Source organism: Pseudomonas sp. WS 5532 (assembly GCF_012985445.1).
GTDB lineage: Bacteria > Pseudomonadota > Gammaproteobacteria > Pseudomonadales > Pseudomonadaceae > Aquipseudomonas > Aquipseudomonas edaphica.
Genome location: NZ_JAAQWK010000001.1, coordinates 567,101 through 623,155 on the forward strand (window position 1 = coordinate 567,101; position 56,055 = coordinate 623,155).

54 protein-coding genes (1 of these 54 running past the window's edge) are annotated in these 56,055 nt (G+C 60.3%); 36 read left to right on the forward strand and 18 right to left on the reverse strand.

Annotation, left to right across the window (positions count from 1 at the left end):
* The 3 genes from HBO23_RS02675 to recX form a co-directional block, all read left to right on the forward strand.
* Window positions 1-300: the 3' portion of a CinA family protein gene (locus HBO23_RS02675; RefSeq protein ID WP_099548533.1), read on the forward strand. It extends 201 nt beyond the left edge of the window; only the last 300 of its 501 coding nucleotides appear in the window; its start codon lies off the left edge, out of view; it ends in the stop codon at window positions 298-300.
* An 83-nt stretch (window positions 301-383) separates the two neighbouring features.
* Window positions 384-1,442 (forward strand): recombinase RecA, encoded by a 1,059-nt coding sequence (recA, locus tag HBO23_RS02680; protein WP_048720087.1) that lies wholly within the window; start codon window positions 384-386, stop codon window positions 1,440-1,442.
* 8 nt (window positions 1,443-1,450) lie between these two features.
* Window positions 1,451-1,918 carry a recombination regulator RecX gene (gene recX / locus HBO23_RS02685; protein WP_034118389.1) on the forward strand — a complete coding sequence of 156 codons (468 nt, stop codon included), beginning with the start codon at window positions 1,451-1,453 and terminating at the stop codon, window positions 1,916-1,918.
* A gap of 204 nt (window positions 1,919-2,122) precedes the next feature.
* Here recX and HBO23_RS02690 read toward each other — a convergent pair whose 3' ends face one another.
* Window positions 2,123-3,235 carry a TIGR00730 family Rossman fold protein gene (locus HBO23_RS02690; protein WP_170036421.1) on the reverse strand — a complete coding sequence of 371 codons (1,113 nt, stop codon included), beginning with the start codon at window positions 3,233-3,235 and terminating at the stop codon, window positions 2,123-2,125.
* Window positions 3,236-3,613: 378 nt separating this feature from the next.
* On the reverse strand, window positions 3,614-4,054 hold the full coding sequence (locus HBO23_RS02695; protein ID WP_017137078.1) for a PA3611 family quorum-sensing-regulated virulence factor: 441 nt from the start codon (window positions 4,052-4,054) through the stop codon (window positions 3,614-3,616).
* 179 nt (window positions 4,055-4,233) lie between these two features.
* Between HBO23_RS02695 and HBO23_RS02700 the strand changes: the two genes are divergently transcribed.
* The 3 genes from HBO23_RS02700 to HBO23_RS02710 all read left to right on the forward strand — a co-directional run bounded on the left by HBO23_RS02700 (window position 4,234) and on the right by HBO23_RS02710 (window position 6,294).
* Window positions 4,234-4,953: a tRNA-uridine aminocarboxypropyltransferase gene (locus tag HBO23_RS02700; protein WP_099548534.1), complete on the forward strand. Its 720-nt coding sequence runs from the start codon at window positions 4,234-4,236 to the stop codon at window positions 4,951-4,953.
* 252 nt (window positions 4,954-5,205) lie between these two features.
* Window positions 5,206-5,856: a response regulator transcription factor ErdR gene (gene erdR, locus HBO23_RS02705; RefSeq protein ID WP_017137080.1), complete on the forward strand. Its 651-nt coding sequence runs from the start codon at window positions 5,206-5,208 to the stop codon at window positions 5,854-5,856.
* Between the two features lie 75 nt (window positions 5,857-5,931).
* Entirely contained in the window at window positions 5,932-6,294 is a 363-nt protein-coding gene (locus HBO23_RS02710) for a diacylglycerol kinase (protein WP_017137081.1), read from the forward strand.
* Window positions 6,295-6,297: 3 nt separating this feature from the next.
* On the opposite strand, the gene HBO23_RS02715 is transcribed toward HBO23_RS02710, so the two are convergent.
* Window positions 6,298-7,224 carry a LysR family transcriptional regulator gene (locus HBO23_RS02715; RefSeq protein ID WP_026013711.1) on the reverse strand — a complete coding sequence of 309 codons (927 nt, stop codon included), beginning with the start codon at window positions 7,222-7,224 and terminating at the stop codon, window positions 6,298-6,300.
* 124 nt (window positions 7,225-7,348) lie between these two features.
* On the opposite strand from HBO23_RS02715, the gene fpr reads away from it, so the two are divergent.
* Window positions 7,349-8,128 (forward strand): ferredoxin-NADP reductase, encoded by a 780-nt coding sequence (fpr, locus tag HBO23_RS02720; RefSeq protein ID WP_003189055.1) that lies wholly within the window; start codon window positions 7,349-7,351, stop codon window positions 8,126-8,128.
* 148 nt (window positions 8,129-8,276) lie between these two features.
* On the opposite strand, the gene tsaA is transcribed toward fpr, so the two are convergent.
* The 5 genes from tsaA to rimO all read right to left on the reverse strand — a co-directional run bounded on the left by tsaA (window position 8,277) and on the right by rimO (window position 12,393).
* Complete coding sequence (gene tsaA / locus HBO23_RS02725) at window positions 8,277-8,972, reverse strand: tRNA (N6-threonylcarbamoyladenosine(37)-N6)-methyltransferase TrmO (RefSeq protein ID WP_099548535.1); 696 nt, start codon at window positions 8,970-8,972, stop codon at window positions 8,277-8,279.
* 3 nt (window positions 8,973-8,975) lie between these two features.
* The gene (locus HBO23_RS02730) at window positions 8,976-9,437 is read right to left on the reverse strand and encodes a DUF1456 family protein (RefSeq protein WP_003189058.1); all 462 of its coding nucleotides are present in this window, start codon (window positions 9,435-9,437) and stop codon (window positions 8,976-8,978) included.
* 69 nt (window positions 9,438-9,506) lie between these two features.
* Window positions 9,507-10,217 (reverse strand): rRNA pseudouridine synthase, encoded by a 711-nt coding sequence (locus HBO23_RS02735; protein WP_058421638.1) that lies wholly within the window; start codon window positions 10,215-10,217, stop codon window positions 9,507-9,509.
* A 221-nt stretch (window positions 10,218-10,438) separates the two neighbouring features.
* Window positions 10,439-10,906 carry a GNAT family N-acetyltransferase gene (locus tag HBO23_RS02740; protein ID WP_017137085.1) on the reverse strand — a complete coding sequence of 156 codons (468 nt, stop codon included), beginning with the start codon at window positions 10,904-10,906 and terminating at the stop codon, window positions 10,439-10,441.
* Between the two features lie 158 nt (window positions 10,907-11,064).
* A complete protein-coding gene (rimO, locus tag HBO23_RS02745; protein WP_169985845.1) occupies window positions 11,065-12,393 on the reverse strand; it encodes a 30S ribosomal protein S12 methylthiotransferase RimO in 1,329 nt (442 codons plus the stop codon).
* Between the two features lie 301 nt (window positions 12,394-12,694).
* Here rimO and HBO23_RS02750 point away from each other — a divergent pair, with 301 nt between their 5' ends.
* From HBO23_RS02750 to HBO23_RS02760, 3 genes are all read left to right on the forward strand, one after another.
* Entirely contained in the window at window positions 12,695-14,596 is a 1,902-nt protein-coding gene (locus HBO23_RS02750) for a potassium transporter Kup (protein ID WP_099548536.1), read from the forward strand.
* A 127-nt stretch (window positions 14,597-14,723) separates the two neighbouring features.
* A complete protein-coding gene (locus HBO23_RS02755) occupies window positions 14,724-15,830 on the forward strand; it encodes an NADH:flavin oxidoreductase/NADH oxidase (RefSeq protein WP_170036423.1) in 1,107 nt (368 codons plus the stop codon).
* A gap of 336 nt (window positions 15,831-16,166) precedes the next feature.
* Complete coding sequence (locus tag HBO23_RS02760; protein ID WP_017137090.1) at window positions 16,167-16,352, forward strand: hypothetical protein; 186 nt, start codon at window positions 16,167-16,169, stop codon at window positions 16,350-16,352.
* A gap of 155 nt (window positions 16,353-16,507) precedes the next feature.
* Here the strand turns inward: HBO23_RS02760 and HBO23_RS02765 are convergent, their stop codons facing one another.
* Window positions 16,508-18,133, reverse strand: coding sequence for a glucan biosynthesis protein D (locus HBO23_RS02765; protein WP_099548537.1), 1,626 nt, complete (start codon window positions 18,131-18,133; stop codon window positions 16,508-16,510).
* A gap of 304 nt (window positions 18,134-18,437) precedes the next feature.
* On the opposite strand from HBO23_RS02765, the gene HBO23_RS02770 reads away from it, so the two are divergent.
* The 16 genes from HBO23_RS02770 (at window position 18,438) to HBO23_RS02845 (ending at window position 35,136) form a co-directional block, all read left to right on the forward strand.
* Complete coding sequence (locus tag HBO23_RS02770; RefSeq protein WP_170036425.1) at window positions 18,438-19,148, forward strand: tellurite resistance TerB family protein; 711 nt, start codon at window positions 18,438-18,440, stop codon at window positions 19,146-19,148.
* Between the two features lie 171 nt (window positions 19,149-19,319).
* The gene (locus HBO23_RS02775; protein ID WP_170036427.1) at window positions 19,320-20,942 is read left to right on the forward strand and encodes a methyl-accepting chemotaxis protein; all 1,623 of its coding nucleotides are present in this window, start codon (window positions 19,320-19,322) and stop codon (window positions 20,940-20,942) included.
* Window positions 20,942-21,454 carry a chemotaxis protein CheW gene (locus HBO23_RS02780; RefSeq protein WP_017137094.1) on the forward strand — a complete coding sequence of 171 codons (513 nt, stop codon included), beginning with the start codon at window positions 20,942-20,944 and terminating at the stop codon, window positions 21,452-21,454. Before HBO23_RS02775 ends, HBO23_RS02780 begins: the two co-directional genes overlap by 1 nt.
* Window positions 21,451-22,704 carry a protein-glutamate O-methyltransferase CheR gene (locus tag HBO23_RS02785; RefSeq protein ID WP_170036428.1) on the forward strand — a complete coding sequence of 418 codons (1,254 nt, stop codon included), beginning with the start codon at window positions 21,451-21,453 and terminating at the stop codon, window positions 22,702-22,704. Before HBO23_RS02780 ends, HBO23_RS02785 begins: the two co-directional genes overlap by 4 nt.
* Window positions 22,701-23,402, forward strand: a complete 702-nt coding sequence (locus tag HBO23_RS02790; protein WP_170036430.1) for a chemotaxis protein CheW — start codon at window positions 22,701-22,703, stop codon at window positions 23,400-23,402. Before HBO23_RS02785 ends, HBO23_RS02790 begins: the two co-directional genes overlap by 4 nt.
* Window positions 23,399-25,681, forward strand: coding sequence for a hybrid sensor histidine kinase/response regulator (locus HBO23_RS02795; RefSeq protein ID WP_170036432.1), 2,283 nt, complete (start codon window positions 23,399-23,401; stop codon window positions 25,679-25,681). The genes HBO23_RS02790 and HBO23_RS02795 overlap by 4 nt, the downstream gene beginning before the upstream one ends.
* Window positions 25,678-26,688: a chemotaxis response regulator protein-glutamate methylesterase gene (locus HBO23_RS02800; protein ID WP_017137098.1), complete on the forward strand. Its 1,011-nt coding sequence runs from the start codon at window positions 25,678-25,680 to the stop codon at window positions 26,686-26,688. The genes HBO23_RS02795 and HBO23_RS02800 overlap by 4 nt, the downstream gene beginning before the upstream one ends.
* Before the next feature lie 52 nt (window positions 26,689-26,740).
* Window positions 26,741-27,742, forward strand: coding sequence for a PleD family two-component system response regulator (locus tag HBO23_RS02805; RefSeq protein WP_017137099.1), 1,002 nt, complete (start codon window positions 26,741-26,743; stop codon window positions 27,740-27,742).
* A 233-nt stretch (window positions 27,743-27,975) separates the two neighbouring features.
* Window positions 27,976-29,071, forward strand: a protein-coding gene (gene prfB / locus HBO23_RS02810; RefSeq protein WP_096236834.1) for a peptide chain release factor 2 whose coding sequence is annotated in 2 segments (ribosomal slippage) — window positions 27,976-28,047 and window positions 28,049-29,071 — 1,095 coding nt in all. Because the reading frame shifts where the segments join, the coding sequence is not laid out codon by codon here.
* 71 nt (window positions 29,072-29,142) lie between these two features.
* Complete coding sequence (gene lysS / locus HBO23_RS02815) at window positions 29,143-30,645, forward strand: lysine--tRNA ligase (RefSeq protein WP_017137101.1); 1,503 nt, start codon at window positions 29,143-29,145, stop codon at window positions 30,643-30,645.
* 162 nt (window positions 30,646-30,807) lie between these two features.
* Complete coding sequence (locus tag HBO23_RS02820; protein ID WP_138453145.1) at window positions 30,808-31,524, forward strand: TetR family transcriptional regulator; 717 nt, start codon at window positions 30,808-30,810, stop codon at window positions 31,522-31,524.
* Window positions 31,525-31,581: 57 nt separating this feature from the next.
* Window positions 31,582-32,142: a hypothetical protein gene (locus tag HBO23_RS02825; protein WP_138453144.1), complete on the forward strand. Its 561-nt coding sequence runs from the start codon at window positions 31,582-31,584 to the stop codon at window positions 32,140-32,142.
* Window positions 32,143-32,163: 21 nt separating this feature from the next.
* Window positions 32,164-33,441, forward strand: coding sequence for a flavohemoglobin expression-modulating QEGLA motif protein (locus HBO23_RS02830; protein WP_017137104.1), 1,278 nt, complete (start codon window positions 32,164-32,166; stop codon window positions 33,439-33,441).
* A 174-nt stretch (window positions 33,442-33,615) separates the two neighbouring features.
* Window positions 33,616-34,521 (forward strand): alpha/beta hydrolase, encoded by a 906-nt coding sequence (locus HBO23_RS02835; RefSeq protein ID WP_170036434.1) that lies wholly within the window; start codon window positions 33,616-33,618, stop codon window positions 34,519-34,521.
* Window positions 34,518-34,844, forward strand: coding sequence for a hypothetical protein (locus HBO23_RS02840; protein WP_069786226.1), 327 nt, complete (start codon window positions 34,518-34,520; stop codon window positions 34,842-34,844). The genes HBO23_RS02835 and HBO23_RS02840 overlap by 4 nt, the downstream gene beginning before the upstream one ends.
* 118 nt (window positions 34,845-34,962) lie before the next feature.
* Window positions 34,963-35,136 carry a hypothetical protein gene (locus HBO23_RS02845; protein ID WP_157786501.1) on the forward strand — a complete coding sequence of 58 codons (174 nt, stop codon included), beginning with the start codon at window positions 34,963-34,965 and terminating at the stop codon, window positions 35,134-35,136.
* A gap of 50 nt (window positions 35,137-35,186) precedes the next feature.
* Here the strand turns inward: HBO23_RS02845 and HBO23_RS02850 are convergent, their stop codons facing one another.
* The 3 genes from HBO23_RS02850 to HBO23_RS02860 form a co-directional block, all read right to left on the reverse strand.
* Window positions 35,187-35,972 carry an OmpA family protein gene (locus tag HBO23_RS02850; RefSeq protein ID WP_056857564.1) on the reverse strand — a complete coding sequence of 262 codons (786 nt, stop codon included), beginning with the start codon at window positions 35,970-35,972 and terminating at the stop codon, window positions 35,187-35,189.
* Between the two features lie 55 nt (window positions 35,973-36,027).
* The gene (locus tag HBO23_RS02855; RefSeq protein ID WP_017137109.1) at window positions 36,028-36,453 is read right to left on the reverse strand and encodes a DUF4398 domain-containing protein; all 426 of its coding nucleotides are present in this window, start codon (window positions 36,451-36,453) and stop codon (window positions 36,028-36,030) included.
* Between the two features lie 281 nt (window positions 36,454-36,734).
* Window positions 36,735-37,079 carry a pilin assembly protein gene (locus HBO23_RS02860; protein WP_099548541.1) on the reverse strand — a complete coding sequence of 115 codons (345 nt, stop codon included), beginning with the start codon at window positions 37,077-37,079 and terminating at the stop codon, window positions 36,735-36,737.
* Window positions 37,080-37,263: 184 nt separating this feature from the next.
* Between HBO23_RS02860 and ppc the strand changes: the two genes are divergently transcribed.
* The 6 genes from ppc to HBO23_RS02890 all read left to right on the forward strand — a co-directional run bounded on the left by ppc (window position 37,264) and on the right by HBO23_RS02890 (window position 43,774).
* Entirely contained in the window at window positions 37,264-39,891 is a 2,628-nt protein-coding gene (gene ppc / locus HBO23_RS02865) for a phosphoenolpyruvate carboxylase (protein ID WP_169985358.1), read from the forward strand.
* Between the two features lie 280 nt (window positions 39,892-40,171).
* Window positions 40,172-40,819 carry an adenylate kinase gene (adk, locus tag HBO23_RS02870; RefSeq protein ID WP_056857561.1) on the forward strand — a complete coding sequence of 216 codons (648 nt, stop codon included), beginning with the start codon at window positions 40,172-40,174 and terminating at the stop codon, window positions 40,817-40,819.
* Window positions 40,820-40,909: 90 nt separating this feature from the next.
* On the forward strand, window positions 40,910-41,596 hold the full coding sequence (gene tsaB, locus HBO23_RS02875; protein WP_170036437.1) for a tRNA (adenosine(37)-N6)-threonylcarbamoyltransferase complex dimerization subunit type 1 TsaB: 687 nt from the start codon (window positions 40,910-40,912) through the stop codon (window positions 41,594-41,596).
* A gap of 160 nt (window positions 41,597-41,756) precedes the next feature.
* Complete coding sequence (locus tag HBO23_RS02880; RefSeq protein WP_017137114.1) at window positions 41,757-42,059, forward strand: hypothetical protein; 303 nt, start codon at window positions 41,757-41,759, stop codon at window positions 42,057-42,059.
* Window positions 42,059-42,919 (forward strand): DUF72 domain-containing protein, encoded by an 861-nt coding sequence (locus HBO23_RS02885; protein WP_099548543.1) that lies wholly within the window; start codon window positions 42,059-42,061, stop codon window positions 42,917-42,919. Before HBO23_RS02880 ends, HBO23_RS02885 begins: the two co-directional genes overlap by 1 nt.
* A 27-nt stretch (window positions 42,920-42,946) precedes the next feature.
* Window positions 42,947-43,774, forward strand: a complete 828-nt coding sequence (locus HBO23_RS02890; RefSeq protein ID WP_170036439.1) for an isocitrate lyase/phosphoenolpyruvate mutase family protein — start codon at window positions 42,947-42,949, stop codon at window positions 43,772-43,774.
* 1 nt (window position 43,775) lies between these two features.
* Here HBO23_RS02890 and HBO23_RS02895 read toward each other — a convergent pair whose 3' ends face one another.
* Window positions 43,776-44,396 carry an energy transducer TonB gene (locus HBO23_RS02895; protein WP_170036441.1) on the reverse strand — a complete coding sequence of 207 codons (621 nt, stop codon included), beginning with the start codon at window positions 44,394-44,396 and terminating at the stop codon, window positions 43,776-43,778.
* Between the two features lie 96 nt (window positions 44,397-44,492).
* On the opposite strand from HBO23_RS02895, the gene HBO23_RS02900 reads away from it, so the two are divergent.
* Window positions 44,493-45,275, forward strand: coding sequence for a class I SAM-dependent methyltransferase (locus tag HBO23_RS02900; RefSeq protein WP_017137118.1), 783 nt, complete (start codon window positions 44,493-44,495; stop codon window positions 45,273-45,275).
* A gap of 122 nt (window positions 45,276-45,397) precedes the next feature.
* On the opposite strand, the gene HBO23_RS02905 is transcribed toward HBO23_RS02900, so the two are convergent.
* Complete coding sequence (locus tag HBO23_RS02905; RefSeq protein ID WP_017137119.1) at window positions 45,398-46,033, reverse strand: TetR/AcrR family transcriptional regulator; 636 nt, start codon at window positions 46,031-46,033, stop codon at window positions 45,398-45,400.
* Between the two features lie 93 nt (window positions 46,034-46,126).
* On the opposite strand from HBO23_RS02905, the gene HBO23_RS02910 reads away from it, so the two are divergent.
* Window positions 46,127-47,227 (forward strand): efflux RND transporter periplasmic adaptor subunit, encoded by a 1,101-nt coding sequence (locus HBO23_RS02910; RefSeq protein ID WP_170036443.1) that lies wholly within the window; start codon window positions 46,127-46,129, stop codon window positions 47,225-47,227.
* Between the two features lie 6 nt (window positions 47,228-47,233).
* Window positions 47,234-50,299, forward strand: coding sequence for an efflux RND transporter permease subunit (locus HBO23_RS02915; RefSeq protein ID WP_138453031.1), 3,066 nt, complete (start codon window positions 47,234-47,236; stop codon window positions 50,297-50,299).
* A 105-nt stretch (window positions 50,300-50,404) separates the two neighbouring features.
* On the opposite strand, the gene HBO23_RS02920 is transcribed toward HBO23_RS02915, so the two are convergent.
* Complete coding sequence (locus tag HBO23_RS02920) at window positions 50,405-50,995, reverse strand: Lrp/AsnC family transcriptional regulator (protein ID WP_262378151.1); 591 nt, start codon at window positions 50,993-50,995, stop codon at window positions 50,405-50,407.
* A 194-nt stretch (window positions 50,996-51,189) separates the two neighbouring features.
* On the opposite strand from HBO23_RS02920, the gene HBO23_RS02925 reads away from it, so the two are divergent.
* Entirely contained in the window at window positions 51,190-51,804 is a 615-nt protein-coding gene (locus tag HBO23_RS02925; protein WP_099548547.1) for a LysE family translocator, read from the forward strand.
* Window positions 51,805-52,317: 513 nt separating this feature from the next.
* Here HBO23_RS02925 and HBO23_RS02930 read toward each other — a convergent pair.
* From HBO23_RS02930 to plsB, 3 genes are read right to left on the reverse strand one after another with little or no spacing between them, the layout of a single operon-like run.
* The gene (locus tag HBO23_RS02930) at window positions 52,318-53,007 is read right to left on the reverse strand and encodes a DUF4197 domain-containing protein (RefSeq protein WP_017137124.1); all 690 of its coding nucleotides are present in this window, start codon (window positions 53,005-53,007) and stop codon (window positions 52,318-52,320) included.
* A 38-nt stretch (window positions 53,008-53,045) separates the two neighbouring features.
* On the reverse strand, window positions 53,046-53,447 hold the full coding sequence (locus tag HBO23_RS02935) for a YbaY family lipoprotein (protein ID WP_017137125.1): 402 nt from the start codon (window positions 53,445-53,447) through the stop codon (window positions 53,046-53,048).
* Window positions 53,448-53,498: 51 nt separating this feature from the next.
* A complete protein-coding gene (plsB, locus tag HBO23_RS02940) occupies window positions 53,499-56,003 on the reverse strand; it encodes a glycerol-3-phosphate 1-O-acyltransferase PlsB (protein WP_170036445.1) in 2,505 nt (834 codons plus the stop codon).
* Window positions 56,004-56,055: the final 52 nt, after the last annotated feature.

The following is a 56,055-nucleotide window of genomic DNA, read 5'->3' on the forward strand; positions in this document are numbered from 1 at the left end:
GCGCTGTTCCCCAAGGTCGGCGCCGTCAGCCAGGAAGTGGTGGAGGCGATGGTGCGCGGTGCGCAGGAAAAAAGCCTGTCGCGCTTTGCCGTGGCGGTCAGCGGTGTGGCGGGGCCGGATGGCGGTTCGCCGGACAAACCGGTGGGCACCGTATGGCTGGCGTTCGGTGTGGGCGATGAGGTAACGGCCGAGCTGGCGCACTTCCCCGGCAACCGCGACGAGGTCCGTCGACAAACGGTAAAGGCCGCGCTGGAGGGCTTGTTGCGACGAGCTGCAGCAGAAATCGAAAATCAGGGGTAGGCGATCCCGGATCTTTGTGGAACAATACTGTCTACTTATACAGGTGTTGGCCGTCAGGCCTTATTGATTACGTGAGGACTTTAATGGACGACAACAAGAAGAAAGCCTTGGCTGCGGCCCTGGGTCAGATCGAACGTCAATTCGGCAAGGGTGCCGTAATGCGTATGGGCGATCACGACCGTCAGGCGATCCCGGCTATTTCCACTGGCTCTCTGGGTCTGGACATCGCACTCGGCATTGGCGGCCTGCCAAAAGGCCGTATCGTTGAAATCTACGGTCCTGAATCTTCCGGTAAAACCACCCTGACCCTGTCGGTGATTGCCCAGGCGCAAAAAATGGGCGCCACCTGTGCGTTCGTCGACGCCGAGCACGCCCTGGACCCGGAATACGCCGGTAAGCTGGGCGTCAACGTTGACGACCTGCTGGTTTCCCAGCCGGACACCGGTGAGCAAGCCCTGGAAATCACCGACATGCTGGTGCGCTCCAACGCCATCGACGTGATCGTGGTCGACTCCGTGGCTGCCCTGGTACCGAAAGCTGAAATCGAAGGCGAAATGGGCGACATGCACGTGGGCCTGCAAGCCCGCCTGATGTCCCAGGCGCTGCGTAAAATTACCGGTAACATCAAGAACGCCAACTGCCTGGTGATCTTCATCAACCAGATCCGTATGAAGATCGGCGTAATGTTCGGCAGCCCGGAAACCACTACCGGTGGTAACGCGCTGAAGTTCTACGCTTCGGTCCGTCTGGACATCCGCCGTACCGGCGCGGTGAAGGAAGGTGACGAAGTTGTTGGTAGCGAAACTCGCGTTAAAGTCGTGAAGAACAAGGTCGCTCCGCCTTTCCGTCAGGCAGAGTTCCAGATTCTCTACGGCAAGGGTATCTACCTGAACGGCGAGATGATTGACCTGGGCGTACTGCACGGTTTCGTCGAGAAGTCCGGTGCCTGGTATGCCTACAACGGCAGCAAGATCGGTCAGGGCAAGGCCAACTCGGCCAAGTTCCTGGCAGACAACCCGGATATCGCTGCCACGCTTGAGAAGCAGATTCGCGACAAGCTGCTGACCCCAGCGCCAGACGTGAAAGCTGCCGCCAACCGCGAGCCGGTTGAAGAAGTGGAAGAAGCTGACACTGATATCTGAAGCAAACGATGACTGTGGTACTGGATACACTCGTCGCCGTTCGGCGCACCGCGATGGACCTGCTCGCTCGCCGCGAGCATGGTCGAGTCGAGCTGACGCGTAAACTGCGTCAGCGCGGTGCAGAGCCCGAGATGATCGAAACAGCCCTCGACCGTTTGACGGAAGAGGGGCTGCTTTCCGAAGCCCGCTATCTTGAAAGCTTTGTTTCCTACCGCGCGCGCTCCGGCTACGGCCCGGCGCGAATTCGTGAAGAACTGAGCCAACGCGGCCTGCAACGTGCCGATATCGACCTCGCCCTGCGTGAGTGCGGTATCAGTTGGCAGTCGCAGTTGGAAGATACCTGGCGTCGCAAGTTTGCCGGCCATCTGCCGATTGATGCCCGGGAGCGTGCAAAGCAAGGCCGCTTCTTGAGCTATCGCGGGTTTTCGATGGATATGATCAGTCGGCTGCTCAGCGGTCGAGACATGGACGATTAAGTCTTCAGGCTGGTAAAAATCTAAATGTGGGAGCTGGCTTGCCTGCGATGGCAGTGGGTCAGCTACCTATAAGCTAGCTGGCAAACCGCAATCGCAGGCAAGCCAGCTCCCACATTGGAATGTGTTGGTTGCCGGGATGCCAAATCCCGATAAAACAAAAGGCCCACTACGACAGTAGTGGGCCTTTTTTTTTTGCCTTAAAAATCACGCCGGCTCCGGCGCCACCCGCTGCTGTGTCTTGCCCTGAGCCTGAGCCCAGTTCTCCGGCAAATTGATGTAGTCCACCAATTCCCGCAGGCGGCCCTGATCACGACCGTTGAAGTTGAACACCAGCCGCGTCAAATGGCTGAACCTTGGTTCATCATGTTCCTCGCCTGTGTAAGCAAGCTGCTGGAACTCTCCACTTAGCCGCAAGCTGGCAAACTCGCTCTGCAAGTGGGTCAGTGCACGATCACTGAGCGGATGATTCATGCGCACCACAAACTCACGCTTCAACCAACGCGTGGAGTGGAAGTTGGCATAGAACTGGTTGATCTCCGCCACCGCCTCTTCAGCGCTGTAGACCAGGCGGATCAGCTTGAGGTCGGTGGGCAGGATATAGCGATTGGCTTCCAACTGACTGCGAATGAAGTCCAGTGCGCCTTGCCAGAAACCACCGCCTGGGGCATCCAGCAGCACCACCGGCACCAGCGGGCTCTTGCCAGTCTGGATCAGGGTCAGCACTTCCAGCGCTTCATCCAGCGTGCCAAAACCGCCCGGGCACAGCACCAACGCGTCGGCTTCCTTGACGAAGAACAGCTTGCGGGTAAAGAAGAAGTGGAAAGACAGCAGGTTCTCGGTGCCATCAATGGTCGGGTTGGCGTGCTGTTCAAACGGCAGGTTGATGTTGAACCCCAGGCTGTGTTCCAGACCTGCGCCCTCGTGGGCAGCGGCCATGATGCCGCCGCCACCGCCGGTGATCACCATCAGGTCGGATTGCGCCAGCAGCGTGCCGACTTCCCTTGCCAAGGCGTACAGCGGGCTTTCGACCGGCGTGCGCGCCGAGCCAAACACCGTGACCTTGCGGCGGCCCTTGAACTGTTCCAGCACGCGGAAGGCGTTATCCAGCTCGCGGATCGCCTGCAGCGTGATTTTTGCATTCCAACGGTTGCGGTCATCCTTGGCCATGCGCAGCACGGTGAGGATCATATCGCGATAAAGGGGGATGTTCGGGCTGTTGGGAGCGACCAGCTGGAGTTGTGCGTCGACCTGCTGGGTGAGGTCAGCGCCGTTTGCTTCAAAATGACGGAGCAGGCGGTCATTCGGTTCGTAAGGCATTCAACTTCTCCTTCTTCACAGAACCTGGGCCATCGGCGAGAGATTCGTCCGCGGCCACGACACTGCGTGTGTCGCTGCACGCCTTAAGCGTTGCACGGTGTTCGCCAGGCGGCGAAACGGGCTCTGTATGTTCCTTGTGATTTGGAAACCTTTGCACTGCAAGTCGCAGGAGGGCAACCCTCTTTTGCCCTGAAAATGTTACAGAACGGCGTGAAAAACGCAGTAGATGGGCTGCCGAGATGGCTTGATCATGAGCCGAAAAACCCTTGGCTGGCAACCGCTTATTGGTCACTCATCAAGCAGTTTAGTTGGCGGCTGGCCAATGAGGCGAGGGAGGTGCGCGCCACCGGACAGCAGCGCGCGATGATCGAGCAACAGTTACTTTTTCTTCTTCGCCGCAGCGGGGGCCGGGCAATCGGCTTCCACGAACTTGACCGACGCTACCGGGCGGTTGGTCTTGTTTTCGGTGATCTCATAACGCATCACGGCGCCCTTGGCCATCAGCTCGCGATAGCCTTTGTTCAGGCATACGCTTTGACCCAGCTGGAAATACACAGCTTTGGGGTTTGCGCGCATCTGTTCGGCACGGTCAGGTAGCACACTGAGGTGATCAATCAGTTGCATGCCTTCAACGGTGTAGGCCACTTCCAGGGTCTTTGCATCGATTTCCCGGGGCAGGTCCTTGTTGCTCTCGGCCGCGACGCTCTGCAGTTTCCTGTTCATTTGGGCCTCCAGCAGCGACGCCGCGTGGGCGCCCATGGGCAGAACCAGCGCAAGGGCGACGGATGGGGCAACAAGGCGCAGCATGGAACGCAGCATGAAACTCTCCTGATTCGGTTACTGGTGCATAGACCAGCCACTGCGCTGTGCGTTCAGTGGCGCGCAATTATAGGGGACCGCTTGCCACTACAGCCAGGCGTATCGCTGGTAAACTGCGGCCACTTAAGCCTGATTCGAGTTTTGCCTGTGTCGATTGACCTCTGCTCGCGGTGCGCCCGATGAGCCACGCCGTCTCCCGCTTGCGTACCCAGCGCCTGGCGCGCGCCGTCCGGCCGTTTCTAAACCGTGGTTCGCGCGCCGAACGTTGCCCCGGTTGCCGGGTGATTCCCGAGTACTGCCTGTGCGCCTGGCGCCCAACAGTGCAGGCCCGCTCGGCCATGTGCCTGTTGATGCATGACGTGGAACCGATGAAACCCAGCAATACCGGCTGGCTGATCGCCGATGTGATCGATGACACCACCGCGTTCGCCTGGTCGCGCACAGAAGTGGACCCTGAGTTGCTGACCCTGTTAGCCGACCCGCAATGGCAACCGTATATCGTGTTTCCGGGCGAATTCGTTGCGCCTGAGCGAGTGTGCAGTGAGGTGAGGGTGCAAGACGGCAAGCGCCCGTTATTCATCCTGCTGGACGGCACCTGGAGCGAGGCGCGCAAGATGTTCCGCAAAAGCCCTTACCTTGCGCACTTGCCGGTGTTGAGCCTGGCGCCCGAACAGCTGTCACGCTACAAGCTGCGCCGGTCCAAGCGCGATGATCATTTCTGTACCGCCGAGGTTGCGGCGCTGTGCCTGGAGCTGGCCGACGACCCAGCAGCCAGCGAAGTGCTGGATGCCTACCTCGATGTGTTCAGCACGCATTACCTGGCCGCTAAATTTCAATTGCCGCTGGACCCGGCGGACAGCGTGCACATGCGGCTCGCGCCCCATATCCCTACGGTATAACCAGACGACGTTTGCATGATGGCACCGTAAACCCGCAACCGGCTAAAATGCCCACGGGCGTAGTGCTTGACCCCCCAGGCTGCGCTGGGCATGCTGGGCGCCGATTGGGGCGTAACCGTGACTTTTCAGTGTCGTTTCAGGTGTTTTTGATGCTGAGTGTGCCCTGTGGCGATGGCTGCCTGGCTATTGCCTTGTGTACTGGCGAACCCTGAACCCATCAGGGCTCCCATAAAAAACAGGATCATTTAATCAATGGCCACATACGAAATCCTGATAGCCGATGACCATCCGCTGTTTCGCAGTGCGCTGCATCAGGCCGTTACCTTGGGCCTTGGCCCTGACGTGAGCCTGGTCGAAGTGGCCAGCATTGCCGAACTGGAAGCCCGCCTCAACGAAAAATCCGACTGGGACCTGGTGCTGCTCGACCTGAACATGCCGGGTGCCTATGGCTTCTCGGGATTGGTGCTCTTACGCGGGCAATACCCGCAGATCCCGGTAGTAATGGTTTCAGCCCAGGAAGAAGCCGACGTGGTGGTGCGCTCCAAGGAGTTTGGTGCCAGCGGTTTCATTCCCAAGTCCAGCTCTATGGAAGCGATCCAGAAAGCCGTGCGCACCGTGCTGGATGGCGACGTGTCATGGCCGCCGCAAGCGTTTGAAGAAATCAACGTGTCCGACGAAGCCAAAGCCGCCCGTGATGGCCTTGCCAGCCTGACGCCCCAGCAATTTCGGGTGCTGACCATGGTTTGTGAAGGTTTGTTGAACAAGCAGATTGCGTATGAGTTGAGTGTGTCGGAAGCGACCATCAAGGCCCACGTGACGGCGATCTTTCGCAAGCTCGGCGTGCGTACCCGCACTCAGGCGGCGCTGCTCTTGCAACAACTTGAGTCAATTTCGCAGCATTAAGCTGTACCCGATTCACGCTTTTTTGACTTTGCGTGATCTAGTTTCCCCACTTCTTTGGTTCAGTTGCCTACATCTATGTCGCCTTTCAAGGGTCAAACCGGTATCAAACGTATCTTCAACGCAGGGGGCTATTCCCTGGATGGCCTGCGCGCAGCTTTCACCGGCGAGGCGGCATTCCGTCAGTTGGTGTTGCTGAACGTGATCCTGATCCCGCTGAGCTTCTTCCTGCACGTCAGTCGGGTCGAGCGCGCCTTGCTCATCGCGGTCTGCCTCCTGGCCTTGATCGTTGAGTTGCTCAACTCGGCAGTGGAAGCGGCTATCGACCGGATTTCCCTCGACCGCCACCCGCTGTCGAAAAACGCCAAGGACATGGGCAGCGCCGCGCAATTCGTAGCGCTGACCATGATTACCCTGGTGTGGGCCGTGATCCTGATCTAAGCCTCAGGCAATGTTAGGCAGCACGATCTCGTCGCTGCGCTGAACCCCGGCGGTGAAGGCGCGGCACAGTTCCAGGAACTCGCGCATCGCCGAGGTCTGGTACTTCTGTTTATGCCAGATGAAGTAAAACTGCCGGGCCAGGTCCAGGTCCGGGGTTTCCACCGGCACCAAACTGCCACGGCGGAACGCATCGCGCAGGGCCAGTCGGGAAATACAGCCAATCCCCAACCCTGACTCCACTGCACGCTTGATCGCCTCGGTGTGTTCAAGCTCGAGGCGGATATTCAGCGCGCTACGGTGATGGCGCATGGCCTGGTCAAAGGTCAAGCGCGTGCCCGAGCCCTGTTCGCGCAGGATCCATGCTTCATGGGTCAGCTCTTCCATCGTCGCCACACCGCGCTTGGCCAAGTGATGCTGAGGCGCACAGAACACCACCAACTCATCCTCGACCCAGGTTTGTACCTCGATGTCCGGGTGGCTGCAGTCGCCTTCGATTAGACCCAGGTCAATTTCGTAATGCGCCACTTGGTGCACGATATTGGCAGTATTCTGCACATGCAGTTTCACCTGGCTCTCGGGGTGCTGCTGCATGAAACTGCCGATCAGCAGGGTCGCCAGGTAATTGCCGATGGTCAGGGTGGCGCCGACCGCCAGGGAACCAAAGCCGGACTTGCCGTTGAGCAAGTCTTCGATCTCCTTGGCCTGGTCCAGCAGCGCAACGGCCTGCGGTAATAACTGATGGCCAAGAGCGTTGAGGCTCAGGCGCTTGCCTGCGCGGTCGAATAATTGGCAGCTGGATTGACGCTCCAGCTCGGTGATTGAGGTGCTGGCGGCGGATTGAGATAAGGCCAGAAGGCCAGCAGCGCGTGAGACGCTTTCCTGCTGGGCGACGGCGACGAAGACTTGCAGTTGACGTAGAGTAAATCGCATATCGATATAACCGATAACCCTTATCTTAATAATCCAGTTAACAGATATTGTCGCCGCCATTAGAATGCTGTGCAATTGCGCATCTCATCTTTGGCGCAGACCCATTTCCAGGAGTTCCCCGTACATGAGCAACATGAACCACGAACGTGTCCTCAGTGTTCATCACTGGAACGACACGCTGTTCAGCTTCAAGTGCACCCGCGATCCGGGCTTGCGCTTTGAGAATGGTCAGTTCGTGATGATCGGCCTGCAACAGCCCAACGGCCGCCCACTCATGCGCGCGTACTCCATTGCCAGCCCAAACTGGGAAGAGCATCTGGAGTTCTTCAGCATCAAGGTGCCCGATGGTCCGCTGACTTCGCAATTGCAGCACTTGAAGGAAGGCGACGAGATCATCATCAGCAAAAAACCGACAGGCACCCTGGTGCTTGACGATTTGAAGCCGGGCAAACATCTGTACCTGCTCAGCACGGGTACCGGTCTGGCGCCGTTCATGAGCGTGATCCAGGACCCGGAAACCTACGAGCGCTTCGAAAAAGTGATCCTGTGCCACGGCGTGCGTTACGTCAATGAAGTCGCCTACCGCGAATTCATCACCGAGCACCTGCCGCAGAACGAATTCTTCGGCGAGGCGTTGCGTGACAAGTTGATCTACTACCCAACGGTGACCCGCGAGCCGTTCGAAAACGAAGGCCGCCTGACCGACCTGATGCGCAGCGGCAAGCTGTTCAGCGACATCGGCCTGCCGCCGATCAACCCCGAGGACGACCGCGCCATGCTGTGCGGCAGCCCGAGCATGTTGGACGAGACCAGCGAAGTGCTGAACAGCTTCGGCCTGAAAGTTTCGCCACGTATGCGTGAGCCGGGTGATTACCTGATCGAGCGCGCGTTCGTCGAGAAGTAAACACTGCTCAAAAAAAATGTGGGAGCTGGCTTGTGTGGGAGCTGGCTTGCCTGCGATGCAGACACCTCGGTCGTTCAGTTGAACTGAGGTGATGCTATCGCATGCAAGCCAGCTCCCACATGAGCGGCTCCCCCAGTTGTTTCGGCGTTTACTTGGCCGGTACCACTTCCAGCACACAGATGACACCCGCCTCTGGATAGTGCCAACGCACATCCACATCCCAGAACTGCGCGCCGTACTCACGCTCAGGCCCTGGCGTCTGATACGCCGGCCGTGGGTCCTGGGCCAGACACTGCTCGATCAATGCCACCAGCGGCTCATCAAGGCGCTGCGCATGGCCTTGTGCCTGGTGCAGGGCCGTCTTCAGCCACTGCACGGGAATCAGCTGCGGCGCACTGCTGGCAATATCATTGGTGGCGGTGTCAATGATGTCCGCGTACGGCACGTACGGCTTGATATCCAGCACCGGCGTGCCGTCGAGCAAATCGATCCCGGAAACCCACAAGCGGCCCGGCTCGACCTTATCCAGCTTCACCACCGACTGGCCAATGCCATTGGGCCGGTGTGTCGCGCGGGTGGCAAACACGCCCATGGAGGTGTTGCCGCCCAGGCGTGGCGGCCGCACCTTGAGGCGCGGCTTGTCTTCCAGGGCCTGGTGGAACAGAAACAGCAGCCACACATGGCTGACCTGCTCCAGGCCCTGCACCGCCTCGCCCTGATCGAACGGCGCCACCAGCTCCAGCACGCCGCGTGCGGCCGGGGCCAGCTGCGGCTGGCGCGGGATGGCGAACTTCTCCTTGAAGCAGGAGCGCACGAAGCCGACGGGCGAGACCGAGTAGCTCATGGCTTACGCACGAACCCGCAGGGTCAGGCCCTTAAGGAAATTGCGCAGCAACTGGTCGCCACAGGTGCGGTAGTTGGTGTGGCCGAACTTGCGGAACAGTGCGCTCAACTCAGGCTTGGACACCGGGAACTCAGCGGCCTTGAGGATGGCGTGCATGTCGTCTTCCTTCAGTTCGAAGGCCACGCGCAGCTTCTTGAGGATGATGTTGTTGGTCACCGGGGTTTCGATCGGCTGCGGCGGACGGCTTTCGTCCTTGCCACGCTTGAAGATCACCAGGCCATCGAGGAAGTGCGCCATGACATCGTCCGGGCAGAACACAAAACCTTCTTCCTCATCTTTCTTGAGGTAGGTCAGCAGGTCTTCCTTGGTGACGTCCATGCCGCCGAGCTTGATGATCTCGACCATCTTGTTGTCGCTGATGTCGAGCATGTAGCGCACGCTGCGCAATACGTCGTTGTGAATCATGGTGGGCAATCCTGGTATTCAACTGAGGGCACCGCGCAGAGTTGCCGGTGCCGGGAAAAGGGGAGCGGCTTAGAATTTCTCTTTGCCGGACAGGTAACGCCATTGGCCGACCGGCACCTTGCCGATGGACACGCCGCCAATGCGGATGCGGCGGATGGCGATGACTTTCAGGCCGACCGCTTCGCAAAACAGGGCAATTACACCCGGCTGCGGGTTTTTCAGCGCAAACCGCAGGCGGTTTTCGTTCTGCCAGCTGGCTTTGACGGCCGGCAGCTCTTTGCCTTTGTAGGTCAAACCGTGGTTCAGGCGGTTGAGGCCATGGGCAACCATGTCACCCTCGACCTCAACCACGTATTCCTGCTCGATCTTGGCGGCATCGGCGGTCAACTTGCGCAAAATCTTCCAGTCCTGGGTGAACACCAGCAGGCCGCTGGCCTTGGCCTGCAGATCGGCGCTGGCGGTCAGGCGCAGGAAGTGGCCCTTGAGCGGGCGCTTGCTGAAACGGTGCTCTTCGGACAGCGTCTCGGCGCTGATCGAGGCCATTGCTGTTTCCACATCCACGCCCACCGGGGCGTGCAGCAGAATGGTCACCGGTTCCGGCACAGTGGCTTTAGCCTCTGGGTCCAGCTCGACCTTCTGGGTGGTGACCTTGAATTGCGGCTCGTCGATCACTTCACCGTCCACCGAGACCCAGCCGCCTTCGATAAACAGCTCAGCCTCCCGACGGGAGCAACCGACCAGTTCGATAAGGCGTTTGGAAAGGCGTATGGGGTCAGTCATGACAAGGGCCGTAGCAAAAGGGGGCGGCTATTGTACCTGTGTGGGCGCGGTTAATCCCGGACCCATTTCAGCGTAGTGGCTTTTTGTGGGCGCTGGCCTGTGTGGGAGTCGGGCTTGCCCGCGATGCAGACACCTCGGTCGTGCATTTGGAATCGAGGTGATGCCATCGCAGGCAAGCCAGCTCCCACACAAGCACGCTCCCACATTGGCGCTGTGTTGTGTCAGCCACTGCGCCGTTGCTGTTGGCGCAAGCGCATATGCAGCAGCGGGTACGGCTGGCCAAGGCCATCATGCTCGGCACGTCCGACCACCTCGAAACCCTGCTTGAAGTAGAACCCCAGGGCCTGCGGGTTTTGCTCGTTGACGTCCAGCGCATCGGCATTCAGGTGCTCGATCGCATAACTCAGCAATTGCTGGCCCAAGCCCTGGCCACGGTGTTGCGGGTCGATAAACAGCATCTCGACCTTGCCCGCCGCTACCCCGGCAAACCCGGTGATGCGCTGGCGCGCGTCCTTGGTGCAGATCAGCATCACCGCGTCCAGGTAGCGCGTCAGCACCAGCTCCTTGAGCAGTACGATGTAGCTGTCCGGCAAAAAGTCATGGGTCGCTCGCACGGAGTCTTCCCAGATCTGCGCCAATTGCTGGTAGTCGCTGGTTTTAGGTGTGTGGATAACCGAATGCTGACGCATGCCCGCTGCCCCTTGCCGATGATCGGCGCTGATGGGCAAACGATAGACCTAAAAAAGCCCCGCATCTTGCTCAGACACGAGGCTTTTTCAATTTTTCACGCCGATCGTTCCCACGCTCTGCGTGGGAATGCCTCGCCGGACGCTTTGCGTGCGCAGAGCTAGTCGCGCTTTTCAGCCCACAGGTCGTACTCGTCGGCATCCGTCACGGTGCACCAGACCTTGTCGCCCGGCTTCAAGCCGCTGGCATCGTCGATAAACACGTTACCGTCGATTTCCGGCGCATCGAAGAAGCAACGGCCCACTGCGCCTTGCTCGTCGACTTCGTCGATCAGTACTTCGATTTCCTTGCCGATGCGCAGTTGCAGGCGTGCGGAGCTGATGGCCTGCTGATGCGCCATGAAGCGCTCCCAGCGGTCCTGCTTGACGTCGTCCGGCACGATGGCCGCATCCAGCAGGTTGGCCGGGGCACCTTCGACCGGCGAGTACTGGAAGCAACCGACGCGATCCAGCTGCGCTTCGGTCAGCCAGTCCAGCAGGTACTGGAAGTCTTCTTCGGTTTCGCCAGGGAAGCCGACGATGAAGGTCGAACGGATGATCAGCTCCGGGCAGATCTCGCGCCAGTTCTTGATGCGCGCCAGGGTCTTGTCTTCGAAGGCCGGGCGTTTCATGGCCTTGAGGATTTTCGGGCTGGCGTGCTGGAACGGAATGTCCAGGTACGGCAGGATCTTGCCGGCGGCCATCAACGGGATCAGCTCGTCCACGTGCGGGTACGGGTAAACGTAGTGCAGGCGCACCCACACGCCCAGGCTGCTCAAGGCTTCGCACAGTTCGGTCATGCGGGTTTTCACCGGCGCGCCGTTCCAGAAGCCGGTGCGGTATTTCACGTCGACGCCGTAGGCGCTGGTGTCCTGGGAGATCACCAACAGCTCTTTCACGCCGGATTTGACCAGGCGCTGGGCTTCGTCCAATACATCACCCACTGGGCGGCTGACCAGCTTGCCGCGCATCGACGGGATGATGCAGAAGCTGCAGCTGTGGTTGCAGCCTTCGGAAATCTTCAGGTACGCGTAGTGGCGCGGCGTCAGCTTGATGCCTTGCGGCGGCACCAGGTCGATCAGCGGGTTGTGGTCCTGACGCGGCGGCACCACGTCGTGCACGGCGTTGACCACCTGCTCGTACTGCTGCGGGCCGGTTACCGCCAGCACGCTTGGGTGCACGTTGCGGATATTGCCTTCTTCCACGCCCATGCAGCCGGTGACGATGACCTTGCCGTTTTCCTTGATGGCTTCGCCGATCACTTCCAGCGATTCAGCCTTGGCCGAGTCGATGAAGCCGCAGGTGTTGACCACCACCACGTCGGCGTCCTGATAAGTGGACACGACGTCATAGCCTTCCATACGCAGTTGCGTGAGGATGCGCTCGGAGTCAACGAGAGCCTTCGGGCAACCCAGGGATACAAAGCCGACCTTTGGGTTGGCTTTTGCGATGGTGGTGGACATGTCTAACCTCGGTATTGAATGACGCCGCCAGTCGGGCACGACATGGCGGTAGACGGGCGCTTGGTGCGCCTCTGATCAAAAAGTGCGCAATTCTATCGACGGGCAGCGCGCTTGACCAGCTTTATACGGGGAAATGCGACGAGTGCTGCGCTATGCTTCGCGCCGTTGCGCACGGGTGAAACCCCGGGGTCAATAAAACGTCTGTTACGAGAAGTAAAACAGCGCATGCTAGGGTCAGCTTAGGCGCGTTGTTTATAAAAGACCTCAGGTCAAAGGGCAGGAGTGGTTGATGGGTCAGGCAAATAGTCAGGCAGCAGGTGCCGAGCATTCCAATGCAAAGCCGATTGGCATGCTGGTGGCGGCGGTCGGGGTGGTTTACGGCGATATCGGTACCAGCCCGCTCTATACCCTTAAAGAAGTGTTTACCGGTGGTTATGGGGTTCAAGTCAATCACGACGGGGTCTTTGGCATTCTGGCGCTGATTTTCTGGTCGCTGGTGTGGGTCGTGTCGATCAAGTACGTGCTGTTTATCCTGCGCGCGGACAACCAGGGCGAAGGCGGCATCATGGCCCTGACGGCGCTGGCGCGACGGGCGGCGTCGCCGTACCCCAAGTTGCGTTCGGTGCTGGTGATCCTCGGCTTGATCGGTGCGGCGCTGTTCTACGGCGACAGCATGATTACCCCGGCGATCTCGGTATTGTCGGCGGTTGAAGGCCTGGAACTGGCCTTTGACGGGATTGAACGTTGGGTGGTGCCGCTGTCGCTGGTGGTGCTGGTGGGGCTGTTCCTGATCCAGAAACACGGCACTGACCGCATCGGCAAGCTGTTCGGGCCGGTGATGGTGGTGTGGTTCCTGGTGCTGGGCGGTCTTGGCGTGCACGGCATCCTGCAACATCCCGAGGTGCTCAATGCGCTGAACCCCGTGTGGGGCGTGCGTTTCTTTGTGTCCCATCCGGGCATGGGCGTCGCGATTCTTGGCGCCGTGGTGCTGGCCTTGACCGGTGCCGAAGCGCTGTACGCCGACATGGGCCACTTCGGCCGCAAGCCGATCGCCCGTGCCTGGTTCGCCCTGGTGCTGCCGGCGCTGGTGCTCAACTACTTCGGCCAGGGCGCGTTGCTGCTGGAAAACCCCGAAGCGGCGCGCAACCCGTTCTACTTGCTCGCGCCGGAATGGGCCTTGGTGCCATTGGTCGCGCTGTCGACCCTGGCCACCGTGATTGCATCCCAGGCGGTGATTTCCGGCGCGTTCTCGCTGACGCGTCAGGCGATCCAGTTGGGTTACATCCCGCGCATGCATATCCAGCACACCTCCAGCGCCGAGCAAGGCCAGATCTACATCGGCGCGGTGAACTGGTCGCTGATGGTCGGCGTGATCCTGCTGGTGCTCGGCTTCGAATCCTCCAATGCCCTGGCCTCCGCCTACGGCGTGGCAGTCACCGGCACCATGTTGATTACCAGCATCCTGGTGTCGGCGGTGATGCTGCTGCTCTGGAAGTGGCCGCCGGTGCTGGCGATTCCGGTGCTGATCGGCTTCCTGTTGGTGGACGGCCTGTTCTTCGCCGCCAACGTGCCAAAGATCGTGCAGGGCGGTGCCTTCCCGGTGTTGGCGGGGATTGTGCTGTTTGTGCTGATGACCACTTGGAAGCGCGGCAAGGAACTGTTGATGGACCGCCTCGACGAAGGCGGGCTGCCGTTGCCGATCTTTATCAGCAGTATCCGCGTGCAACCGCCTCATCGCGTGCAGGGCACTGCGGTGTTCCTCACCGCGCGGCCCGATGCCGTGCCCCACGCGCTGTTGCACAACCTGCTGCATAACCAGGTGTTGCATGAGCAAGTGGTGATGCTCACGGTGGTCTACGAAGACATTCCGCGTGTGCCTGCCTCGCGGCGCTTTGAGGTGGACGCCTACGGCGAAGGCTTCTTCCGGGTGATCCTGCATTTTGGCTTTACCGATGAGCCGGACGTGCCCGAAGCGCTGAAGCTGTGCCACCTGGACGATCTGGATTTCAGCCCGATGCGCACCACCTACTTCCTCAGCCGTGAAACGGTGATCGCCTCGCGCATCAAGGGCATGGCCCGTTGGCGTGAGAGCTTGTTTGCGTTCATGTTGAAAAACGCAAACGGCAACCTGCGCTTCTTCAAACTCCCGGTAAACCGGGTGATCGAGCTGGGCACCCAGGTCGAGATGTAATCTTTTGCAACACGGGAGCCGGCATTCGGCTCCCGCTTTCCTTTCTGAACCCTGTGCAATCCACCGTTGTCGACTAGGCTCTAAGCACTGTTTGAATAGTGCCCACAGAACCCAGAAGAGGTGCGCCATGAGTCAGCTGCTCGAACCCTACACCCTCCGTCAATTGACCTTGCTCAACCGCATCGCCGTCTCGCCGATGTGCCAATACTCGTCCGACGATGGCCTGGCCAATGACTGGCACCTGGTGCACCTGGGCAGCCGCGCCGTCGGTGGTGCCGGGCTGATTTTTACTGAAGCCACCGCCGTCACCGCCGATGGCCGCATCACCGCCCAGGACCTGGGCCTGTGGAACGACGCGCAGATCGAACCGCTGCAGCGCATCACCCGCTTTATTGCTGCTCAAGGCGCGGTGGCGGGCATCCAGCTGGCACATGCCGGGCGCAAGGCCAGCACCCATCGGCCGTGGATCGGCAAGCACGGCAGCGTCAAGCCGGAGGAGGGCGGCTGGGTGCCGGTGGGCCCTTCGCCGATTGCCTTTGACCCGAACCACACGCAACCCAGGCCACTGGATGAAGGGCAGATTCAGCAGGTAATTGCCGACTTTGTCGCCTCCGCCAAACGCGCGCTGACCGCCGGTTTCGAAGTGGTGGAGATCCACGCTGCCCACGGTTACCTGTTGCATCAATTCCTCTCGCCGATCAGCAACCAGCGCCAGGACCACTACGGCGGCTCGTTTGAAAACCGTATCCGCCTGGTGCTCGAAGTGACCACCGCCGTGCGCGCCGTCTGGCCCCAGGAGCTGCCGTTGTTTGTGCGGGTGTCGGCCACCGATTGGGTCGAAGACGGCTGGAACCCCGATGAAACCGTAGAGCTGGCGCGCCGCCTCAAAGAACTCGGCGTGGACCTGATCGACGTGTCCTCCGGTGGCACCGCCGCCAACGCCGAGATTCCCACCGGCCCGGGCTACCAGACGCGGTTTGCCGAGCGCGTGCGCAAAGAGTCGGGTATCGCCACCGGCACGGTGGGTATGATTACCGAACCGGCCCAGGCTGAACACATACTGCGCACCTGCCAGGCCGACATCATCTTCCTCGCCCGTGAGCTGTTGCGTGACCCTTACTGGCCGCTGCATGCCGACGATGACCTGGGTGGGCGCAAAGCCATCTGGCCCGCGCAGTACCAGCGGGCGACTCACCGTGATCAGCCGATTCACGAGTCTGACCTGAGGGATTGAACCCGCGTCTGCCTGCAATAAACCCACCCGACTCGGTGGGTTTTTTGTTGCCCGCGTTTAGCGCCTGCCTGATCCGCAGCTGTATGCGCAAGAGCTTCCCGATATCCACCTTTACCGGTCGCTGCGTGAGAAAGGGTTGTAGGTATTTGTTACCGAAGTAATTTTTTAAGTGAATACTCTAAAAAAATCCCACACGTGACGAGATTGTTTCTACGCTTAGGGTAAGTGTGATTTCTGGCCCAGGGAGTCAGGCTGTTTGTCCTTGAAGCCATTGCGCTTCATGAGCGTAGGGAATGGGCACCAGGAGTAATTGACTGATATCAGGAGTAACGGTCCATGACCAAGTCTTATGGCGTAGCGGGTGCGGTGGCGTCTTTTTGGAGTCGCCGGATGTCCTTGCGGGGGCGAAGGTTGAGTTCGGATGAGGTGGAGTTGCTGGCGCAGTATCGCGCCCTGACCGAAAACGATCAGGTGGCGATGCGCTACTTGATTGGCGCAATGAAGAGCGTGTCGCGGTTTTAACCCATGCAGTAGCGGGTTAATTGTGGCGAGCAAGCTTGCTTGCGTTGGGGGGGGGGCGAAGCACCCCCCAAAAAAGAGCCGGCTCCAGCTGCGCTGTCGAACGGGACGATTCGACAAGCTCCCTCGCCACAGCAAGCCCGCTCCCTTATGTGTTATCAGCTGTACTTACGCTGGTCCGGTGCCGGCGGGAAGTACTGATACAGCCAGGTTTCACTCAAGGTGCGGTCCTGGGTGCGGATAAACAGCCGCAGTTCAACCGGTTCCACACTGTCGCTGGTCGGGTACCAATCGAACAGAATGCGATAGCCCTTGATGTTGTCCAGCACCAGCACACTGAAGTCTTTGACTTCACCGTGGGAGCAGGTTACCACCGGCTCGATCCCGGTGCCGGCCGGCAGGCGATCCAGGCCACCGCCCTTGAAATCCACGGCAAAGCGGCGCGCCCACACTTCGGGGTAATGCTCGCCCGGTGCCCAGCCTTCGGTAAAACCGCCCATGCCGGAACGGGTGGCATCCACTTGCGCCAGCGGTGTGCTCACCGGCGGCAGCGCGCTCCAGTACAGCTTGTAGCCATAGTTGAGTGATTCGCCTGCGGCCACGGGCTTTTTTGGGGTCCAGAAGGCCACGATGTTGTCCAGGGTTTCGCCGGTGGTGGGGATTTCCAGCAGATCGATCGAGCCTTCGCCCCAGGCGGTGGTGGGTTCCACCCACAGGCTAGGACGCTTGCTGTACCAGTCCACAGTGTCCTGGTAGCTGGCGAACTCATGGTCGGTCTGTACCAGGCCGAAACCTTTCGGGTCGGTGTCGGCAAAAGCGTTGAACTGCAGCTTGGCCGGGTTGTTCAGTGGACGGCAGATCCACTCGCCGTTGCCACGCCACATGGCCAAACGGTCCGAGTCGTGGATTTGCGGGTGGATGGTGTCGCACATCCGGCGTTCATGGGTACCGCAGCTGAACATGCTGGTCATCGGCGCGATGCCCAGTTGCTCGATGGCGGTGCGCGCATTGATGTGCGCGTCGATGGCCATGACCACCTGGCTGGCCTGGCAGTCGATGTCAAAGCGATAGGCGCCGGTGGCGCTTGGCGAGTCGAGCAGGGCGTAGACCACAAAACGCGTGGCGTCCTTGCTCGGGGTTTCGAACCAGAATTGCGTGAAGTCGGGGAATTCCTCGCGTTTTTTCGCGTAGGTATCAATCGCCAGGCCGCGTGCGGAGAGGCCGTACTGGCCGGTTGCGTCCACCGCACGGAAGTAACTGGCGCCGAGAAACGACAGCACGTCATGGCGATCCAGTTCCGGCGCCTTGAACAGCTTGAAACCGGAGAAACCCAGGTCGCCGGTCAGCTGCTTGGTGTCCACCGTGGTCTTGGCATAGTTGAACAGCGACGGGCGGAAATGCACCTCGCGGGCTTCGCGGGTCTTGGGGTCGACGCTGTGCATGCGTACTGGCGTCTTGAAGCCCATGCCGACGTGGAAGAATTGCACGTCGAGCTGGCCGTTGAGCTCCTTCCACAGCGAATGGTTGCCGTCGTAGCCGATGGCATTGAAGTTCTGCGGGGTCATGGTTGCCAGGGTCGGCGGCAGCACCTGTTTGGTGTCTTTATACGCGGTGGCGGCGAGCTGCCTGGCCTGGGCCTTGAGCGATTCGAAGTCAAACGCTACAGCCTTGCCATCGGCGGCACGGTTTCCCGCCCAAGCCTGCGCGGCCAACAGGCCACTGGCCGACAAGCCGGTGTAAGCCGCAATGGCCATGGACGCTTTGAGCAAATTCCTGCGGTGCATAGAGACAACCTGTCGTGAGCAAATCCCGCGCCGTTCCTGGCACGTAACGGATCATAAATAACGGTTCGGACATGCCTTCGACCAAACGCAACGGACAATAAACAGACGCCGGATAGCTTAAGCGGTTCGATGCAGAAGGAAAATTGATTGATGGCGGGGTGATGGCGTTGCATGTGAAACAAGACGTTTCAAATACGCGCTGCCGGCGTTACATCTGGAAGCACTCTAGATCGCGGCTTTTTGGCACTTAGTTTTACGCTGGGAGCCTATTGGTCCTACGAACCCAAGTGTCTGGAGGCTACGCATGAATACCCGTGGATTGCTCGATCAGTTGCTCAAATCCGGCCAGGACATGTTGCAAAACAAGGCGGGCGGGCAACGCAAATCGGACGACAAAAGTGCCCTCGGTGGCTTGCTCGGCGGCGGTGGGCTTGGCAGTTTGCTCGGCGGTGCGGGTGGCGGTGCCCTGGCGGCGGGCGCGATGGGGCTGCTGCTGGGTAACAAGAAGGCGCGCAAGTTCGGTGGCAAGGCGCTCACCTATGGCGGGCTGGCAGCACTCGGAGTGATCGCCTACAAGGCTTACGGCAACTGGCAGGCGCAGCAGGCCGGCGAACCCCAAGGCGAGCCGCAAACCATCGACCGCCTGCCGTCGGCCCAGGTCGAACAACACAGTCAGGGCATTCTCAAGGCGCTGGTCGCCGCCGCCAAAGCCGACGGGCATGTAGACGAGCGAGAGCGCGCTTTGATTGAAGGCGAATTCACCAAGCTGGATAACGACCGTGAACTGCAAAGCTGGCTGCACGCCGAGCTGAACAAGCCTCTGGATCCCGCTGATGTGGCGCGCGCAGCGAGCACTCCGGAAATGGCTGCCGAGATGTACATCGCCAGTGTGATGCTGGTGGACGAAGAGAACTTCATGGAAAAAGCTTACCTGGACGAGCTGGCGCGCCAGCTCAAACTTGAGCCCGGCTTAAAGGCCGAGCTGGAAAAACAGGTACGCCAAGCCACGCCCTGACCTCCTGAATGATCGCTCCCACGCTCTGCGTGGGAGCGCAGCCCGTGACGCTCTGCGTCACCTGCACAGTGTTTTTGCGTTCTGTGAGCGCGACATCAAAACCTGTTGATAAATGCGGGCACCCGCTCAGCTATACTCCTCGGCATTTGATCGGCCCTTCGAGGAATTACTGTGAAGAACTGGACCTTGCGCCAAAGGATTTTGGCGAGCTTTGCGGTAATTATCGCGATCATGCTGTTGATGGTCGTGGTCTCGTATTCGCGCCTGCTGAAGATTGAAGTCAGCGAAAACTCGGTCCGGGATGACGCCGTACCCGGGGTATTTTTCAGTTCGATGATCCGCAGCGCCTGGGTCGACAGCTACCTGCAAACCCAGGAATTGGTCGGTGCCCACCGAGGTCAGGGCATCTCGGAAGCTGACAAACAGGACTACAAGTCGTTTGAGGCACGTTTGGAACAGCACATGGCCAGTTACGCGAGCACGATCAATATTGATCAGGATCGCACTGAGTTCGACGCCTTCGAAAAGCTCCACCAGAACTACAACAAGATTCTTGCCCTGGTACTGGACGCCCATCAGGCTAACAACGGCGTTGAGGCGCAAAAGCTGTTCGACGAGCAACTCACGCCCGCCTGGACCGCAGGCCGCATGAAGCTCAATGACATTATCAATGAAAACAAACAGGTCGCCGATAACGCCACCGCCGCCATCGATGAAGCGGTGGCCGCCGCCAAAGTCAGCATGTTCGTGTCGTTGGCCGTGGCCATTCTCGCAGCGGGCCTGTGCGGCCTGCTGCTGATGCGCGCGATCATGGCGCCGATGAATCGCATCGTCGAAATCCTCGAAACCATGCGCACGGGCGACCTGAGCAAGCGCTTGAACCTTGAGCGCAAGGACGAGTTCGGCGCTGTCGAAACCGGCTTCAACGACATGATGACCGAGCTGACCGCCCTGGTTTCCCAGGCCCAGCGTTCGTCGGTGCAGGTGACTACCTCGGTGACCGAGATTGCCGCCACCTCCAAGCAACAACAGGCCACGGCCACCGAAACGGCCGCCACCACCACCGAGATCGGCGCGACATCGCGGGAAATTGCCGCCACGTCCAAGGACTTGGTGCGCACCATGACCGAAGTGTCCACCGCCGCCGACCAGGCGTCGGTCGCTGCCGGCTCCGGCCAGCAAGGCCTGGCGCGTATGGAAGAAACCATGCACTCGGTGATGGGCGCCGCTGACCTTGTGAACGCCAAGCTGGCGATCCTCAATGAGAAGGCCGGCAACATCAACCAAGTGGTGGTGACCATCGTCAAGGTGGCCGACCAGACCAACCTGCTGTCGCTCAACGCCGCCATTGAAGCCGAGAAGGCTGGCGAGTACGGACGCGGGTTTGCCGTGGTGGCCACCGAAGTGCGCCGTCTGGCCGACCAGACCGCCGTGGCCACCTACGACATCGAGCAGATGGTGCGCGAGATCCAGTCGGCAGTGTCAGCGGGCGTGATGGGCATGGACAAGTTCTCCGAAGAAGTGCGTCGCGGCATGTTCGAAGTGCAGCAAGTGGGCGAACAGCTGTCGCAGATCATCCATCAGGTACAGGCCTTGGCGCCGCGGGTATTGATGGTCAACGAAGGCATGCAGGCCCAGGCCACCGGCGCCGAACAGATCAACCATGCGCTGGTGCAACTGGGCGATGCCAGCAGCCAGACCGTGGAATCCCTGCGCCAGGCCAGTTTTGCCATTGATGAACTGAGCCAGGTTGCGGTCGGTCTGCGCAGCGGCGTGTCGCGTTTCAAAGTCTGATGAGCGACCTTGCGGCTAAACGCGGCGTCGTCCCGGCAGCGAAAAAGGCGTTGTTTCTGGTGTTCCACATCGGCGGCGAACGTTATGCCCTCAAGGCCACGGAGGTGGCCGAGGTGCTGCCGCGCCTGCCACTCAAACCCATCGCCCATGCACCGCTGTGGGTGGCGGGGATCTTTGCCCATCGTGGCGCGCTGGTGCCGGTTGTCGACCTGTGTGCGTTGACCTTCGGCAAACCGGCCCAGGCCCGCACCAGCACACGGCTGGTGCTGGTCAATTACCAGCCGCAACCTTGGATCGAGCCACGCTGGCTGGGGTTGGTCCTGGAGCAGGCCACCGACACCCTGCGTTGCGACCCGGCCGAGTTCCAGCCTTATGGCCTGGATAACCGCGAGGCGCCGTACCTGGGGCCGGTACGTGAAGATGCGTTGGGCTTGATGCAGTGGATCGGCGTGGCCGACTTGCTCACCGACGACGTGCGCGCCTTGCTGTTTGCCAGCGAGCTAAGCTTATGAGCAACGACCCACGCTTTTTTGCCTTCTTGAAGGACCGCATTGGTTTGGACGTCGCCTCGGTGGGCGAAGCGATCATCGAGCGTGCGGTGCGCCAGCGCAGCCAGGCCGTGCAGGCGCAGACCGTGCAGGATTACTGGCAGCATTTGCAGAGTTCGCAGGATGAGCAGCAGGCGCTGATCGAAGCGGTGATCGTTCCCGAGACCTGGTTTTTCCGCTATCCCGAGTCCTTTGCCACCTTGGTGCGTTTGGCCAGGGAGCGCCTGGCGGCGATCAAGCAGATGCGCGCCCTGCGCATTCTCAGCCTACCGTGTTCCACGGGCGAGGAGCCTTATTCGATTGCCATGGCCTTGCTCGATGCCGGGCTGGCGCCGCACCAGTTCAAAGTATTGGGGCTGGACGTCAGCCCATTGTCGGTGGAGCGCGCCAAGCGTGGGGTGTATGGCAAGAACTCCTTTCGCGGCGGCGATATCGAGTTTCGCGAGCGTCACTTCAGCGAACAGCCCGATGGTTACCACATTGCCGAGCGGGTGCGCGAACAAGTGCGTCTGCAAGTCGGCAATTTGCTCGACCCGGCGTTGCTGGCCAATGAGCCCACCTACGATTTTGTGTTCTGCCGCAACCTGCTGATCTACTTCGACCAGCCCACCCAGAAGCAAGTGTTCGATGTGCTCAAGAGCCTGACCCATGAGGACGGCGTGCTGTTTATCGGCCCCGCCGAGGGCAGCCTGCTGGGGCGCCATGGCATGCGCTCGATTGGCGTGCCGCAATCCTTTGCATTCAGTCGGCATACCGAGCCGGTCAAGCCTGAACCGGTATTTGTGCCCCAGCCCATCCCCCAGCGCAGCGCGGCACCCATTCCTGCCAAGCCGCGCCCGTTCAGCACCGCGAGCGCCCAAGTGGTGCCGATCAAGGCGCCGCACAGCGATGCGGGCGATTTGCTCAGCCGCATCGCTACGCTGGCTAACGAAGGCAAAAGTGCTGAGGCCCGTGCCGCGTGCGAACAGTATTTGAGTAACCACCCGCCGGCAGCCCAGGTGTTTTGCTGGCTGGGGCTGCTCAGCGACGTGGCCGGCAGCGCCCTGGAAGCCCAGGGTTATTACCGCAAAGCCTTGTACCTGGAACCGCAGCACCCGCAGGCCTTGATGCACCTGGCCGCATTGCTCGAGTCCCAGGGTGACAGTGCGGGCGCGCGTCGCTTGCAGGCGCGCGCCGCGCGTAGCGAGCGTGCAGACAGTGAGTCCAAACGATGAATAACCTTGATGCGCTCGACACCGCAGGTCTGGACCTGACCCTGGCCGACACCCAAGCCATCGACGACTGCTGGAACCGCATCGGCATCCATGGCGACAAGTCCTGCCCGTTGCTCGCCGAACATATCCACTGCCGCAACTGCTCGGTGTATTCCGCCGCCGCCACGCGCCTGCTTGACCGTTATGCGTTGCAGCAGGACGACCGACAGGCGTATGCAGCCGCGGAAGTTGACGAAGAGATCATCACCCGTTCGATCCTGATGTTTCGTCTGGGTGAAGAGTGGCTGGGCATTGCCACGCGATGCCTGGTGGAGGTGGCGCCACTGCAGCCGATTCACTCGTTGCCGCACCAACGTTCCCGCGCATTACTGGGCGTTGCGAATGTGCGCGGTGCGCTGGTGGCGTGCCTGTCACTCGTGGAACTGCTGGGGCTGGACCCGGCCAGCACAGGCGCTACCGGCGCGCGAGTGATGCCGCGCATGTTGATTATTGCTGCCCAGGACGGCCCGGTGGTGGTACCGGTGGATGAAGTCGACGGCATCCATGCCATCGATGAGCGCACCTTGAAGGCCGCGTCGGCTTCCGGCACCCAGGCCAGCGCGCGCTTTACCCAAGGCGTGTTGCAGTGGAAAGGCCGCAGCCTGCGTTGGCTGGACGAGGCGCAATTGTTGTCTGCCGTGACCCGGAGCCTCACATGACCCCCGACCAGATGCGCGATGCATCGCTGCTGGAGCTGTTCAGCCTGGAAGCCGATGCGCAGACCCAGGTATTGAGCGCGGGCCTGCTGGCCCTGGAACGCAACCCCACCCAGGCTGACCAGCTTGAGGCATGCATGCGCGCCGCGCACTCGCTCAAGGGCGCGGCGCGGATTGTCGGCGTGGACGCCGGGGTCAGCGTGGCTCATGTGATGGAGGACTGCCTGGTCAGCGCCCAGGAAAACCGCCTTTACCTGCAACCTGAGCATATCGACGCCTTGCTGCAGGGCACCGACCTGCTGATGCGCATCGCCACGCCGGGCAATAATGTCGGGCCAGCGGACATTCAAGGCTATGTAGCGCTGATGGAACGCCTGCTGGATCCGTCGCAGCCGATTGTCAACGCCACGCCAGCCCCCGCCGCTCCCGAACCTGCGCCGGTGATTGAAGCGTTGCCGCCGGAGCCTGAGCCAGAGCCTGTGCCGCCGGTCAGCACTGACCTGCCGCGCCCGAACAAACGCCTGACCGAAGGCGGGGAGCGCGTGCTGCGTGTCACCGCCGAGCGCTTGAACAGCCTGCTCGACCTGTCGAGTAAATCTTTGGTGGAGACCCAGCGGCTCAAGCCTTACCTGGTGAGCCTGCAGCGCCTCAAGCGCATTCAAAGCAACAGCGCGCGCGCCTTGGACACGCTCGATGGCCAACTCAAGGCCATGAACTTGAGCCTGGAAGCCCAGGAAGCCCTGGCCGACACGCGCCGCCTGTTGAGTGAAGCCCAGGCGTTGCTGGCGGATAAAACCGCCGAGCTGGATGAGTTCGGCTGGCAGGCCGGGCAGCGTGCCCAGGTGCTTTATGACACCGCGCTGGCCTGCCGCATGCGACCGTTTGCCGATGTGCTCGCCGGCCAGGTGCGCATGGTGCGTGACCTTGGCCGCAGCCTTGGCAAGCAGGTGCGCCTGGAGATCGAGGGTGAAAAGACCCAGGTCGACCGCGACGTACTGGAAAAACTCGAAGCGCCGCTCACGCATTTATTGCGCAATGCCGTCGACCATGGCATCGAAATGCCCGAGCAGCGGGTGTTGGCGGGCAAAACCGCCGAAGGCTTGATCCGCCTGCGCGCCTCCCATCAAGCCGGTTTGCTGGTGCTGGAGTTAAGCGACGACGGCAATGGCGTCGACCTGGAGCGCCTGCGCGGCACCATCGTCGACCGGCACCTGTCACCGCTGGAAACCGCGCTGCGCTTGAGCGAAGAAGAGCTGCTGACTTTCCTGTTCCTGCCGGGCTTCAGCCTGCGCGACAAGGTCACCGAAGTGTCCGGGCGCGGCGTCGGCCTGGATGCGGTGCAGCACATGGTCCGCCAACTGCGTGGCGCGGTGGTGCTGGAGCAGACGGCGGGGCAGGGCAGCCGCTTCCACCTGGAAGTGCCGTTGACCCTGTCGGTGGTGCGCAGCCTGGTGGTGGAGGTCGGCGAGGAAGCCTATGCCTTCCCGCTGGCGCACATCGAACGCATGTGCGACCTGGCGCCGAATGACATTGTGCAACTGGAAGGGCGCCAGCATTTCTGGCACGAAGGCCGGCATGTCGGTCTGGTGGCCGCCAGCCAATTGCTGCAGCGCCCGCCGGGGCAGAGCAATGACGAAACCTTGAAGGTGGTGGTCATCCGCGAGCGCGATGCGGTGTATGGCATTGCGGTGGAGCGTTTTATCGGTGAGCGCACCCTGGTGGTATTGCCGCTGGATGACCGCCTGGGCAAGGTCCAGGATATTTCCGCCGGTGCTTTGCTGGACGACGGCTCGGTGGTGTTGATCGTCGACGTCGAAGACATGCTGCGTTCGGTGGATAAATTGCTCAACACCGGGCGCCTGGAACGTATCGCACGGCGCAGCCAGCAGGCGACCGAAGCGCCGCGCAAACGCGTGCTGGTGGTGGACGATTCGCTCACCGTGCGTGAGCTGCAACGCAAATTGTTGCTTAATCGTGGTTATGAAGTGGCGGTCGCGGTCGATGGCATGGATGGCTGGAACGCGCTGCGCTCCGAAGACTTCGACCTGCTGATCACTGACATTGATATGCCTCGTATGGACGGGATCGAATTGGTCACACTCTTGCGCCGTGATAGTCGCCTGCAATCGTTGCCGGTGATGGTGGTGTCGTACAAGGATCGCGAAGAAGACCGGCGCCGTGGACTGGACGCCGGCGCCGACTATTATCTAGCTAAGGCCAGTTTCCATGACGATGCGTTGCTGGATGCCGTGATGGAGCTGATTGGAGGCGCCCGGGCATGAGGATTGCGATCGTCAATGACATGCCCCTGGCGGTAGAGGCCTTGCGCCGCGCGTTGAGTTTAGAGCCGGCCCACGAGGTTGTGTGGGTGGCCAGCAATGGCCTGGAAGCTGTGCAGCGCTGCGCCGAATTGACCCCGGACCTGATCCTGATGGACTTGATCATGCCGGTGATGGACGGCGTGGAGGCCACGCGGCAGATCATGGCCGAGACCCCGTGCGCTATTCTGCTGGTGACCGTCGACCGCCAGGCGAATATGAGTCGCGTGTTTGAAGCCATGGGCCATGGCGCCCTGGATGTGGTGGACACCCCGGCGCTGGGCGTGGGCAACCCCAAGGATGCGGCGGCGCCGTTGCTGCGCAAAATCCTCAATATTGGCTGGCTGATCGGCCAGCGTGGCAGTCGTGTACGCGCCGAAACCGCGCCGGCGCGCACCACTGGCAAACGTCAGAGGCTGGTGGCGATTGGTTCCTCTGCGGGCGGCCCGGCCGCGCTGGAAATCCTGCTCAAGGGTTTGCCCCGCGACTTTCCCGCCGCCATTGTGCTGGTGCAGCATGTGGACCAGGTGTTTGCCGCCGGCATGGCCGAATGGCTGAGCAGCGCCTCCGGCCTGCCGGTGCGCCTGGCACGCGAGGGCGAACCGCCTCAAAACGGCGTGGTGCTGCTGGCTGGCACCAACCACCACATTCGCCTGTTGAAAAATGGCACGCTAGCCTATACCGCGGAGCCTGTGAACGAGATTTACCGGCCTTCCATCGACGTGTTCTTCGAAAGCGTCGCCAGCCACTGGAATGGTGATGCCGTCGGCGTACTGCTGACCGGCATGGGGCGCGACGGGGCTCAGGGCCTCAAGATACTGCGTGAACAAGGATATTTGACCATCGCCCAGGATCAGCAGAGCTGTGCGGTGTATGGCATGCCAAAAGCGGCGGCGGCGATTGATGCTGCTGTTGAAATCCGCCCACTGGACAGAATTGCGCCCCGATTGCTGGAGGTATTTGCAAAATGATCAAGACCTCTCGCAGTGCCGGCTTGCAGGAAAGTAATTCAGGTGACTGCACATGAATGATTTACAGATCGACGACATCAAGACCGACGAAAACGCTGCCATGGTGTTGCTGGTCGACGACCAGGCCATGATCGGCGAAGCTGTGCGGCGCGGCCTGGCTCACGAAGAAAACATCGACTTTCACTTTTGCGCCGACCCGCATCAGGCGATTGCCCAGGCGATCCGCATCAAACCGACGGTGATCCTGCAAGACCTGGTGATGCCCGGTCTTGATGGCCTGACACTGGTGCGCGAATACCGCAACCACCCGGCCACGGCGAATATCCCGATCATCGTGCTTTCGACCAAGGAAGACCCGCTGATCAAGAGCGCGGCGTTTTCGGCCGGAGCCAATGATTACCTGGTCAAGCTGCCGGATAACATCGAGCTGGTGGCGCGCATTCGCTATCACTCGCGCTCGTATATGACGCTGTTGCAGCGCGATGCGGCGTACCGCGCGCTGCGTGTGAGCCAGCAGCAATTGCTGGACACCAACCTGGTGCTGCAGCGGCTGATGAACTCCGATGGCCTCACCGGGCTGTCCAACCGCCGCCACTTTGACGAATACCTGGAGCTGGAATGGCGCCGTGCCATGCGTGACCAGACCCAGCTGTCGTTGTTGATGATCGATGTGGACTTCTTCAAGACCTACAACGACAGCTTTGGCCACGTCGAAGGTGATGAAGCCCTGCGCAAAGTCGCCGCGAGCATCCGTGAAGCCAGCAGCCGACCTTCGGACTTGCCGGCGCGGTACGGCGGTGAAGAGTTTGCGTTGGTGCTGCCCAATACCTCGCCGGGCGGTGCGCGCCTGGTGGCCGAGAAGCTGCGCATGGCGGTTGCGGGGCTGAAGATCCCGCACATTGCCCCGGCAGAAGGGGCGAGCCTGACCATCAGTATTGGCCTGTCGACCATGACGCCGTTGCAGGGTACGGATTGTCGGCAGTTGATCATGGCGGCGGACAAGGGGTTGTACACGGCCAAGCATAACGGGCGCAATCAGGTCGGTATCGAGTAAGCAGAACACCGCCGAACCCTTGTGGGAGCTGGCTTGCCTGCGATAGCGGCCTGTCAGTTACCACATCTGTACCTGATACACCGCTATCGCAGGCAAGCCAGCTCCCACATTTGATCTCAATCGTTCTGGAGATCGTCAACAACCCCGCCTTTTCGCCAAGCGGGCTGCCGTTAGCGCCGGTTTGTCGTTATACTCGTCGGCTTTCAAAAGTTCGCCAACGAGTGCTGCCCGCCATGGAAATCAACCCGATCCTTAACACCATCAAGGACCTGTCCGAGCGCTCCGAAACTATTCGGGGGTATCTTTGACTACGATCAAAAGCATGAGCGTCTGACCGAAGTCAATCGCGAGCTTGAAGATCCGGCTGTCTGGAACAAACCTGAATACGCCCAGGAACTGGGCCGCGAGCGTGCTGCGCTGGCGCAGATCGTCGACACCCTCGACGAGTTGAACACCGGTCTGGGCGATTGCCGCGACCTGCTGGACATGGCTGTCGAAGAAAACGACGAAGGCGCAGTGGGCGATGTCGTCGCCGAGCTGGCCCGTCTCGAGGAAAACCTCGCCAAGCTTGAATTCCGCCGCATGTTCAGCCACGAAATGGACCCGAACAACGCCTACCTGGACATCCAGGCCGGTTCCGGCGGCACCGAGGCCCAGGACTGGGCCAACATCCTGCTGCGCATGTACCTGCGCTGGGCGGATAAACGCGGTTTCGACGCTACCATCATGGAACTGTCGGCCGGTGAAGTCGCCGGTATCAAAGGCGCGACCGTGCACATCAAGGGCGAATACGCCTTTGGCTGGTTGCGGACCGAGATCGGCGTACACCGCCTGGTGCGCAAGAGCCCGTTCGACTCCGGCAACCGTCGCCATACCTCGTTCTCCGCCGTTTTCGTCTCGCCAGAGATCGACGACAAGGTGGAAATCGAGATCAACCCGGCCGACCTGCGGATCGACACCTACCGTTCCTCCGGTGCCGGTGGCCAGCACGTAAACACCACCGACTCGGCGGTGCGTATTACCCACGTACCGACCAACACCGTGGTCAGCTGCCAGAACGAACGTTCCCAGCACGCCAACAAGGACACCGCCATGAAAATGCTGCGGGCCAAGTTGTACGAGCAGGAAATGCAGAAGCGCAACGCCGCTTCCCAGGCGCTGGAAGACACCAAGTCGGATATCGGCTGGGGCCACCAGATCCGTTCGTATGTGCTTGATGCATCGCGGATCAAGGATCTGCGCACTAACATCGAACGCAGCGATTGCGACAAGGTGCTCGACGGTGATATCGACGAATACCTGGAAGCCAGCTTGAAATCGGGGCTGTAAACCGTCAGCCAAGACCTTAAGTCCCCTGCCACCGGTGGGGGCAACGAACCTGTGATGGAATTTCAAAAGACATGAGCGACCAACAACTCGACCCGCAAGCCCTGCAACAGGAAGAAAACTCCCTGATCGCCCTGCGCAAGGAAAAGCTTGCTGCCGAGCGCGCCAAGGGTAATGCCTTCCCGAACGACTTCCGCCGTGACAACTACTGCGATGCCTTGCAGAAACAGTACGCGGACAAGACCAAGGAAGAGCTGGCAGAGGCTGCAATCCCGGTCAAGGTGGCGGGTCGCATCATGCTTAACCGTGGCTCGTTCATGGTGATCCAGGACATGACCGGTCGCATTCAGGTGTACGTCAACCGTAAAACCCTGCCTGAAGAAACCCTGGCCTCGGTGAAAACCTGGGACATGGGCGACATCATTGCCGCCGAAGGCACCCTGGCGCGTTCCGGCAAGGGCGACCTTTACGTTGAAATGACCAGCGTGCGCCTGCTGACCAAGTCGCTGCGCCCGCTGCCGGACAAGCACCACGGCCTGACCGACACCGAGCAGCGCTATCGCCAGCGCTACGTCGACCTGATCGTCAACGAAGACGTGCGCCAGACCTTCCGCGTGCGTTCGCAAGTGATTGCGCACATCCGCAGCTTCCTGATGGCGCGTGACTTCCTTGAAGTGGAAACGCCGATGCTGCAAACCATCCCCGGTGGTGCCGCAGCCAAACCGTTCGAAACTCACCACAACGCGCTGGACCTGGAAATGTTCCTGCGTATCGCGCCGGAGCTGTACCTCAAGCGCCTGGTGGTTGGCGGCTTCGAGAAAGTGTTCGAGATCAACCGCAACTTCCGTAACGAAGGCGTCTCGACCCGTCACAACCCTGAATTCACCATGTTGGAGTTCTACCAGGCCTACGCCGACTACGAAGACAACATGGACCTCACCGAAGAGCTCTTCCGCGAGCTGGCGCAGCTGGTACTGGGCAGCACTGACGTGCCGTACGGCGACAAGGTGTTCCACTTCGGCGAGCCGTTCGTGCGTCTGTCGGTGTTCGACTCGATCCTCAAGTACAACCCTGAGCTGACCGCTGACGACCTGACCGACATCGACAAGGCCCGCGCCATCGCCAAGAAAGCTGGCGCCAAGGTGCTGGGCTTCGAAGGCCTGGGCAAACTGCAGGTGATGATTTTCGAAGAGCTGGTGGAGCACAAGCTGGAACAGCCGCACTTCATTACCCAGTACCCGTTCGAAGTGTCGCCGCTGGCACGTCGCAACGATGACAACCCGAACGTCACCGACCGTTTCGAGCTGTTCATTGGCGGCCGCGAAATCGCCAACGCCTACTCCGAGCTTAATGATGCAGAAGACCAGGCCGAACGCTTCATGGCCCAGGTGGCCGACAAGGACGCCGGTGACGACGAGGCGATGCACTACGACGCCGACTTCGTTCGCGCCCTGGAATACGGCATGCCGCCGACCGCCGGTGAAGGTATCGGTATCGACCGGTTGGTGATGTTGTTGACCAACTCGCCGTCGATCCGCGATGTGATCTTGTTCCCGCACATGCGGCCACAAGCGTAACCGTAGCGAAATCCGAAGCCGCCTTTTATAAGGCGGCTTTTTTGTGTGACGAATTCAGCCGTCAGCAGAACGGCGCCAAGAGGCACGCGCTGAGCGTTCCCACGCTCTGCACAGGAATGCAGCCCGTGACGCTCCGCATAACTCATTAAAGGAAGATCTGTCGTGAACCGCGTAATGGCTCAAGAAGGCGCCGCCGGCATTGCTGCTGCCGTGGCTGATAGTGTCCAGTACCAGGGCCGCAAGGCCAGCCGTCGAGGCAGCGAGCAACGCCGGCAAGACATTCTCGATGCGGCCATGCGCATCGTCGTGCGTGATGGGGTACGCGGTGTGCGCCATCGCGCGGTGGCAGCAGAGGCCGGCGTGCCGTTGTCGGCCACCACCTATTACTTCAAGGACATTGATGACCTGCTCACCGATACCTTCGCCCAATACGTGGAGCGCAGCGCTGCCTTCATGGGCAAGCTGTGGGTGCGCAATGAAGGCCTGCTGCGCGAGATGGTCGCCTATGGCGATGGCAGCTCGCAGTCACGCTCACAACTGGCCGATGACATTGCACGGCTGACCGCCGACTACGTGATGCGCCAACTGACCAATCGCCGCGAACACTTGATGGCCGAACAGGCCTTTCGCCAGGAAGCCTTGCTTAACCCGCGCCTGGCTGAGCTGGTGCGCTCGCACCAGCAGATTCTGTTGCAGGGCACCGGGCAGTTTTTCCAGGTATTGGGTTCCCGCGAGCCGCAACAGGATGCCAGAGTGTTGACGGCGATAATCGGTCGGATGGAATATCAGGGCCTGCTCGGCGGCCCTGAGCCTCTGACGGGTGAAGAGATGCTTGAGATTCTCAAGCGTTACATGCATTTGGTGTTGGCCTCGGTCTAGCCCCGTGCGCAATCTGCTTTATGTGGGAGCCAGCTCCCACACTTGATGGGGTGCCCAATGAAAGCCTGGCGTGTCATTGCAATCGCCTTGTCCTTCCTGCTGCTCAGCGGTTGCCTGGTCACCTTCAAGGATCCACTGGCGGCCCGTGAAGCCGCGCCCGACGCCTTGCTCGGCCACTGGTCAAGTAAAAACGCCTGGGGCGAACCGCTGAATCTGCAGATCACCCGTGTCGATCAGCAGCATTACAAGGCCGTGAGCTACCCTAAAGCCAAGCCGGGCCAGCGTGATGAGTACCTGTTTACGGTGTCGCGCCATGGCAACCGCTGGTACCTTTCTGCGCCGTTGCCGGCGGCCTTGGGTGGCAATTACTTCCTGGCCGGTTTTGACTTTGAAGGTAAGGGCGACAAAACGCGTGAATTGGTGGTCTACAACCTCGACCTTGAGCAGATCCATCAAGCCATAGGCCAAAATGCCTTGCGCGGCAGCACCGTGGAAACCGTCGAAGGTGACGGCGTGCGGGTCGACAGCCCCATGGACCAGGTATTTGCCTATCTGGATGACCCGGCCAATGCCGATGTGTTCGTTGAAGCCGTGCGCTACCGGCGCGCGGGCAAATAACGTTTAAAGAGGAAGCACCGGGTGGACGATTACCAGCAGACGATACGCACCTTGTCCGATCGCATTGTGCTGGCACAAACACCGATTCGCGTCCTCGACGCCGTGAAGTGGGACGAGAACATTCGCCAGGGGTTTCTCAAGGCCAAGGGCAAGGCCATGCCGGCCGTGGACCGCGATTACTACCTGGGCCGGCCGCTGTCGTTTGACTCCAGCGCGGTGAAGCTGGAGTTCCAGAACATCGAGCGCGACATCACCCGCCGCCTCGGCCAGTTCAGCCCGGTGGGGCAGATCATGCGCCGCATGTGCCGCGAGTACCGCATGGTGGTGCGCATGCTCGAAGCGCGGGGCACCGAGGACTTCGGCCTGATTTCCCAGGAACTCTACGGCGCCGCCTCGGACGCGTTCCACGCCGGTGACCCGACGCTGGCCGACCTGGGCCTGATGATGTCTGACTACCTCAACCAGATCGACGGCCGTGGCGACCTCAAGGACGAAGCCAAGACGCTCACGGCCAAGCATGCCGTGGCCTTGCTGCAAACCCGTTTGAATAAGGTGTTCGGTGAGGCCGAAGAGACCATCCGCGTCTTCGAGTCCGACGGTATCGTCGCCGATGCGGCGGCGGGCGCCGACTACATCAAGATCCGCGCCGACGCGATGTTCAACGAGCGTGATGTGCGCGCGCTGGAAGTGCACGAAGGCCTGGTGCACGTCGGCACCACGCTCAATGGCCAGAACCAGCCGATCTGCACCTTTCTGTCCAAAGGGCCGCCCTCGTCAACGGTGACCCAGGAAGGCCTGGCGATTCTGATGGAGATCATCACCTTTGCCTCCTACCCCAGTCGCCTGCGCAAACTGACCAACCGCACCCGTGCCATCCATATGGTCGAAGAGGGCGCCGACTTCCTGCAGGTATTCGAGTTCTTCCGCGAGCAAGGCTTTGAGATGGCCGAAAGCTACGGCAATGCCAGCCGCGTGTTCCGTGGTTCGACGCCGACCGGTCTGCCGTTTACCAAGGATTTGTCCTACCTCAAGGGCTTTATCATGGTTTACAACTACATCCAGTTGGCCGTGCGCAAAGGCAAGTTGGAACAAGTGCCGCTGCTGTTCTGCGGCAAGACCACCCTGGAAGACATGCGCACCTTGCGCCAACTGGTCGACGAAGGCCTGGTGGTGCCACCCAAGTACCTGCCCGAGCAGTTTCGCGACATGAACGCCCTGGCGGCGTGGATGTGCTTCTCCAACTTCCTCAACCACCTGAGCCTGGACCGGATCGAGGCGGATTACTCGAATATCCTGTAGAGATTTCCCTGACACAACCGAATCAAAAAGGTGGGAGCTGGCTTGCCTGCGATAGCGGTGTATCAGTCACCGCTGTTTTAACTGAAAGACCGCTATCGCAGGCAAGCCAGCTCCCACATTTGATCTCATTGGTTCTTGAGAAATGAGTACAACCTATCAGCGAGGCTTCAACGGATGAGAATCCTCGGCATTCTTTGCCTGCTACTCACTTTAAACGGCTGCAGCTCACTGCTGTTCTACCCCGAACCCGGCCTGCCATTCACGCCGGAAAAAGCCCGCCTGGCCTATCGCGACGTCACCCTCACCACCGCCGACGGCGTAAAGCTGCATGCCTGGTGGCTGCCGGCCAAACCCGGTGTGCCGCTCAAAGGCACGGTGCTGCACCTGCACGGCAATGGCGGCAACCTGGCCTGGCATCTGGGTGGCAGCTGGTGGTTGCCGGAGCAGGGCTATCAAGTGCTGTTGCTGGACTATCGCGGTTATGGCCTGTCTGAAGGCAAGCCGTCCTTGCCGGCGGTGTATCAGGACATTGATGCCGCGTTCGGCTGGATCGACAAGGCCCCTGAAACCCAAGGCCAGCCGCTGATCGTGTTGGGCCAGAGCCTGGGCGGTGCGCTGGCGGTGCATTACCTGGCGGCACACCCGCAGCGCCAAGCCCAGCTCAAGGCCCTGGTCCTGGACGGCGTGCCCGCCAGTTATCGTGATGTAGGACAATTCGCCCTCAGCACCTCCTGGTTAACATGGCCGTTTCAGGTGCCGCTGTCGTGGCTGGTGCCCGACGCCGACAGTGCGATCAATGCCATGCCCCAGCTTACCGGCGTGCCCAAGCTGTTGTTCCACAGCCTGGATGACCCGATTGTGCCGGTGGCCAACGGCATTCGCCTGTATCAGGCCGCGCCGCCGCCGAGGGTGTTGCAGTTGACCCGTGGCGGCCATGTGCAGACCTTCGCCGACAAGACCTGGCAAACCGTGATGCTGCGCTATCTGGACGACCCGCAGCACTTCAATGGCCTGCGCCGCCTGGGCGAGATACCGAATTACCCTATTCCTAAAGTTGATTCATCAGAGAGCCCGCAATGAGCGAAGAACGCAACATGATCCCGCTGATCCTCACCGGCATCGGCACCATCATCGGCACCGTCGGCTGCCTGTGGTTTTACGGCTACTTGCACTTCGCCAAGCCGGAAGATGCCTTGTTGCTCAGCGACTTCACCCTGCTCAAGACCGTGCCGGGCGAGGACTACAAGGTCTCGCTGACTCCGGCTGCGCAGGTGGCGCAATGCATTGATGGCGTATTGGTGATGTTTGATACCGAACAGAAAGGCTTGAGCGGCGTACTGGTCAATAACAAGAAACAAGCCGTGCGTTGCATGGGCCAGGAAACCCCGCAACTTCAAGAGTAAAGCGCTTCAATGCAGCGATACTGAAATATCTGGAACCGTATTCCGTAGGATGCCACTTAAGGGCTTGTCAGCGCTGCTGATGGATAACTTATGAATGGCCAGCCAAGGGAGAGTTACGGTGAATATTGCTGCGATAGACAGGATGTTGGATATGGCCCGGGCGCAGCAAAGTTTGGATGAGTTCAGCGAGTGGGACGCAGAGCTTTCCCAAAAGGAGCAGGACGAAACCAGGCGGCGCACGGAGTTCGAGCTGGCGGGCGGCGACGACAGCAACCGTCAGATCCAATTCTGAAGCAAAAAAAACCACCGTTTCCGGTGGTTTTTTCATCCTGCGTCAATCAATCAGTTAGCAACGGAAGAGCGTGGCTTGACTGGCTGGTTGTCGTTGGAGATGGTCACTTCAACGCGGCGGTTCATGGCACGGCCCGAAACGCTGCCGTTGTCGGCAACCGGGTATTCCTTGCCGTAACCCTGGGTCACGATGCGCGAGATATCCACGCCTTGTTGAGCCAGTGCACGTTGTACCGAAGCGGCACGACGCTCGGACAGACTCTGGTTGTACGAGTCCGAACCGGTGCTGTCGGTGTAGCCTTCGACGATCACTTTACGGTCCGGGTTGTCGCGCAGGAACTGAGCCAGTTTGGTGATGTTCACCAGGCCACTGGATTTCAGGTCGGACTTGTTGGTGGCGAACAGTACGTCACCGAAAGTCACCAGGGTGCCGCGATCAGTCTGCTTGGCGTTCAAGCTGTCTTGCAGTTGCTTGATCTGTGCATCACGGGCTTGCAGCAGCGCCTTGGCACGTTCGTCACCGGCGTTTTTCAGCTTGGCTTCGGACTCACGCAGCGAAATGGTGTCTTTGGCCACTTCAACGCGCTGGTTGGTCAGGTAGGCCAGTTGGTCGACCTTCTTCTCGTCTTCCTTGTCGCGGTAGGCCTTGTCAGCCTTGTCCAGCCAATCCTGCGCGTCCTTGGTTTCCAGCGCCGCTACCTTGGTGGCTTGCGGGTTGGATTGCAGGGCCGAGAAGTTGGTCCGTGCGTTTTCCAGGTTCTGGTTCGGCGGGGTGGAGCACGCCGCCAGAGCAACGCTCATCGCCAGCAGGGCAGGGATCATCAATTGTTTACGCATAGTCGTGTCGTCCTTTCAATTCGATATCGGGTGCAGTGCAATCAGTGGCGGCGGCTTATTGCTGTTTGATAACAGCCGGGCGCATGCCTTCCTGACGCAGTTCCTGCACAGCTTTCTGGGAATCCTTCACAGCCTGGTCAGCCTTGGCAGCCTGGGCTTTGCGCTCTGCGACACGGGCATCCCACTCGGCTTGTTCAGCCAGTTGACGCGCTTTGTCGTAGTTCTTGTCGTGCATGGCCAGTTCAGCAGCTTTGAGCTTGTCCTGGGCCGACTTCATTTCTACCGCTGCGTACTCGGTACCGCCGGCGCTGACTGCGCTGTTTACGGCGGACTGGGTCACGGCGTATTGCTCGGTCGGCGGGTTGCCGGCGCAGCCCGCCAGAACGAAGCTGGTGCCGATTGCCAGCGCGGCCAATTTCAGCCCGCGCAGATGGTTAAACGAGGATTTGGCAGTGCTGGTCTTCATCGTCTTCAACTCCATTGGATAACTCCTGAAAAAATCAAAATCCACTTCATCGGTTGGCGGTTGCAGGCCCGGCGGTAAAGCACCAAATGCCCTTTCAAACGGCCGTTCCAAGTGATGGCTTACTGGCTGTGACCGGAGCGTTTTTTCAAAAGTTCAGCGGAGATGGCGATTTGCCTAAAAAAATATCTGACTGTTTGGTCAGCGTTTAAAAGTTTGAACTTTCGCGTTGCGCAGAGGTACTCCGAGCCTCTGTGAGGCCCGGAATACAGGGGTTAAACGGGGGTGTCGAAGGTTTGTCAGTGTTGCTGTTTATCGGCGGTGGCTGATAAATCATGCAGATAGCGGCGTGACAGAGTCAGAAAGCGCGGCGTCGGGCCGACGTCCTCGTACAGTGGGTCACCCTCTTCATCGGTGGCGATCACATGCTGGCCCTTGATGTAGGGGAAGCTCGCTTCCAGCTCTTCAAGGGCCGCGCCGATCAGTTCGCCGAGCAATTCTTCGGTGCTGCGCTTGGGGTACATCTCGGCGATAGCGGCCAGGCGCGCAGCGGACTCGACGTCCAAGTGGATCGCGTACTCGGTTTTGGTCAGGCGACCCTTGGCGTTCTCTTCCCAATGTTGGGCCAGTTCTCGAATTTTCATGGCAACCTCAATAAGCCCGCGATGGCAGGCGGTGATGGGTGTCCAGTCGCCTGCGTGGGTAACACGACGACTCACTGTTGAGACTAGCTGCAAGTCGCAAGGTTTAAAGTGTCTTGTCAGAAACTGACGCGGGCGGCACTCTGGAAGGCCTGCGCGTCCCGGATTTCTGGCTGGAGATTGGCTGATGAGTGATATCGATGCACGCTTGCGTGAGGATGTTCACCTGCTGGGTGAGCTGCTGGGCAACACCATTCGAGAACAGTACGGCGATGCTTTTCTCGACAAGATCGAGCAGATCCGTAAAGGCGCCAAGGCTGACAGACGAGGTGCTGGCGATGAGCTGAGCACCCGCCTCAATCAGTTACAGGAAGATGAATTGCTGCCCGTGGCCCGGGCCTTCAACCAGTTTCTCAACCTGGCCAATATCGCCGAGCAGTACCAACTGATCCATCGGCGCGATGAATCGCAACCAGCGCCCTTCGAGTCTCGCGTGTTACCGGAGTTGCTGGCGCGCCTGCAAAGCGAAGGTCACAGCAATGAGTCCCTGGCCCGTCAGTTGGCGCGCCTGGAGATTGAGCTGGTGCTCACCGCCCACCCGACCGAAGTGGCGCGCCGCACCTTGATCCAGAAATACGATGCGATTGCCGCACAACTGGCGTTGCAGGATCACCGCGACCTCACCAGCGCCGAGCGCGAGCAGATCCGCCAGCGCTTGCAGCGGCTGATCGCCGAAGCCTGGCACACCGAAGAGATCCGCCGCATCCGGCCCACGCCGGTAGACGAAGCCAAGTGGGGCTTTGCGGTGATCGAGCATTCGCTGTGGCATGCCATTCCCAATTATTTGCGCAAGGCCGACCAGGCCTTGCACGCCGCCACCGGCCTGCGCCTGCCACTTGAGGCGGCGCCGATCCGCTTTGCTTCGTGGATGGGCGGCGACCGTGACGGCAACCCGAATGTCACCGCGCCGGTCACCCGCGAAGTGTTGCTGCTGGCGCGCTGGATGGCGGCGGATCTGTACCTGCGAGATGTCGATCATCTGGCCTCTGAGCTGTCGATGCAGCAGGCCAGCCCTGCATTGCAGGCCAAGGTTGGTGATAGCGTCGAACCTTACCGTGCCTTGCTCAAGCAACTGCGCGAACGCCTGCGCGCCACGCGCCAATGGGCGCATACCTCACTGACCGCCAGCACGCCTGCGCCTGCCGATGTGTTGCAAAACAACCGCGACCTGCTCGACCCGTTGGAGCTGTGCTACCAGTCGCTGCATGAGTGCGGCATGGGCGTGATCGCTGATGGCCCGTTGCTCGACTGCCTGCGCCGTGCCGTGACCTTCGGTTTGTTCCTGGTGCGCCTGGACGTGCGTCAGGATTCCAGTCGTCACTCGGCGGCCATGACCGAAATCACTGATTACCTGGGCTTGGGCCGTTATGAAGACTGGGACGAAGAAGCGCGCATCAGCTTCCTGAGCAAAGAGCTGACCAATCGCCGACCGCTGCTGCCGGGTTATTTCAAACCGTCGGCAGACACCGCCGAAGTGTTGAACACCTGCAAGGAAATCGCCGCCGCACCGGCTGCATCACTCGGTTCTTATGTCATTTCCATGGCGGGTGCCGCGTCGGATGTGCTGGCCGTGCAACTGTTGCTTAAAGAGTCGGGCGTGCAACGGCCGATGCGCGTGGTGCCGCTGTTTGAAACCCTGGCCGACCTGGATAACGCCGGGCCGGTGATGGAGCGTCTGCTGCAATTGCCGGGTTATCGCGCGCGCTTGCAAGGCCCACAGGAAGTGATGATCGGCTATTCGGACTCGGCCAAGGACGCCGGCACCACCGCCGCTGCCTGGGCACAGTACCGGGCGCAGGAACGGCTGGTGGATATCTGCCGCGAGCAACAGGTGGAGTTGCTGTTGTTCCATGGTCGCGGCGGCACCGTTGGCCGTGGCGGCGGCCCGGCGCATGCGGCGATCCTGTCGCAGCCGCCAGGCTCGGTGGCGGGGCGTTTCCGTACGACCGAACAAGGCGAGATGATTCGCTTCAAGTTCGGCCTGCCGGACATTGCCGAGCAGAACCTCAACCTTTATCTGGCTGCCGTGCTCGAAGCCACGCTGCTGCCACCGCCGCCACCTGAGCCGGCCTGGCGGCATCTGATGGATGAATTGGCAGCAGACGGTGTCAGTGCTTACCGCGCCGTGGTGCGGGAAAATCCGCAGTTCGTCGAGTACTTCCGCCAGTCCACACCCGAGCAGGAGCTGGGCCGCTTGCCATTGGGCAGTCGCCCGGCCAAGCGCCGTGCGGGCGGTATCGAGAGCCTGCGCGCGATTCCGTGGATCTTCGGCTGGACCCAAACCCGCCTGATGCTGCCCGCCTGGCTTGGTTGGGAAGCGGCATTAAGCAAGGCGCTGGAGCGTGGCGAAGGTGAGTTGCTCGGCCAGATGCGCGAGCAATGGCCGTTCTTTCGCACCCGCATCGATATGCTCGAGATGGTACTGGCCAAGGCAGATGCCGATATTGCGCGGCTGTATGACGAGCGTTTGGTGCAGCCGGACCTGCTGCCATTGGGTGCGCACTTACGCGACCTATTGTCGCAGGCGTGCGACGTGGTACTTGGCCTGACCGGCCAGTCGCAACTGCTGGCCCATAGCCCGGACACGCTTGAGTTCATTCGCCTGCGCAACACCTACCTCGACCCGCTGCACCTGTTGCAGGCCGAATTACTGGCACGCTCGCGCCAGCAGGAGGCGGCGCAGGACAGCCCTCTGGAACAGGCGCTGCTGGTGTCTGTAGCCGGTATTGCCGCCGGTTTGCGCAACACTGGCTGAGGTTTTCTGCGTGTTCTCAATGGCTTGCAGATAAACAACGACGGCCGCCCGGAAACGGGCGGTCGGCGTTTAGGAGGCGGGGTTGCACTCAGGCACACCCTACCTATGACTGCATGGCGGGCGCGGTTCTTGCGACTTTTGGCGGCTTGTATGGATAGAGCCCGCTGTGTATCTTGATCAGCCTTTGGCCGTTTGATCGGCCAGGACCCACATTTTTACGAGATTGGCCCCACGCGGCGAATCCGAGCGTCATCTCTATAAAAAATTGAGGAGCACATCGATGCGCGTCATTCTGCTGGGAGCTCCCGGGGCCGGTAAAGGTACTCAGGCAAAGTTCATCACTGAAAAATTCGGCATTCCACAAATCTCCACCGGTGACATGCTGCGTGCCGCCGTCAAGGCTGGCACCGAACTGGGCCTGATCGCCAAGAGCGTAATGGACAGCGGCGGCCTGGTCTCCGATGACCTGATCATCAACCTGGTCAAGGAACGCATCAGCCAGGAAGACTGCAAGAACGGTTTCCTGTTCGACGGTTTCCCACGCACTATTCCCCAGGCGGAAGCCTTGGTGAAAGCCGGCGTTGAGCTGGACGCTGTGGTTGAAATCGCAGTTGAAGACGAAGAAATCGTTCAGCGTATTGCGGGCCGTCGCGTTCACGAAGGCTCGGGCCGCGTGTACCACATCGTCTACAATCCGCCAAAGGTTGAAGGTAAAGACGATGTGACCGGTGAAGACCTGGTACAGCGTAAGGACGACACCGAAGAAACCGTGCGCCATCGCCTGTCGGTCTACCATTCGCAGACCAAGCCGCTGGTGGATTTCTACCAGAAGCTTTCGGCTGCCCAAGGCAAGCCGAAGTACAGCCACATCCCTGGCGTGGGTTCGGTAGAATCCATCACTGCCAAGGTGCTTGAAGCACTGAGCTGATCCTTCGATCGGCTTTGCGTACAACGGCCCGCTTGCGGGCCGTTGTTGTTTATACTGGCGCACTTTTTTTCGACTTGGACACCTACACCGATGAGCACCCTGCTGGCCCTGGACACCGCGACTGAAGCTTGCTCCGTCGCCTTGCTGCATGATGGCAAGGTAACGAGCCACTACGAGGTGATCCCGCGTCTGCATGCGCAGAAGCTGTTGCCGATGATCAAGCAACTGCTGGAAGAGGCGGGCACCACGCTGTCTGCCGTGGACGCGATTGCTTTCGGGCGTGGCCCGGGCGCCTTTACCGGCGTGCGTATTGCCATTGGGGTGGTGCAAGGCCTGGCCTTTGCGCTGGAGCGCCCGGTGTTGCCGGTGTCCAACCTTGCGGTATTGGCCCAGCGTGCATTGCGTGAACACGGCGCCTCGCAGGTGGCGGCGGCGATTGATGCGCGCATGGATGAAGTGTATTGGGGCTGCTACCGCGAAACCGCTGCCGAAATGCGTCTGGTGGGCGTGGAAGCCGTACAGCCTCCGGAATCGTCGGTGTTGCCTGCTGACGCCAGCGGCGATTGGTTTGGTGCCGGTACTGGCTGGGGTTATGGCGAGCGCATCCCTGTGCAATTGGCGGGGCAGGACGCTGCCATGTTGCCCCACGCCGAAGACTTGCTGACCCTGGCACGTTTCGCTTTCGAGCGCGGCGAAGCGATTTCGGCCGACCAGGCTGCACCGGTTTATCTGCGCGATAAAGTTGCGCAAACCAAGGCTGAACGCGGGATTATTTGACGTCAAAAATGCTGGCAATTTGGAGCAAAAATCCCCAATCGTCAGAATTTGCCCCGGTTTGTAAACCTTTTACAAATTATGTGTTCTAGTTATCACCAGAGCATTTGCGCACCACGGAAAGTGCCGCTAAATTGCCATCATTGATACCGAGTCTGCATGTATGCGTATAGACGGCTTTTCCTCACAGTCCTACCCACTCAAGCGTAAGCCGCGCAAGGCGAACGTCACGGTAGACGAGTCCGTCGAAGATTCGCCGGACTTCATCGAGGTTCAGTCAGAGTCGCAACCCAGTGCCCAAGGTTCTGGCGCTGCACGCATCAGTGGCCTTCCTGCCCGTCAGCAAGACATGGTCTTCCCCCGTTCCATGAGCAAAAGCGTCGCCACCGCGCTGGCCAGCTACCTGACCACCGCCGGCTTTGTCGAATGGGATATGGAAGTGCTGGGTCTCGACATCCACATCTGATGCGCCTGCCTTACTACATCGGCTGCCCGTCCTGGAGTGAAAACGCCTGGCGCGAGTACCTGTACCCGGCCGATGCCCGTTCCAGCGACTACCTTGCCCTGTATTCCCAGGTCTTTAACGCCGTTGAAGGCAACACCACCTTTTATGCCCGCCCCTCGGCCGCCACGGTGCAGCGCTGGGCTGAAATCATGCCTGAGGGTTTTCGCTTCACCGCCAAATTCCCCGGAGACATCAGCCACGGCGGCGACTTGCGCGAGCAATTGCCGGCAGCGGAAAGTTTTGTCGGCTTGATGAGCCCTTTGGGCGAGCGGGTTTCGCCGCTGTGGTTGCAATTGTCGGCGAGCTTTTCGCCGCAACGCCTGGGCGAACTGGCGGGTTTCATTGACGGCCTGGAACGCCCGCTGGCCGTGGAAGTGCGTCACCCTGAGTTCTTCGCCAAGGGCGATGCCGAGCGCAGGCTCAACCGGCTGTTGCGCGACCGTGGCGTGGAGCGTATTTGCCTCGATCCACGTGCGCTGTTCAGTTGCACTTCAACGTCGGCGGCCGTGCTGCACGCCCAATCGAAAAAGCCCAAGGTACCAACACGGCCGGCGGCGTTGACTCAATTTCCCCAGGTGCGCTTCATCGGCCATCCGGAACTGGAGGCCAATGACCCGTTCCTGGTCCCGTGGGTAGAAAAAATTGCTGGCTGGATCGAAGAGGGGCGCACGCCTTATGTGTTCCTGCACACCTCGGATAACCGCCTCGCCGCGCAACTGGCGCTGCGCTTTCACCAACAGTTGATGCTGCGTTTGCCGGGGTTGCCAGCGCTGCCAACCTTGCATCGGGAACCCGCAGCGGAGCAACTGGGGTTACTCTAGGGCTCCTTTTTCCGACAGGAGTCAGCCATGGATGCCCAAACCCTTCGCGCCGAAACCTTCAAGGCCTTGCATGAGCGTGACCGCGCATTCGTGATGCCCAACCCGTGGGACGCCGGCTCCGCCATCATGCTCGCCAGCCTGGGTTTTGAGGCGTTGGCCACGACCAGTGCGGGCTATGCGTTCAGCCTCGGGCGACCGGATGCGGAAGGCGCATTATCCCTTGAAGACACCTTGGCCAATGCGTCATCGATCGTGCGGGCCACTGCGCTGCCGGTGGCGGCTGACCTGGAGAACGGCTTCAGCGACACCCCCGAAGGCTGCGCCCAGACCATCCTGCGCGCCGCGGCCAGCGGTATTGTGGGTGGCTCTATCGAAGACGCCACAGGCATTGCGGTCGACCCGATCTATCCGTTTGACCTGTCGGTGGAGCGCGTGGAAGCCGCCGTCGCCGCTGCCCGCAGCTTGCCATTTGCCTTTACGCTCACCGCCCGTGCAGAAAACCTCCTGCATGGTCGCCTGGATTTGCCTGACACTATTCGCCGCCTGCAAGCCTACGCCGAAGCCGGGGCGGACGTGCTCTACGCTCCCGCCTTGCGCAGTGCCGAAGAAGTGCTCGCGGTGGTCAAGGCGGTGGCGCCCAAACCGGTAAATGTGCTGATGTCCGGTGGTTTGAACCTGAGCGTGGCGCAGTTGAGCGAAATGGGCGTGCGCCGCATCAGTGTCGGCTCAGCCATGGCGCTGGCGGCGTATGGCGAGTTCTATCGGGCGGCGCAGGAGGTGTATGAGCTGGGCACTTTTACCTTCACTGAACGCAAGATGCCGTTCAGCCAGGCCAACGGTTTTTTCAAAGGCTGAATCAGGCCGCCAGGCGCAGGTTGTTGAGGACCAGCGGGCGCGCCCAGTGATAATCGAAGTCCAGCGCCTTCTGTTGCGCCACCAGCTCCTCGGCCGGGTAAGGCGTGGCAGGCGGTGGCAGCAGGTCCAGTTCGAATTCGGCAATCGGCAGGTGCAGCGGCTGGGGCTGCGGCGCCGGGCCAGGCTCAGGCGGCGGGTTGCCGGCATTGAGCACAATCGGGCGGACCCAGCCGCTTTCGAAGTTTTGCTGGCGCTGCTGGGCGATGATTTCTTCTGCCGGGAACGGCGTGGCAGGCGGCGGCAGCAGCTCGGTTTCAAATTCGGCGATGGGCAGGAACAGCGGCTCCGGCGGGGCGACCTCGGTGTCGTGTACGTCGCATTCACGCTGGGTGAGGATCTGTGACAACAGGTCGGCGCCTTCGCTGGGTTCTACCGCCGGGTCCCTCGGCGCCGGAGCTTTGGCCGCCAGCGCACTCGGCGTATCGCCAAGCTGCTCGGCCAACGCACGGGCGAAGAAGTCCTGCCACACATGGCTCACCCCAGCCAGCGCTTGAGTATTGCGCAGGCCGTAGTGGTTGTGGGTCGGCAGTACACCGATGGTTAGGGGAAGAATGTCTGACATTTTTCTCGGTCGACGCTCAGCTCTGGCAAAATACCTGACTGTTGTTTTTATCGGCCGTTGTTTGCCGATCCTTAATATTTTTGAGCGTAGCGATTGATGAGCGAACAACCAGCGGCCAGCCGCATTCGGGTCGAGGCTTTGGCCGACGGTTTCAAGGCCCGCGCCGAGCACTGGGCCGCGCAGCTTGGCCTGCCTTTACAGCTGGAGGAGGCGGACTTTTCCCTGCAAGTCGGGGAACACGGCCTGCAACTGCAACAGCTCGGGCCTGACGCGCCGGGGCCGGTGCGCGTGGACTTCGTCGAAGGCGGCGCGGCGCATCGGCGTCTCTACGGCGGTGGCAGCGGGCAGATGATCGCCAAGGCGGTCGGTGTTGCCCAAGGGGTGCGCCCACGGGTGCTGGACGCTACGGCGGGCTTGGGCAAGGACGCGTTCGTACTCGCCAGCCTGGGCTGCGAGATGAGCCTGATCGAGCGTCAGCCGTTGATCGGCGCCTTGCTCGAAGACGGCCTGGCCCGTGGTGCGGACGACTTTGAAGTGGCGCCGATTGTGGCGCGCATGCAGTTGCTCAAAGGCAACTCGATCGAGGTGATGCGCAACTGGGAGGGCGAGCCGCCGCAGGTGATCTACCTGGACCCGATGTTCCCGCACCGTGAGAAAACGGCGCTGGTTAAGAAGGAAATGCGCCTGTTTCGCCCATTAGTGGGTGATGATCCGGACGCACCGGCCTTACTCGCTGCCGCCTTGGCGTTGGCCAGCCACCGCGTGGTGGTCAAGCGCCCGCGCAAGGCGCCGTGCATTGACGGGCCCAAACCGAGCCATGCGTTGGATGGAAAGTCCAGCCGGTATGACATCTATCCAAAGAAAGCGCTCAAGTCCTGAATCATTGTTGTTCTATCGGGCCTCATCGCAGGCAAGCCAGCTCCCACCTTTTGATTTGCAAACACAGTCAAAGGTGGGAGCTGGCTTGCCTGCGATAGTGCCCGATCAGGCAGCTCAAACCCTCAAGGCCGATACGCCCGCATAAACAACCCCACCACCTCCTGCACATGCGCTTCGGCAGCTTCTTCACTCAACTGCCCGCCACACCCATACAACAAGCAGAAATTTGCCGTGCCCTTGAGCAGGCAAAAGAAGTGCTCAGCCGCCGTAAATGGTTTGTCGATGCTCAAGGCGCCGCTCTGGTCAATGCGGCTGAGCAGGCGCTCCATGCCTTGCAGCATGCGCATAGGCCCGGCTTCAAAGAAGATCTGCGAGAGTTTCACGTCCTGGTTGCCGGTGGTCATCATCAGGCGGTGCAGGTTCACCGATTCTTCGCTGTTGATCAGCCGATGAAAGCCGCGCGCGATGTTCAGCAGTACGGTGTGCACCGGCATGCCCTCGGGCAACTCGAAATACATCACCGGCAACTGCTCCTCGCACTTGGCCACGACGGCGGCGGTGAACAAGGTCTCTTTATCCGTGAAGTGGCTGTAGACCGTCAGTTTTGACACGCCGGCCTCAAGGGCCACGGCATCCATGCTGGTGCTGGCGTAGCCATTGCTCAAAAACAGGATTTTGGCTGCTTCGAGGATTGCCTGGCGTTTTGCCATGTCCTTGGGACGCCCGGGGCTATTGGTGTTTACAGGATTGTCGGACATTTTCACCTTTAATACTGGACTGGTGAGTTTGGTATTAATAACATACCGGCCAGTATAATTATTCCTAGCTCCATTTGCGAAAGGTCCTTCAGCATGCGCAGTACTTTCCTGCCCCTTGCGTTGCCTGTCAGCCTGATCTTCCTGTTGACCGCCTGCGGTCATGAAGAAGCGGCCCAAACCACCATCCGCCCGGCCATGGTGGTGCAACCGCAGCCGTCGGCGCTGGCGATGGACAGTTTTCCGGGGGAAGTACGCGCCCGTTATGAGCCGGACCTGGCCTTTCGCATCGGCGGCAAAGTCAGTAAGCGCTTGGTGGAGGAGGGCGAGCGGGTCAAGGCCAACCAACCATTGGCAGAGCTCGACCCACAGGACGTGCGCCTGCAACTGGAAGCCACCCGCGCTCAGGTTGCCGCCGCCGAAGCCAACCTGAGCCTGGTGCGCGCCGAACGCGACCGCTACAAGACCCTGATGGACCGTCAGATGGTCAGCCGCTCGCAGTACGACAATTCCGAAAACCTCTACCGAGCAGGTGTTGCACGCCTTAAGCAGATCAAGGCCGAGTTCGACGTATCGAGCAACCAGGCCGGCTATGCCGTGCTGCGTGCGCCCCAGGACGGTGTAGTGGCCAAGCGTGCGGTGGAAGTCGGCCAAGTGGTGTCCGCCGGCCAAACGGTGTTTACCCTGGCCACCGATGGCGAGCGCGAAGTGTTGATCAGCCTGCCCGAGCAAGGCTTTGGCCGCTTCAAGATCGGCCAACCGGTATCGGTGGAGTTGTGGAGCCAGCCCGACCAACGTTTTGCCGGGCGCATTCGTGAGCTCTCACCGGCAGCCGACCCAAAATCCCGCACCTTCGCTGCGCGCGTTGCCTTCACCGGCGGCAAAGTCCCCGCCGAGTTGGGCCAGAGCGCCCGCGTCTTCATCCAGGCTGATGGCATCGTCCCACTGTCAGTGCCGCTGTCGGCCCTGAGCGCGGAGAACGGTGCGTCCTACGTCTGGCGGGTACAGCCGGACAACACGCTCAAACGAACGCCGGTGCGCATCGGTGCTTTCGGTGAAAAAACCGTGCCGGTGCTTGAAGGCTTGGCCCCCACCGATTGGGTGATCGCGGCGGGTGTGCATGTGCTCCATGAGGGCCAGCAAGTGCGCCCGGTGGATCGCGCCAACCGAGTAGTGAATCTGGCGGCCAAGGAGTAGTCCCCGATGGGTTTCAATCTTTCCGAATGGGCGTTGCGTAATCGCCAGATCGTACTGTTCCTGATGATCCTGCTGGCAGTGGTCGGCACGTTGTCCTACACCAAGCTGGGGCAAAGTGAAGACCCGCCGTTTACCTTCAAGGCCATGGTCATCAAGACCAACTGGCCGGGCGCCACGGCCCAGGAAGTTTCGCGCCAAGTCACCGAACGTATCGAGAAGAAGCTGATGGAGACGGGCGAGTACGAGCGCATTGTCTCGTTCTCCCGGCCCGGTGAGTCCCAGGTCACCTTCATGGCCCGCGATTCGATGCACTCGGCACAAATCCCGGAGCTGTGGTACCAGGTGCGCAAGAAGATCAGCGATATTCGCCAGACCTTGCCGCCGGATATCCAGGGGCCGTTTTTCAACGATGAATTCGGCACCACCTTCGGCAATATCTACGCCCTGACCGGTGACGGTTTTGACTACGCGGTGCTCAAGGACTACGCCGACCGCATCCAGATTCAACTGCAACGCGTGCCGGATGTGGGCAAGGTCGAGTTACTGGGCCTGCAGGACGAGAAGATCTGGATCGAACTGTCCAACCTCAAGCTCGCCACCCTCGGCCTGCCATTGGCTGCAGTGCAGCAGGCACTGCAGGAGCAGAACGCCGTCTCCACCGCCGGTTTCTTTGAAACCCCGACGGAACGCGTGCAACTGCGCGTCTCGGGTAACTTCAAAACGGTCGATGAGATCCGTAACTTCCCGATTCGCGTAGGTGACCGCACCTTCCGCATCGGTGATGTGGCGCAAATCCATCGCGGCTTCAACGACCCACCGGCGCCGCGCATGCGCTATATGGGCGCGGACGCCATCGGCCTGGCCGTGGCGATGCGTGACGGCGGCGACATTCTGGTACTGGGCAAGGCCCTTGAAGGCGAATTCGCACGCCTGCAGAAGAACCTTCCGGCAGGCATGGAACTGCGCAAGGTCTCGGACCAACCGGCGGCGGTGAAAACCAGCGTCGGTGAATTCGTCCAGGTACTCGCTGAAGCCTTGGCCATCGTGCTGCTGGTGAGCTTCTTCTCCCTTGGTGTACGCACCGGCATGGTGGTCGCCCTGGCGATTCCGCTAGTACTGGCGATGACCTTTGCGACCATGTATTACCTGGGCATCGGCCTGCACAAAATCTCCCTCGGTGCCTTGGTGTTGGCCCTGGGCTTGTTGGTGGACGATGCGATCATCGCCGTGGAAATGATGGCGATCAAAATGGAGCAGGGCTACGACCGGCTCAAGGCCGCGAGTTTTGCCTGGACCAGCACCGCGTTCCCGATGCTCACCGGCACATTGATCACCGCCGCAGGTTTCCTGCCGATTGCCACCGCGCAATCGAGTACCGGTGAATACACCCGTTCGATTTTCCAAGTGGTGACCATTGCCCTGCTGGCCTCGTGGGTTGCGGCGGTGGTGTTTGTGCCGTACCTGGGGGAAAAGCTCCTGCCGGACCTGGCGAAGATTCATGCGGCCAAACACGGCACCGATGGGCCTGATCCCTACGGCACGCCGTTCTATCAACGTGTAAGACGCTTGGTCGAATGGTGTGTGCGTCGGCGCAAAACCGTGATCGTGTTGACCTTGTTGTTGTTTATCGGCTCGGTGGCGCTGTTCCGTTTTGTGCCACAGCAGTTCTTCCCGGCCTCCGGCCGACTGGAGTTGATGGTCGACCTGAAACTGGCTGAAGGTGCCTCGCTGAGCAACACCGCCGACCAGGTCAAGCGCCTGGAAGCCTTGCTCAAGGAACATGCTGGCATCGACAACTATGTGGCCTATGTGGGCACCGGTTCGCCGCGCTTCTACCTGCCGCTGGACCAACAACTGCCGGCCGCCAGCTTTGCGCAGTTTGTGGTACTGGCCAAAACCATCGAGGAACGCGAAAGCCTGCGCACCTGGCTGATCGAGACCCTTAACGAACAATTCCCCGACCTGCGTTCACGCGTCACGCGCCTGGAAAACGGCCCGCCCGTGGGCTACCCGGTGCAGTTTCGCGTGACCGGCGAGCACATCGAAGAAGTCCGTGCCCTGGCGCGCAAGGTCGCGGCCAAGGTTCGCGAAAATACCCACGTGGTCAACGTGCACCTGGACTGGGAGGAACCGAGCAAGATCGTCTACCTGAATATCGACCAGGACCGTGCCCGTGCGCTGGGCGTCAGCACTGCCAACCTGTCGAAGTTCCTGCAAAGTTCCTTGACCGGCTCCAGCGTCAGCCAGTACCGCGAGGACAACGAGTTGATCGAGATCCTGCTACGCGGCACCGTGCATGAACGTACCGAGTTGTCGCTGCTGCCGAGCCTGGCGGTGCCGACCGACAACGGCAAAAGCGTAGCGCTGTCGCAGATTGCGACCCTCGAATATGGCTTTGAAGAAGGCATCATCTGGCACCGCAATCGCCTGCCGACGGTGACCGTGCGTGCCGATATCTACGGCAAGGAACAACCGGCAACCTTGGTCCAGCAGATCCTGCCGACCCTGGAAGGCGTGCGTGCCGAACTGCCGGACGGCTACCTGCTCGAAGTGGGCGGCACCGTCGAGGATTCGGCCCGTGGCCAGAACTCGGTCAAGGCCGGCGTGCCGCTGTTTATCGTGGTAGTGCTGACCTTGCTGATGCTGCAACTGCGCAGTTTCTCACGCACTGCAATGGTGTTTCTGACGGCGCCGCTGGGCTTGATCGGCGTGACCTTGTTCCTGCTGGTGTTCCGCCAGCCCTTCGGCTTTGTCGCCATGCTCGGCACCATCGCGCTGTCGGGCATGATCATGCGTAACTCGGTGATCCTGGTGGACCAGATTGAACAAGACATCAAGGCGGGACTGGCGCCCTGGCAGGCGATCATCGAAGCCACCGTCCGACGCTTTCGCCCGATTGTGCTGACGGCGCTTGCGGCGGTATTGGCAATGATTCCGCTGTCGCGCAGCGTGTTCTTCGGGCCGATGGCGGTGGCAATCATGGGCGGGTTGATTGTGGCGACCGCGTTGACGTTATTGTTCTTGCCAGCCCTGTATGCGGCATGGTTTCGCATTAAGAAGGAGGCGCACTAGTTCATAACGGGAGGCGTGAAGGCGTATCGATAGTATTGACGGGTGTGGGAAAAGCCTGAAATTCGATAACTGCTGTTTAAGCCTGAATGTCTCCCACTTGTTTATTTAGAACAGGGGCAGTTTCTTCTCGACGGTTTTTATAATAGAGGTGTTGGTGTCGGCCAACGGCGTTATTTTTTGCAAGGTTTGATCAAGGTGGTTAACGGAATGTGTGTACAGATGGCAGACGAAACTGTCTTCCCCGGTGATCTTGTAACAGACAATACATTCAGGCATGTCTGACAGTAGCTGCTCCACTGTTTGAAAATTTCCCGTCAGCGGTTTTACCCGCACCAGTGCCTGCAGCGCAAACCCCAGTGCCTGCGCGTCCAACGCTACGCTGAACCCACTTATAACCCCTGCCACTTCCAGGCGTTTGAGACGCTCACTGCAACCAGGAGCGGACAATCCCACCTGCCGGCTGAGCGCGCGGATAGAGGCACGGGCATTCTGATGCAGGGCGACCAGCAGCGCGCGATCAATGGCATCGAGTGTCTGATCGTTTTTTGTAAGCCTTTTCATTAGATGGACCTTACGAACATTGATGAAATAGCGTGAAAATCTTACATACCACAGATCCCTGACAAAAGAATGGATTTTTAAAAGCTTTCCATCTATTTTTTTATTCTTGAATGTGCGAATTACAGCTGCGTTCAAAAGTTACCGCCGGCTAAACGATGCGGCTGTGTTTGAGTGAGTGTTTTTAACTTGCTATAAATTTTATTGAATGGGTGTATGAAAGTGCAAAGCGGTCCAGTGCGTGGTGGTTGTGAGGGGTGCTAACGTCGAGTTACAACTACAAGGCGGTGCGGTTTCATTAAGTTTTGAATAAAGCTACCGAGGCGCTTCACATGTTTGATGTCACGCTAAGTGTTTACCAGGCGATATTCACCTTTACCCTCGCAGCTATCGCCTTACTGGCCAGCCCCGGCCCCGCGACTCTGGCGCTGGCTGCCAGCGGCGCGGCGTATGGCATGCAACGCTCGTTTGAGTTTTTTGTCGGGATCACCCTGGGTTTAGTGATTGCCATGGCGTTGGTTGCCTCGGGTCTGTACGTCGTCTTGCACAGCTTTCCCGGGTTGGCGGTGGCACTGACGATCATCTCCATTGTTTATATTTTTTGGTTGGCTTACCGCATTGGTACGGCACCGCCCATTCAGGATCAGCAAGCCGTGGTCACGCCGGGCTGGGGTGCCGGTTTTGTGCTGGGGGTTGCAAATATCAAGGCGTATGCCGCGTTTGCAGCGTTACTGGGCAGTTTCACCTTGGGCACGACGCCGGGCTGGGAGCAGGGCACAAAAGCGCTTATTTGTTTATTGGTTTGCGTGGTATTCGATTTTTTGTGGCTTTTTGCAGGCAGCCGGATGCGCAAGTTGTTCATCCACCCCGTTTGGAGTCGACGACTTAACGTAAGCTTCGCGATTTTGATGGTAGTGACGGTCGCCTGGTCATTCACGCTGACGTAGTAGCACTGACTCACATCCTGATGCAAACAGGCGTCTGCGCCTTTGGAACGTTTGCCTTTTTTACTCCACTCAGAATTGCCTGATGGACAGGCGCAGGTTTGGACTTCCCTGAGTTGGCAGTCCGACCTATTCAATGAGTTTATGGAGAGTTACATGGCTTTTTTTGATGCTGTAATTGCTTTCAAAAGTGCGCTGCTCGGAGCCCTGTTGGGCAATAATGCACCGCGCAACAATTTTGGAAATGGGTATAGGTCGGGGCACGCAACAAACAATCACCACTATCCCCAACATCGTCCTCATACAGTCCGGCCGAACGTGGGCCACACCTATCCAACCCAGACCAACCATGGCAGGCCGTATCCACAGCAGCACACGGTCTACGAGCAACCTTCACCCTACAGGCCTAGCTATCCGCTTTTTACGCTGAATCGTTAAGGGGCTTGGCCTGAAACAACTGCGCCAAGGCCCGTGGTAAGCGGCCTTGGCGCAGTGGGACCAGTGTGTTTGAGAAGCTTATAGTGCCCCAAACACCTTCTTGGCCAGACTGGTGGCCGCGGCCGCCGGGTTTTTGCGAATGGTTTCTTCCTGCTGCGCGATCATCTTGAACAAGCCGTCCAGCGCCTGTTCGGTCACGTAGTTTTCAACGTTGGCACTTTTGGCATCCACTGCGCCAAATGCTGCCGCCTTGCCAGCCAGGGCGTTGTACTGTTGCGCAACCCCAACCTTGTCGGTAGCGGCCTTGACGATCGGCAGGAACTTGGCGCGAATCTGCTCACGGCTGCTTTTGTTCAAGTACTGCGTCGCCGAGTCCTGGCCGCCGCTGAGAATGCCCTTGGCGTCAGTCACGCTCATGTTTTTGACGGCATTGACCAGAATCGGTTGCGCCTGGGTCACGGCCGTTTCGGCGGCCTTGTTCATGCTGGTTTCCAGCTGCGTGACCTGGTCACCCATGCCGAACATCTTCAGCTTGTCGGCGACTTTGCCGAGTTTGCCTGGCAAGCCGATCTTCACTTCGGGGTTGTTGCTGAAGCCACCGGGCACGCCCAGTTGTTTCACGGCGATCTGGGCGCCTTGGGTCAGGGCGTCTTTGAGACCGCCGCTGGCGTCGCCCTGGGACAGGCTGCCAAGGTCCAGGGCCATGGCGTTGGCACCGAGCAGCAAGCCGGCACACAGGGCAGTGAGGCGAAGAGAGTGACGGAGCATGAGCGCTTCCTTATGTTCGGGCTTATGGTCTGGAAAGGTCAGTGTGCGACAGCATCAACGCGCAGACGCAGTGGCTGTTCGTCCTTGCCGTCGAGCTGCACCGCGTGGCGTTCGGTGGTAATAAACAGTAGCTTGCCGTCCAGCTCGATGCGAGCACTCACCGAATAAGTGTGGCCTGGCTTGATTTGGGCCGGGTCGTAGCTCAGGTGAAACGGCAGCGGCACCTGGCCTTTGACCGGGCCTTTCTGTTCGGCGAGGGTCACCGCCGGCGCGTCCATCAGCGACACGTCCTGCAGACTGACGCTCAGGGTGGCCGCGGGCGGCAAGGCGATGCGTTGCAGGTAGAACACTTCGCCGTCGAGGCTGGCCTTGGGGGCTGGGGTCATGGATTGGCAGGCTCCGAGCAGGGCGGTAAGGCCCAGGAGGATGATCTTTTTCATGGTACAGCTCCTTTTCAACGGCGCCGGAAACAGCCCGGCGCCTCAGTCAATCTAGCGGCTTTCTGCCGGTTCCACAGGCGCTTCAGCTGCGCCGTCGACGCGATGCAAGGCCACCTGGCGAATCGACAGACGAATCTCGGCAGGCAGCACGCGTTTGGCCGCGCCTTCCGCCAGTTCACCCAGCAGGTCGTGGTAACTCAATTTCCCGGCCTCGTCGCGGCGCAGCACATCTTGCTCCAGCAATGTCTGGATAAAATGTCGGAAAAGACTCTTGTCGAAGAACTCCGGCGCGTTCAGGCCATGCAGGATCGACAGGCGCTGGGCCATGATCGTGCACAGGTCTTCCAGCTCTTCGGCGCTGATGCTGTTCTGGCCGCTGTTAAGCAGCAGCGAGATCGCCATGTAGAAGCGTTGCAGGGTCTGGGCGATGCTCTTGGACAACAGCGTCAGCAGCACAAAGTGCCGCGAACTCGGGGCCGGGCGCAGGTACACGTTGTTTTCAAACCGCAGCAGGCCTTGCTCGACAAAGGCTTCCAGCCATTGGTCGACGACGGCGTCCAACTCTTCCAGCGACCAGCGGATAAACAACTCCGATTGCAGGTAAGGGTAGAGCGCGCGAGTGAAGCGCAGGATCTGCTCGCGGCTCATGCGCGAGCTGCTCTGGAAGAAGCTCGCCAGCAGCGCCGGCAGGGCAAAAATATGCAGCACGTTGTTGCGGTAATAGGTCATCAGGACGGCGTTCTGCTCATCCAGATACACAATTTTGCCCAGGGCGTCACTCTGCTCCGAGAGCAGGTTCATGTCCTTGACGTGCTTGATCAGCGCCAGCCCATCGCCTTCCGGCAAGGTGGTGTGCGGCGAGTAGGGCACACGGCGTAGCAGTGCCAGGTACAGGTCCAACTGGCGGGCCATGGCCTGTTCATCCAGGGCCAGGCGTGTGGTCGAAAGCAGCGCCAGGGCCACCAGGTTTACCGGGTTGACCGCTGCGGCTTCGTTGAGGTGGCGTGCCACCTGTTCGCCGAGGCGGTTGGTGGTTTCGTTGAGCCACGCCGGTTTGTAGTTCGGGCCCAGCTCTTGGGCACGCCAGTCCGGCTGCTCGGCGTCGAGGAACTCGGCCAGCTTGATCGGCTCGCCGAAGTTGACCGCGACCTGACCAAAGCGCTGCTTGAGCGCGCCGACCACTTTGAAAATATCGAAGATCGATTCTTTCTTCTTGCTCGCACCGCGCAACTCGCCCAGGTAGGTACGGCCTTCGAGTACGCGTTCATAGCCGATATACACCGGCACGAACACGATCGGCATGCGTGAGGAACGCAAAAAGCTGCGCAGGGTGATCGCCAGCATGCCGGTTTTCGGTTGCAGCATGCGCCCGGTGCGCGAGCGTCCGCCTTCGACGAAGTACTCCACCGGGAAGCCCTTGGTGAACAGGGTGTGCAGGTACTCGTTGAACACCGAGGTGTACAGCGGGTTGCCCTTGAAGGTGCGGCGCATGAAAAATGCACCGCCACGGCGCAACAGGCTGCCGATCACCGGCATGTTCAGGTTGATGCCGGCGGCAATGTGCGGCGGGGTCAGGCCGTTTTTGAACAGCAGGTACGAAAGCAGCAGGTAGTCGATGTGGCTGCGGTGGCAAGGCACGTAGATCACCTCGTAACCCTGGGCAACCTTTTGCACACCTTCGATATTGTTGACCTTGATGCCGTCGTAGATCTTGTTCCAGAACCAGCTCAATACCACTTCCAGAAAGCGAATCGCGGTGTAGGTGTAGTCCGAAGCGATCTCGTTGCCGTAGCGCAGGGCCTGGGCCTTGGCTTTTTCCGGGGTGATTTTCTCGCGCTCGGCTTCATCGGCGATGGCCTGGCGCACCAGCGGCATGTTGACCAGGCCTTTGACCAGGTTACGGCGGTGAGACAGGTCGGGGCCGATGACCGCAGTCTTCAGGTTACGAAAGTGCACACGCAGGATGCGCTGGGCCATGCGCACGGTACGTTCGTGGCCTTTATTGTGCTCGATCAATTCACGCAGGTTGATAGGCGCGGAGAATTGCACACGGGTCTTGCGGCCCAGGATCAGGATGCTCAACAAGCGGCGCAGGCGGCCGGTGACGGCCCAGCTGTCGGCGAACAGCAGTTTCCACGGGCTGGACTCGCTTTCGGGCGACTGCCCCCAGAACACGCTGACCGGAATGATTTGTGCATTCTCTTCGGCGTGCTCGGTCAGGGTGTTGACCAGGCGGGTCAGGGTTGGCGGCGCGCCGCGCTTGTCCTGGCGGCCGAGCCAGTCGGGTTCGGGCGTGAGGTAGAAGAACGCGGCGGGTTCGATCAACGAACCCACCGACACCGGCAGCACCGGGCGCGGCAGGCCGGCCTTGGTGCATTCCTTGTCGACCACCGCCAATTCGGTGAGAGAGGGCGATTGCAGGACGTAAAACACCGGCCGGCTGCGGTCCAGGTTAAGGGTTAGGGACGACTGATTGATCGTCTCCGAGCGAACCCAGAGGTACAACAGTCGGCGCAAGGTGCCAAACACCAGACGGCGGAACGGGGAGCGGGTCATAGGCGTGCTGCTTCAAGTGGAAAAAACCGAGCAGGTGCTCGGGCGGGTAGTG

Bases quoted from the DNA above. Each gene is read 5' to 3' on its own strand.
- recA (WP_048720087.1), top strand. From the start codon at position 384: ATGGACGACAACAAGAAGAAAGCCTTGGCTGCGGCCCTGGGTCAGATC.
- recX (WP_034118389.1), top strand. From the start codon at position 1,451: ATGACTGTGGTACTGGATACACTCGTCGCCGTTCGGCGCACCGCGATG.
- HBO23_RS02690 (WP_170036421.1), bottom strand. From the start codon at position 3,235: ATGCCTTACGAACCGAATGACCGCCTGCTCCGTCATTTTGAAGCAAAC.
- HBO23_RS02695 (WP_017137078.1), bottom strand. From the start codon at position 4,054: ATGCTGCGTTCCATGCTGCGCCTTGTTGCCCCATCCGTCGCCCTTGCG.
- HBO23_RS02700 (WP_099548534.1), top strand. From the start codon at position 4,234: ATGAGCCACGCCGTCTCCCGCTTGCGTACCCAGCGCCTGGCGCGCGCC.
- erdR (WP_017137080.1), top strand. From the start codon at position 5,206: ATGGCCACATACGAAATCCTGATAGCCGATGACCATCCGCTGTTTCGC.
- HBO23_RS02710 (WP_017137081.1), top strand. From the start codon at position 5,932: ATGTCGCCTTTCAAGGGTCAAACCGGTATCAAACGTATCTTCAACGCA.
- HBO23_RS02715 (WP_026013711.1), bottom strand. From the start codon at position 7,224: ATGCGATTTACTCTACGTCAACTGCAAGTCTTCGTCGCCGTCGCCCAG.
- fpr (WP_003189055.1), top strand. From the start codon at position 7,349: ATGAGCAACATGAACCACGAACGTGTCCTCAGTGTTCATCACTGGAAC.
- tsaA (WP_099548535.1), bottom strand. From the start codon at position 8,972: ATGAGCTACTCGGTCTCGCCCGTCGGCTTCGTGCGCTCCTGCTTCAAG.
- HBO23_RS02730 (WP_003189058.1), bottom strand. From the start codon at position 9,437: ATGATTCACAACGACGTATTGCGCAGCGTGCGCTACATGCTCGACATC.
- HBO23_RS02735 (WP_058421638.1), bottom strand. From the start codon at position 10,217: ATGACTGACCCCATACGCCTTTCCAAACGCCTTATCGAACTGGTCGGT.
- HBO23_RS02740 (WP_017137085.1), bottom strand. From the start codon at position 10,906: ATGCGTCAGCATTCGGTTATCCACACACCTAAAACCAGCGACTACCAG.
- HBO23_RS02750 (WP_099548536.1), top strand. From the start codon at position 12,695: ATGGGTCAGGCAAATAGTCAGGCAGCAGGTGCCGAGCATTCCAATGCA.
- HBO23_RS02755 (WP_170036423.1), top strand. From the start codon at position 14,724: ATGAGTCAGCTGCTCGAACCCTACACCCTCCGTCAATTGACCTTGCTC.
- HBO23_RS02760 (WP_017137090.1), top strand. From the start codon at position 16,167: ATGACCAAGTCTTATGGCGTAGCGGGTGCGGTGGCGTCTTTTTGGAGT.
- HBO23_RS02765 (WP_099548537.1), bottom strand. From the start codon at position 18,133: ATGCACCGCAGGAATTTGCTCAAAGCGTCCATGGCCATTGCGGCTTAC.
- HBO23_RS02770 (WP_170036425.1), top strand. From the start codon at position 18,438: ATGAATACCCGTGGATTGCTCGATCAGTTGCTCAAATCCGGCCAGGAC.
- HBO23_RS02780 (WP_017137094.1), top strand. From the start codon at position 20,942: ATGAGCGACCTTGCGGCTAAACGCGGCGTCGTCCCGGCAGCGAAAAAG.
- HBO23_RS02785 (WP_170036428.1), top strand. From the start codon at position 21,451: ATGAGCAACGACCCACGCTTTTTTGCCTTCTTGAAGGACCGCATTGGT.
- HBO23_RS02790 (WP_170036430.1), top strand. From the start codon at position 22,701: ATGAATAACCTTGATGCGCTCGACACCGCAGGTCTGGACCTGACCCTG.
- HBO23_RS02795 (WP_170036432.1), top strand. From the start codon at position 23,399: ATGACCCCCGACCAGATGCGCGATGCATCGCTGCTGGAGCTGTTCAGC.
- HBO23_RS02800 (WP_017137098.1), top strand. From the start codon at position 25,678: ATGAGGATTGCGATCGTCAATGACATGCCCCTGGCGGTAGAGGCCTTG.
- HBO23_RS02805 (WP_017137099.1), top strand. From the start codon at position 26,741: ATGAATGATTTACAGATCGACGACATCAAGACCGACGAAAACGCTGCC.
- lysS (WP_017137101.1), top strand. From the start codon at position 29,143: ATGAGCGACCAACAACTCGACCCGCAAGCCCTGCAACAGGAAGAAAAC.
- HBO23_RS02825 (WP_138453144.1), top strand. From the start codon at position 31,582: ATGAAAGCCTGGCGTGTCATTGCAATCGCCTTGTCCTTCCTGCTGCTC.
- HBO23_RS02835 (WP_170036434.1), top strand. From the start codon at position 33,616: ATGAGAATCCTCGGCATTCTTTGCCTGCTACTCACTTTAAACGGCTGC.
- HBO23_RS02840 (WP_069786226.1), top strand. From the start codon at position 34,518: ATGAGCGAAGAACGCAACATGATCCCGCTGATCCTCACCGGCATCGGC.
- HBO23_RS02850 (WP_056857564.1), bottom strand. From the start codon at position 35,972: ATGCGTAAACAATTGATGATCCCTGCCCTGCTGGCGATGAGCGTTGCT.
- HBO23_RS02855 (WP_017137109.1), bottom strand. From the start codon at position 36,453: ATGGAGTTGAAGACGATGAAGACCAGCACTGCCAAATCCTCGTTTAAC.
- HBO23_RS02860 (WP_099548541.1), bottom strand. From the start codon at position 37,079: ATGAAAATTCGAGAACTGGCCCAACATTGGGAAGAGAACGCCAAGGGT.
- ppc (WP_169985358.1), top strand. From the start codon at position 37,264: ATGAGTGATATCGATGCACGCTTGCGTGAGGATGTTCACCTGCTGGGT.
- adk (WP_056857561.1), top strand. From the start codon at position 40,172: ATGCGCGTCATTCTGCTGGGAGCTCCCGGGGCCGGTAAAGGTACTCAG.
- tsaB (WP_170036437.1), top strand. From the start codon at position 40,910: ATGAGCACCCTGCTGGCCCTGGACACCGCGACTGAAGCTTGCTCCGTC.
- HBO23_RS02880 (WP_017137114.1), top strand. From the start codon at position 41,757: ATGCGTATAGACGGCTTTTCCTCACAGTCCTACCCACTCAAGCGTAAG.
- HBO23_RS02885 (WP_099548543.1), top strand. From the start codon at position 42,059: ATGCGCCTGCCTTACTACATCGGCTGCCCGTCCTGGAGTGAAAACGCC.
- HBO23_RS02890 (WP_170036439.1), top strand. From the start codon at position 42,947: ATGGATGCCCAAACCCTTCGCGCCGAAACCTTCAAGGCCTTGCATGAG.
- HBO23_RS02895 (WP_170036441.1), bottom strand. From the start codon at position 44,396: ATGTCAGACATTCTTCCCCTAACCATCGGTGTACTGCCGACCCACAAC.
- HBO23_RS02900 (WP_017137118.1), top strand. From the start codon at position 44,493: ATGAGCGAACAACCAGCGGCCAGCCGCATTCGGGTCGAGGCTTTGGCC.
- HBO23_RS02905 (WP_017137119.1), bottom strand. From the start codon at position 46,033: ATGTCCGACAATCCTGTAAACACCAATAGCCCCGGGCGTCCCAAGGAC.
- HBO23_RS02910 (WP_170036443.1), top strand. From the start codon at position 46,127: ATGCGCAGTACTTTCCTGCCCCTTGCGTTGCCTGTCAGCCTGATCTTC.
- HBO23_RS02915 (WP_138453031.1), top strand. From the start codon at position 47,234: ATGGGTTTCAATCTTTCCGAATGGGCGTTGCGTAATCGCCAGATCGTA.
- HBO23_RS02925 (WP_099548547.1), top strand. From the start codon at position 51,190: ATGTTTGATGTCACGCTAAGTGTTTACCAGGCGATATTCACCTTTACC.
- HBO23_RS02930 (WP_017137124.1), bottom strand. From the start codon at position 53,007: ATGCTCCGTCACTCTCTTCGCCTCACTGCCCTGTGTGCCGGCTTGCTG.
- HBO23_RS02935 (WP_017137125.1), bottom strand. From the start codon at position 53,447: ATGAAAAAGATCATCCTCCTGGGCCTTACCGCCCTGCTCGGAGCCTGC.
- plsB (WP_170036445.1), bottom strand. From the start codon at position 56,003: ATGACCCGCTCCCCGTTCCGCCGTCTGGTGTTTGGCACCTTGCGCCGA.